Origin of the sequence: Phaeobacter italicus (genome assembly GCF_019801785.1) — a bacterium.
Classification (GTDB): Bacteria; Pseudomonadota; Alphaproteobacteria; order Rhodobacterales; family Rhodobacteraceae; genus Phaeobacter; species Phaeobacter italicus.
Genome location: NZ_JAHVIJ010000001.1, coordinates 678,695 through 734,191 on the forward strand (window position 1 = coordinate 678,695; position 55,497 = coordinate 734,191).

55 protein-coding genes and 1 tRNA gene (2 of these 56 only partly in view) are annotated in these 55,497 nt (G+C 58.4%); 27 read left to right on the top strand and 29 right to left on the bottom strand.

Translation table 11 applies throughout. The features are described 5' to 3' along the window. On the bottom strand, positions 1–205 hold the beginning of the coding sequence (locus KUV39_RS03170; RefSeq protein ID WP_008562428.1) for a histidine phosphotransferase family protein. 392 nt of this gene lie to the left of the window's left edge; 205 of the gene's 597 nt are visible here — the first part of the coding sequence; its start codon is at positions 203–205; the stop codon falls past the left edge of the window. Between the two features lie 28 nt (positions 206–233). On the opposite strand from KUV39_RS03170, the gene KUV39_RS03175 reads away from it, so the two are divergent. From KUV39_RS03175 to tsf, 5 genes are all read left to right on the top strand, one after another. Beyond that, complete coding sequence (locus KUV39_RS03175; protein WP_222458902.1) at positions 234–419, top strand: DUF3553 domain-containing protein; 186 nt, start codon at positions 234–236, stop codon at positions 417–419. A 105-nt stretch (positions 420–524) separates the two neighbouring features. Next, positions 525–1,286 (top strand): L-ornithine N(alpha)-acyltransferase, encoded by a 762-nt coding sequence (olsB, locus tag KUV39_RS03180; RefSeq protein WP_222458903.1) that lies wholly within the window; start codon positions 525–527, stop codon positions 1,284–1,286. After that, a complete protein-coding gene (gene olsA / locus KUV39_RS03185) occupies positions 1,283–2,119 on the top strand; it encodes a lyso-ornithine lipid O-acyltransferase (protein ID WP_050673476.1) in 837 nt (278 codons plus the stop codon). The genes olsB and olsA overlap by 4 nt, the downstream gene beginning before the upstream one ends. Before the next feature lie 198 nt (positions 2,120–2,317). Beyond that, positions 2,318–3,085, top strand: a complete 768-nt coding sequence (gene rpsB / locus KUV39_RS03190; RefSeq protein WP_037302377.1) for a 30S ribosomal protein S2 — start codon at positions 2,318–2,320, stop codon at positions 3,083–3,085. Between the two features lie 76 nt (positions 3,086–3,161). Beyond that, the gene (tsf, locus tag KUV39_RS03195; protein WP_008561467.1) at positions 3,162–4,037 is read left to right on the top strand and encodes a translation elongation factor Ts; all 876 of its coding nucleotides are present in this window, start codon (positions 3,162–3,164) and stop codon (positions 4,035–4,037) included. A 401-nt stretch (positions 4,038–4,438) separates the two neighbouring features. Here the strand turns inward: tsf and KUV39_RS03200 are convergent, their stop codons facing one another. From KUV39_RS03200 to KUV39_RS03210, 3 genes are all read right to left on the bottom strand, one after another. Continuing rightward, positions 4,439–5,197: a LuxR family transcriptional regulator gene (locus KUV39_RS03200; RefSeq protein ID WP_222458904.1), complete on the bottom strand. Its 759-nt coding sequence runs from the start codon at positions 5,195–5,197 to the stop codon at positions 4,439–4,441. Then, on the bottom strand, positions 5,194–5,643 hold the full coding sequence (aroQ, locus tag KUV39_RS03205) for a type II 3-dehydroquinate dehydratase (RefSeq protein ID WP_222458905.1): 450 nt from the start codon (positions 5,641–5,643) through the stop codon (positions 5,194–5,196). Before aroQ ends, KUV39_RS03200 begins: the two co-directional genes overlap by 4 nt. A 203-nt stretch (positions 5,644–5,846) precedes the next feature. After that, entirely contained in the window at positions 5,847–6,845 is a 999-nt protein-coding gene (locus KUV39_RS03210; RefSeq protein WP_222458906.1) for an NADPH:quinone oxidoreductase family protein, read from the bottom strand. 162 nt (positions 6,846–7,007) lie between these two features. Between KUV39_RS03210 and KUV39_RS03215 the strand changes: the two genes are divergently transcribed. The 6 genes from KUV39_RS03215 (at position 7,008) to KUV39_RS03240 (ending at position 12,968) form a co-directional block, all read left to right on the top strand. Further along, positions 7,008–8,033, top strand: coding sequence for an NAD(P)H-dependent flavin oxidoreductase (locus tag KUV39_RS03215; RefSeq protein WP_244998200.1), 1,026 nt, complete (start codon positions 7,008–7,010; stop codon positions 8,031–8,033). Continuing rightward, on the top strand, positions 8,030–9,058 hold the full coding sequence (locus KUV39_RS03220) for a phosphotransferase family protein (protein WP_222458907.1): 1,029 nt from the start codon (positions 8,030–8,032) through the stop codon (positions 9,056–9,058). Before KUV39_RS03215 ends, KUV39_RS03220 begins: the two co-directional genes overlap by 4 nt. Positions 9,059–9,109: 51 nt before the next feature. Beyond that, complete coding sequence (locus KUV39_RS03225) at positions 9,110–9,901, top strand: IclR family transcriptional regulator (RefSeq protein ID WP_008559201.1); 792 nt, start codon at positions 9,110–9,112, stop codon at positions 9,899–9,901. Positions 9,902–10,030: 129 nt separating this feature from the next. Continuing rightward, complete coding sequence (locus tag KUV39_RS03230; protein WP_037302374.1) at positions 10,031–10,789, top strand: enoyl-CoA hydratase/isomerase family protein; 759 nt, start codon at positions 10,031–10,033, stop codon at positions 10,787–10,789. A gap of 24 nt (positions 10,790–10,813) precedes the next feature. Then, the gene (locus KUV39_RS03235) at positions 10,814–12,025 is read left to right on the top strand and encodes a serine hydrolase domain-containing protein (RefSeq protein ID WP_222458908.1); all 1,212 of its coding nucleotides are present in this window, start codon (positions 10,814–10,816) and stop codon (positions 12,023–12,025) included. A gap of 76 nt (positions 12,026–12,101) precedes the next feature. Further along, on the top strand, positions 12,102–12,968 hold the full coding sequence (locus KUV39_RS03240; RefSeq protein WP_222458909.1) for an acyl-CoA thioesterase: 867 nt from the start codon (positions 12,102–12,104) through the stop codon (positions 12,966–12,968). Positions 12,969–13,789: 821 nt separating this feature from the next. Here the strand turns inward: KUV39_RS03240 and KUV39_RS03245 are convergent. Then, a complete protein-coding gene (locus tag KUV39_RS03245; RefSeq protein ID WP_008563184.1) occupies positions 13,790–15,010 on the bottom strand; it encodes an acyl-CoA dehydrogenase in 1,221 nt (406 codons plus the stop codon). A gap of 116 nt (positions 15,011–15,126) precedes the next feature. On the opposite strand from KUV39_RS03245, the gene KUV39_RS03250 reads away from it, so the two are divergent. Next, positions 15,127–16,038 carry a LysR family transcriptional regulator gene (locus KUV39_RS03250; RefSeq protein ID WP_222458910.1) on the top strand — a complete coding sequence of 304 codons (912 nt, stop codon included), beginning with the start codon at positions 15,127–15,129 and terminating at the stop codon, positions 16,036–16,038. A 60-nt stretch (positions 16,039–16,098) separates the two neighbouring features. On the opposite strand, the gene phoB is transcribed toward KUV39_RS03250, so the two are convergent. From phoB to KUV39_RS03305, 11 genes are all read right to left on the bottom strand, one after another. Further along, complete coding sequence (phoB, locus tag KUV39_RS03255) at positions 16,099–16,788, bottom strand: phosphate regulon transcriptional regulator PhoB (protein WP_222458911.1); 690 nt, start codon at positions 16,786–16,788, stop codon at positions 16,099–16,101. Positions 16,789–16,791: 3 nt separating this feature from the next. Beyond that, on the bottom strand, positions 16,792–17,505 hold the full coding sequence (gene phoU / locus KUV39_RS03260; RefSeq protein WP_008561430.1) for a phosphate signaling complex protein PhoU: 714 nt from the start codon (positions 17,503–17,505) through the stop codon (positions 16,792–16,794). A 14-nt stretch (positions 17,506–17,519) separates the two neighbouring features. Further along, a complete protein-coding gene (pstB, locus tag KUV39_RS03265; RefSeq protein WP_008561093.1) occupies positions 17,520–18,317 on the bottom strand; it encodes a phosphate ABC transporter ATP-binding protein PstB in 798 nt (265 codons plus the stop codon). 12 nt (positions 18,318–18,329) lie between these two features. After that, positions 18,330–19,676: a phosphate ABC transporter permease PstA gene (pstA, locus tag KUV39_RS03270; RefSeq protein WP_222458912.1), complete on the bottom strand. Its 1,347-nt coding sequence runs from the start codon at positions 19,674–19,676 to the stop codon at positions 18,330–18,332. After that, positions 19,676–21,154, bottom strand: coding sequence for a phosphate ABC transporter permease subunit PstC (gene pstC / locus KUV39_RS03275; RefSeq protein WP_222458913.1), 1,479 nt, complete (start codon positions 21,152–21,154; stop codon positions 19,676–19,678). The genes pstA and pstC overlap by 1 nt, the downstream gene beginning before the upstream one ends. A gap of 133 nt (positions 21,155–21,287) precedes the next feature. After that, positions 21,288–22,343 carry a substrate-binding domain-containing protein gene (locus tag KUV39_RS03280; RefSeq protein ID WP_008560323.1) on the bottom strand — a complete coding sequence of 352 codons (1,056 nt, stop codon included), beginning with the start codon at positions 22,341–22,343 and terminating at the stop codon, positions 21,288–21,290. 341 nt (positions 22,344–22,684) lie between these two features. Continuing rightward, a complete protein-coding gene (locus tag KUV39_RS03285) occupies positions 22,685–23,725 on the bottom strand; it encodes an ATP-binding protein (RefSeq protein WP_046210275.1) in 1,041 nt (346 codons plus the stop codon). Between the two features lie 49 nt (positions 23,726–23,774). Next, positions 23,775–24,932: a trans-sulfuration enzyme family protein gene (locus KUV39_RS03290; RefSeq protein ID WP_222458914.1), complete on the bottom strand. Its 1,158-nt coding sequence runs from the start codon at positions 24,930–24,932 to the stop codon at positions 23,775–23,777. Between the two features lie 27 nt (positions 24,933–24,959). After that, the gene (locus tag KUV39_RS03295) at positions 24,960–25,481 is read right to left on the bottom strand and encodes a gamma carbonic anhydrase family protein (protein WP_222458915.1); all 522 of its coding nucleotides are present in this window, start codon (positions 25,479–25,481) and stop codon (positions 24,960–24,962) included. After that, positions 25,478–26,119 (bottom strand): guanylate kinase, encoded by a 642-nt coding sequence (gmk, locus tag KUV39_RS03300; protein ID WP_008559769.1) that lies wholly within the window; start codon positions 26,117–26,119, stop codon positions 25,478–25,480. The genes KUV39_RS03295 and gmk overlap by 4 nt, the downstream gene beginning before the upstream one ends. Positions 26,120–26,166: 47 nt before the next feature. Beyond that, positions 26,167–27,063 carry a YicC/YloC family endoribonuclease gene (locus tag KUV39_RS03305; protein ID WP_222458916.1) on the bottom strand — a complete coding sequence of 299 codons (897 nt, stop codon included), beginning with the start codon at positions 27,061–27,063 and terminating at the stop codon, positions 26,167–26,169. Positions 27,064–27,305: 242 nt separating this feature from the next. On the opposite strand from KUV39_RS03305, the gene KUV39_RS03310 reads away from it, so the two are divergent. Continuing rightward, positions 27,306–28,118 carry a PAS domain-containing protein gene (locus KUV39_RS03310; RefSeq protein WP_050672617.1) on the top strand — a complete coding sequence of 271 codons (813 nt, stop codon included), beginning with the start codon at positions 27,306–27,308 and terminating at the stop codon, positions 28,116–28,118. Between the two features lie 209 nt (positions 28,119–28,327). On the opposite strand, the gene KUV39_RS03315 is transcribed toward KUV39_RS03310, so the two are convergent. Next, the gene (locus KUV39_RS03315; protein WP_008561851.1) at positions 28,328–29,698 is read right to left on the bottom strand and encodes a class II 3-deoxy-7-phosphoheptulonate synthase; all 1,371 of its coding nucleotides are present in this window, start codon (positions 29,696–29,698) and stop codon (positions 28,328–28,330) included. Between the two features lie 178 nt (positions 29,699–29,876). On the opposite strand from KUV39_RS03315, the gene KUV39_RS03320 reads away from it, so the two are divergent. Further along, positions 29,877–30,875, top strand: a complete 999-nt coding sequence (locus KUV39_RS03320) for a GlxA family transcriptional regulator (RefSeq protein WP_046210278.1) — start codon at positions 29,877–29,879, stop codon at positions 30,873–30,875. A gap of 64 nt (positions 30,876–30,939) precedes the next feature. On the opposite strand, the gene KUV39_RS03325 is transcribed toward KUV39_RS03320, so the two are convergent. Beyond that, positions 30,940–32,073, bottom strand: coding sequence for a PQQ-dependent sugar dehydrogenase (locus tag KUV39_RS03325; RefSeq protein ID WP_222458917.1), 1,134 nt, complete (start codon positions 32,071–32,073; stop codon positions 30,940–30,942). A 376-nt stretch (positions 32,074–32,449) separates the two neighbouring features. On the opposite strand from KUV39_RS03325, the gene KUV39_RS03330 reads away from it, so the two are divergent. The 5 genes from KUV39_RS03330 (at position 32,450) to KUV39_RS03350 (ending at position 37,574) form a co-directional block, all read left to right on the top strand. Further along, on the top strand, positions 32,450–33,643 hold the full coding sequence (locus KUV39_RS03330; protein WP_037302369.1) for an ABC transporter substrate-binding protein: 1,194 nt from the start codon (positions 32,450–32,452) through the stop codon (positions 33,641–33,643). 99 nt (positions 33,644–33,742) lie between these two features. After that, positions 33,743–34,528 (top strand): ABC transporter ATP-binding protein, encoded by a 786-nt coding sequence (locus tag KUV39_RS03335; RefSeq protein WP_008560112.1) that lies wholly within the window; start codon positions 33,743–33,745, stop codon positions 34,526–34,528. Next, on the top strand, positions 34,528–35,241 hold the full coding sequence (locus KUV39_RS03340; RefSeq protein ID WP_008559445.1) for an ABC transporter ATP-binding protein: 714 nt from the start codon (positions 34,528–34,530) through the stop codon (positions 35,239–35,241). The genes KUV39_RS03335 and KUV39_RS03340 overlap by 1 nt, the downstream gene beginning before the upstream one ends. A gap of 3 nt (positions 35,242–35,244) precedes the next feature. Next, on the top strand, positions 35,245–36,255 hold the full coding sequence (locus KUV39_RS03345; protein WP_008559545.1) for a branched-chain amino acid ABC transporter permease: 1,011 nt from the start codon (positions 35,245–35,247) through the stop codon (positions 36,253–36,255). Then, complete coding sequence (locus KUV39_RS03350; RefSeq protein WP_050672587.1) at positions 36,252–37,574, top strand: branched-chain amino acid ABC transporter permease; 1,323 nt, start codon at positions 36,252–36,254, stop codon at positions 37,572–37,574. The genes KUV39_RS03345 and KUV39_RS03350 overlap by 4 nt, the downstream gene beginning before the upstream one ends. 75 nt (positions 37,575–37,649) lie before the next feature. Here the strand turns inward: KUV39_RS03350 and KUV39_RS03355 are convergent, their stop codons facing one another. Beyond that, positions 37,650–39,194, bottom strand: a complete 1,545-nt coding sequence (locus KUV39_RS03355; protein WP_222458918.1) for a helicase HerA-like domain-containing protein — start codon at positions 39,192–39,194, stop codon at positions 37,650–37,652. A 628-nt stretch (positions 39,195–39,822) separates the two neighbouring features. On the opposite strand from KUV39_RS03355, the gene KUV39_RS03360 reads away from it, so the two are divergent. Next, positions 39,823–40,461 carry an invasion associated locus B family protein gene (locus KUV39_RS03360; protein WP_222458919.1) on the top strand — a complete coding sequence of 213 codons (639 nt, stop codon included), beginning with the start codon at positions 39,823–39,825 and terminating at the stop codon, positions 40,459–40,461. Positions 40,462–40,542: 81 nt separating this feature from the next. Here KUV39_RS03360 and KUV39_RS03365 read toward each other — a convergent pair whose 3' ends face one another. From KUV39_RS03365 to KUV39_RS03380, 4 genes are read right to left on the bottom strand one after another with little or no spacing between them, the layout of a single operon-like run. After that, a complete protein-coding gene (locus tag KUV39_RS03365; RefSeq protein WP_222458920.1) occupies positions 40,543–41,751 on the bottom strand; it encodes a beta-ketoacyl-[acyl-carrier-protein] synthase family protein in 1,209 nt (402 codons plus the stop codon). Positions 41,752–41,779: 28 nt separating this feature from the next. After that, positions 41,780–42,034, bottom strand: a complete 255-nt coding sequence (locus KUV39_RS03370; protein ID WP_209033070.1) for an acyl carrier protein — start codon at positions 42,032–42,034, stop codon at positions 41,780–41,782. 46 nt (positions 42,035–42,080) lie between these two features. Next, complete coding sequence (gene lpxD / locus KUV39_RS03375; RefSeq protein ID WP_222458921.1) at positions 42,081–43,163, bottom strand: UDP-3-O-(3-hydroxymyristoyl)glucosamine N-acyltransferase; 1,083 nt, start codon at positions 43,161–43,163, stop codon at positions 42,081–42,083. Between the two features lie 38 nt (positions 43,164–43,201). Continuing rightward, positions 43,202–44,821, bottom strand: a complete 1,620-nt coding sequence (locus tag KUV39_RS03380) for a L,D-transpeptidase family protein (RefSeq protein WP_222458922.1) — start codon at positions 44,819–44,821, stop codon at positions 43,202–43,204. A gap of 314 nt (positions 44,822–45,135) precedes the next feature. On the opposite strand from KUV39_RS03380, the gene mepK reads away from it, so the two are divergent. Both mepK and KUV39_RS03390 read left to right on the top strand, forming a co-directional pair. Beyond that, positions 45,136–45,768 carry a peptidoglycan L,D-endopeptidase MepK gene (gene mepK / locus KUV39_RS03385; RefSeq protein WP_008562079.1) on the top strand — a complete coding sequence of 211 codons (633 nt, stop codon included), beginning with the start codon at positions 45,136–45,138 and terminating at the stop codon, positions 45,766–45,768. Between the two features lie 212 nt (positions 45,769–45,980). Continuing rightward, positions 45,981–46,057 (top strand) — tRNA-Arg (locus KUV39_RS03390). Positions 46,058–46,064: 7 nt separating this feature from the next. Here the strand turns inward: KUV39_RS03390 and KUV39_RS03395 are convergent. Beyond that, positions 46,065–47,045, bottom strand: coding sequence for a LysR family transcriptional regulator (locus KUV39_RS03395; protein ID WP_222458923.1), 981 nt, complete (start codon positions 47,043–47,045; stop codon positions 46,065–46,067). A 112-nt stretch (positions 47,046–47,157) separates the two neighbouring features. Here KUV39_RS03395 and KUV39_RS03400 point away from each other — a divergent pair, with 112 nt between their 5' ends. Then, the gene (locus KUV39_RS03400) at positions 47,158–47,883 is read left to right on the top strand and encodes an SDR family oxidoreductase (RefSeq protein WP_222458924.1); all 726 of its coding nucleotides are present in this window, start codon (positions 47,158–47,160) and stop codon (positions 47,881–47,883) included. A gap of 68 nt (positions 47,884–47,951) precedes the next feature. Here the strand turns inward: KUV39_RS03400 and KUV39_RS03405 are convergent, their stop codons facing one another. From KUV39_RS03405 to KUV39_RS03415, 3 genes are read right to left on the bottom strand one after another with little or no spacing between them, the layout of a single operon-like run. After that, positions 47,952–49,031, bottom strand: coding sequence for a methyltetrahydrofolate cobalamin methyltransferase (locus KUV39_RS03405; RefSeq protein WP_046210285.1), 1,080 nt, complete (start codon positions 49,029–49,031; stop codon positions 47,952–47,954). Positions 49,032–49,040: 9 nt separating this feature from the next. Next, positions 49,041–49,967, bottom strand: coding sequence for a methylenetetrahydrofolate reductase (locus tag KUV39_RS03410; RefSeq protein ID WP_222459055.1), 927 nt, complete (start codon positions 49,965–49,967; stop codon positions 49,041–49,043). A 26-nt stretch (positions 49,968–49,993) separates the two neighbouring features. Further along, on the bottom strand, positions 49,994–50,290 hold the full coding sequence (locus KUV39_RS03415) for a virulence factor (RefSeq protein WP_008561827.1): 297 nt from the start codon (positions 50,288–50,290) through the stop codon (positions 49,994–49,996). Positions 50,291–50,593: 303 nt separating this feature from the next. On the opposite strand from KUV39_RS03415, the gene KUV39_RS03420 reads away from it, so the two are divergent. Next, positions 50,594–51,706 (top strand): Ppx/GppA phosphatase family protein, encoded by a 1,113-nt coding sequence (locus KUV39_RS03420; protein ID WP_008559189.1) that lies wholly within the window; start codon positions 50,594–50,596, stop codon positions 51,704–51,706. Positions 51,707–51,790: 84 nt separating this feature from the next. Next, positions 51,791–52,564, top strand: a complete 774-nt coding sequence (locus KUV39_RS03425) for an RlmE family RNA methyltransferase (RefSeq protein ID WP_222458925.1) — start codon at positions 51,791–51,793, stop codon at positions 52,562–52,564. 135 nt (positions 52,565–52,699) lie between these two features. On the opposite strand, the gene KUV39_RS03430 is transcribed toward KUV39_RS03425, so the two are convergent. Continuing rightward, positions 52,700–52,900: a hypothetical protein gene (locus tag KUV39_RS03430; RefSeq protein WP_222458926.1), complete on the bottom strand. Its 201-nt coding sequence runs from the start codon at positions 52,898–52,900 to the stop codon at positions 52,700–52,702. 237 nt (positions 52,901–53,137) lie between these two features. Between KUV39_RS03430 and cls the strand changes: the two genes are divergently transcribed. Beyond that, positions 53,138–54,556 carry a cardiolipin synthase gene (gene cls / locus KUV39_RS03435; protein WP_222458927.1) on the top strand — a complete coding sequence of 473 codons (1,419 nt, stop codon included), beginning with the start codon at positions 53,138–53,140 and terminating at the stop codon, positions 54,554–54,556. Between the two features lie 60 nt (positions 54,557–54,616). Here the strand turns inward: cls and KUV39_RS03440 are convergent, their stop codons facing one another. Next, a complete protein-coding gene (locus tag KUV39_RS03440; RefSeq protein WP_008559612.1) occupies positions 54,617–55,057 on the bottom strand; it encodes a potassium channel family protein in 441 nt (146 codons plus the stop codon). Positions 55,058–55,284: 227 nt separating this feature from the next. Between KUV39_RS03440 and KUV39_RS03445 the strand changes: the two genes are divergently transcribed. Next, on the top strand, positions 55,285–55,497 hold the beginning of the coding sequence (locus tag KUV39_RS03445; protein WP_222458928.1) for an ABC transporter ATP-binding protein. 453 nt of this gene lie beyond the right edge of the window; only the first 213 of its 666 coding nucleotides appear in the window; the start codon lies at positions 55,285–55,287; its stop codon lies beyond the right edge, outside the window.

The window sequence follows — 55,497 nt, forward strand, 5'->3', positions numbered from 1 at the left end:
CCGCGCCAAAGGCGATGCGGAAAAACCGGATCCTTGCGTTTGCATTTGCCACGCTGTCAGAGATCAGTTCCAGCTCGGGACCGGACATGTCGCCGGACATTCCAAGCAGCTCCAATCCGTTGTTGATCGCGCCGATCGGGCTGATCAGGTCGTGGCAGATGCGCGACCCTACCAAAGCCGCGAGATTAGCGTTATCTACAGACATATCTTTCCTCCGAATTGGGCCTTCACGCATGAACGACCTCAACGCCATACTTGCCCCTGGAATGCTCGTGACCCATCCAGACCACCCCGAATGGGGCACGGGACAGGTGCAAGCGAACGCAGGCGGCAGGATCACCGTCAATTTCCCCGATCAGGGAAAAGTGGTGTTCAACAGCGCCCAGGTGGCCCTTATTCCAGTCTTTGATCCGTCATAAGCATTTATGAACGGTTAACAAGCTATCGAAAATTTGAACCAAACTTGCACATGGCCTGCCTTATCGGCTAGCTGCGCGCAAGGCAAATCAGCTTTGGGCGGTTTCATGTCAACGCAATCCCCTCAATTTCAGGTCACCTTGGCCAGAACTGACGACGACCTGCGCGCAGCTCAGGCGTTGCGCTACGCAGTTTTTGTGCGCGAGCTGGGTGGCAGCGGAGAGATGGTTGACCATCAGGCCGGGCTAGAGCGGGATCGGTTCGATCCCTACTGTGACCATCTCTTGCTGCAGGATTTGAAACGCGCAGAGGTCGTGGGGGTTTACCGGGTTCTGCGATCGGATCAGGCCGCGCAGGCGGGGCAGTTCTACTCAGCCGATGAGTATGATCTGTCGGCCCTTGTTCAGTCCGGTCGCAAGCTGCTGGAACTGGGGCGATCTTGCCTTCACCCCGAATATCGCGGCGGCATGGCGATGTTCCACCTTTGGTCGGCTCTTGCGGAATATGTCGCAGCTCATGACATCGAAGTCCTGTTTGGCGTTGCCAGTTTTCACGGCACAGACGTGGGGCCGCTCTCTGATGCGCTGTCGATGCTGCATCACAACCACCTGGCCCCGGAAGAGCTGCGTCCGGTCGCAAAAACATACCAAGCAATGGATCTGATGCCCAAGGAGGCCGTTGATCGGCGCAAGGCGATGCTGGACACGCCTGCCCTGATAAAGGCGTATCTGCGTCTTGGTGGGGTTGTGGGGGATGGCGCCTATGTCGACCACGCCTTTAACACCACGGATGTCTGTCTGGTTCTTGATACCGCCAAGATGAACGAGCGCCAGCGTCGGATTTATGAGGGTGGGCGAAACTCCGCATGAGCACCTGGAACGACGAACAAACCCCCGACGCGCCGCGGATAACGGCCTTGGGGTGGGTCCTGGTGGGGGTGCGCGGGCTGGCCCTGGGACTGTTGGTGTTTGGCGGCCTTTTGGTTCTGCTGCTGATACGTCTGGCAGAGCGGCCGGTTTTCGGGCTGCACAGGCCAGTGACGCCCTTCATCACACAGTTTGTCTGTCGCAATGCGTTCCGCATTCTGGGAATGGGTTTTGAGACAAGGGGCAAGCTGATGGCAGAGCGGGGCGCAGTGGTCGCGAACCATACGTCCTGGCTTGATATCTTTGCCCTGAACGCGCGCAAACGGATCTATTTCGTTTCAAAGGCAGAGGTGGCCAATTGGCCCGGCATCGGATGGCTTGCACGAGCGACGGGGACCGTTTTCATCAAACGTGACGCCCGCGAGGCCCGCAACCAGACCGTGCTGTTTCAGCAGCGCCTGATGGCTGGCCACAAGTTGCTGTTTTTCCCGGAAGGGACCTCGACCGACGGGCTGCGGGTGCTGCCATTCAAGACCACTTTGTTTGCGGCGTTCTTTCATCCCACCCTGCGGGATGAGATTTCGGTCCAGCCAGTATCGGTGGTGTTCCTGCCGCCCAAGGGTGGCGATCGGAATTTCTATGGCTGGTGGGGAGACATGGATTTTGCCAGCCATTTGCTGCAGACCTTGGCGTCGCCGCGGCAAGGCCGGGTGGTTCTGACCTATCACCCTGCTTTGAAGGTTGCTGATTTTGCAGACCGCAAGGCACTGGCGGCGGCCTGTGAGGGGGCGGTCCGCCAAGGACATGAGGCGATTTGGGCCGAACGTCAGCCCTGATTTCCCACCAAATGGTGGGTCTGGGTCAGCTTGGTCCTTTTAGGTCTTGCGCATCTCTCCCAGCTGACTTATACGCGCGCCATTCAATCCGCAGGTGGGGATTGGCCTGTCCGGGGGAGACATCCCCGGTAGACCGCCGGTTGGAGCATCCGCTCTGAGACCCCCGCCAAGGCACGAAACCGGAAAAGGAAAAGATACATGGCTCTTCCCGAGTTCACCATGCGTCAGCTGCTTGAAGCAGGCGTACACTTTGGTCACCAAACCCAGCGCTGGAACCCGCGCATGGCACCTTTCATTTACGGTGCGCGCAACGGCATCCACATCATGGACCTGACCCAAACCGTTCCTATGCTGGACCAGGCTCTGACCGCTGTCCGCGACACCGTTGCAAAAGGCGGCCGCGTTCTGTTCGTTGGCACCAAGCGCCAGGCAGCTGCACCGATCGCAGAAGCCGCTGAGAAATCCGCTCAGTACTTCATGAACCACCGCTGGCTGGGCGGCACGCTGACCAACTGGAAAACCGTTTCCCAGTCGATCCAGCGTCTGAAAGACATCGACGAGCGCATGGCATCCGGCGCCGAAGGCCTGACCAAGAAAGAGCGTCTGGGCATGGAGCGTGACCAGGAGAAGCTGCAAGCGTCTCTGGGTGGTATCAGCGAAATGGGCGGTGTTCCGGATCTGCTGTTCGTCATCGACGTGAAAAAAGAAGCGCTGGCCATCGCAGAAGCCAACAAACTGGGTATCCCGGTTGTGGCTGTTGTTGACACCAACTGCTCCCCCGAGGGCGTTGACTACATCATCCCCGGCAACGACGACGCGGCACGCGCAATCGCGCTGTACTGTGATCTGGTCGCTCGCGCCGCTCTGGACGGCATGACCGCCCAGCTGGGTGCTGCAGGCGTTGACCTGGGTGCTCTGGAAGAAGCGCCGGAAGAAGAGGCTGTTGCGGCTGAAGCCGACGCCTGATCTTCGTGTCATCGATTTGACATGTGGGGCAGGGTAGACCTGCCCCAAACCGTATTTGACTTGAGGAGAGCCTAAGATGGCAATCACTGCAGCAATGGTGAAAGAACTGCGCGAATCCACCGGCGCAGGCATGATGGACGCGAAAAAAGCACTGGTCGAAAACGACGGCAACATGGAAGCCGCTGTTGACTGGCTGCGCACCAAGGGTCTCGCAAAAGCAGCCAAGAAATCCGGCCGTACCGCGGCTGAAGGTCTGGTCGCAGTTGTCGTCGAAGGCGGCAAAGGTGTTGCTGTTGAAGTGAACTCCGAAACCGACTTCGTTGCGAAAAACGCGGACTTCCAGGAAATGGTGTCCAGCATTGCAAAAGCAGCTCTGTCTGTTGACGACGTTGACGCGCTGAAAGCGGCTGACCTGGGCGGCAAGACTGTCGAAGCAACCATCACCGACAAAATCGCCACCATCGGCGAAAACATGTCCGTCCGTCGCATGGCGTCGATCGAAGGCACCAACGTCGTGTCCTACGTCCACAATGCTGCAACCGCAGGCATGGGCAAAATCGGTGTTCTTGTTGCAATGGAAGGTGGCGACGAAGCCATCGGCAAGCAGATCGCGATGCACATCGCAGCTGTGAACCCTGCCGCTCTGTCCGAAGCTGATCTGGACGCATCTGTCGTCGAGAAAGAAAAGCAGGTTCAGATGGACATCGCGCGCGAGTCCGGCAAGCCGGAGCAGGTCATCGAAAAGATGATCGTTGGCCGCATGAAGAAGTTCGTTGCTGAATCCACCCTGCTGAACCAGCAGTTCGTTGTGAACCCGGACCTGACTGTTGAAGCGGCTGCAAAAGAAGCAGGCGCAACCATCACCGGTTTCGTGCGTCTGGAAGTCGGCGAAGGCATCGAAGTCGAAAAAGAAGACTTCGCTGCTGAAGTGGCAAAAGCTGCTCAGGGCTAAGTCTTTCGACTTATGTTTTGATGGGGCCGGTGATCCGCGGGATCACCGGCCTTTTTCATGTCTGGTATACGGCTGAGAGATCCGGCCGTGAGACACGAAGGTGGATACTAAGACGGTGGATACGAAAAAGGGCCCTCATCCAAACGGAAAAGAGCCCCAAAATCATGCCGGCACTTGCGTCGAAGAATAGACGTAGCCACCGGACAGGTCTGAGCGCCTTGCAATTCCAAGGATCATACCCTGCAGTCCCAGGCCAAAGCCCCACTCACGGAACATGTTAAGTATGCCTATAAATTGAGCGGGATGGAAGTCATGAATTCCATACCAATTCAAATTTTCGCAAACGAATTGGTGGGGGAAACTATTGATAATTGTGCCGGTATTGGACGCCTAAAGAAAACTCACTCGTTTTCCATAGTGTACATCTGGTTGTGCAGCGCGGCCTTGAGAACCGCGTGGGCGGTGGTCTCCACCGACAGGGCCTCACGTGCGAGGCGGAGGTGCTTTTCGACCGTTGCTGTGGTCAGCCCCATCAAAACGGCAATGTCCTGGGTCGTCTTGCCATCCCCAACCCATTGCAACGCCTCGCGCTGACGGCGGGTCAGGCTGCGATTGGGGGGCTGATAGGGCAGGGTCAGGATCTTGAGATGGGCCATGTTGTTCATCAAGGTGATGTCGCGGCCGTGTTCGCGCCAGATGTCCTCGACATCATCCTGGTTGAGCCCATCGCGGGCAGCGAGCGAAATCGCCCCCTTGAAGCGGTCGGAGGAGGAGTTGAAGCTCACCGTGTAGCCTGCGGTGACACCATGTTTCGCATTGAATTCCAGAACCTTCTGCGCACTCTCTGAGAGCCCGCCATTGCTGATTTGGTCCTGTACGAGGGTCCAGCTGCCGGGGCCGTCGTTTTCCAGCGCCCAATGCAGCATGGGGGCGTCGAAATAAAGCCCGGAATTCACGAACCCTTCGACGTATTCGCTGCAATGGTTGGACAGGATGACGAAATCCTCAGGATCCCCCAGAGAGGTCTTGGTCTTTTGGCGGGTATAGCCGTAAAGAAGCTTGTCGAATTTATAGTCGCCCATTTGGCGCACGTGTTCGAGCCAAAGCTCCTCAAGGGTTTTGGCCGCACAGATAAAATCGAGGTAGGCGCGCAGTTTCATCCGTGTGTCGCGGGATTGAGATGCGCCCTGAGCGCATCCAGCGCCATCAGATAGCCCTGCGAGCCAAAGCCGCAGATCTGCCCCAACGCCGCTTTTGAAATATAGGACGTATGGCGAAAGGTCTCACGCGCGTGGATGTTGGAGAGATGGACTTCGACCACGGGCAGCTCGACGGAGTAGATCGCATCCATCAGGGCGATCGACGTATGGGTGTAGGCACCGGCGTTAAGGATCGCCGCGTCATAGACGCCTTTCGCCGCGTGAATGGCATCAAGGAGCACACCTTCGTGGTTGGACTGCATGCAGGTGACCTCCATGCCGACCTGCTTGCCGTAGGCAACGCAGCGCTCTTCGACCATCGTGAGGGTCTCGCTGCCGTAGACCTCTGGCTGGCGCGTGCCAAGAAGGTTCAGGTTCGGACCATTCATGACGAGGATCTTATGCATTTTGTGGTCCTGCTCTGGTGACATTGCCTGTGACCGGATCAGGAGCGCTGTCTTTGGTCGCGGCGGTTGGTTTTATGATGAGTTGACGGTGAAGCCGATGACGGCTCCCTTCGCTTTCTCACGTAATACCCTCATATTGATAAGTATTTCTACTATCTTTGCAAGCGCGCAGTGCGCAATCCGACCATAATGAAGGGGGGATCTTACTGATCGTTTACCATGACCACCTTGCCCATGACCTGCCTGTTTTGCATCTCTTCCAACGCTTTGGCTGCGTCTTTCATAGGGTAGATCGCGTGGATCAGGGGCTTGACCTGCCCACTTGCGTATAGATCGAACAGCGCCTGCATGTTGGCCTGATGGCCCTTTGGATCACGCTCCACGGCGGCGCCCCAGAACACACCGGCAATCTGGCACCCCTTCAAAAGTGGCAGATTGAGCGGGATCTTGGGAATCCCGGCCGGAAAGCCGACTACCAGATATCGACCCTGCCAGGCGATGGCGCGCAGCGCGGGTTCAGCATAAGAGCCCCCCACCGCGTCATAGATGACATCGACGCCAGCTTTCCCGGCCAGGGCCTTGATATTGCGCGAGAAAGAGATCTGCTCTTCCTTGTCTGGGTTGCGTCCGTAGATCACCGTATCGTCGGCGCCAAGGGCCTTGCAAACCTCTGCCTTGCCCGCATCCGAGACCGCCGCGATCACACGGGCGCCGGCCGCTTTGGCGATTTGGATGGCCGCCGTGCCAACCCCACCAGCGGCTCCAAGGATCAGAACGGTTTCGCCAGAACGCAACATCCCGCGTTCCATCAACGCGTGGTAGGAGGTGCCATAGGTGAAAACGAACGCCGCGGCATCAGTGTCAGGCATCGCATCCGGGATACGCAGCGCATCTGCGGCGTCGATACAGATATGCGTGGCAAATCCACCATGGCCGCTCAGCGCCATGACGCGATCGCCAACGGCAAAATCGGTGACCGCTGTGCCGGTGCTGACCACCACACCCGCGATTTCCCCGCCAGGGGCAAACGGGCGCGGTGGTTTGAACTGGTAGAGGTCACGGATCATCAGTGTGTCAGGGTAATTCACACCTGCGGCGCGGATCGCGACCAGTATCTGCGAGGGGCCGGGTTCGGGCGTTGGCGTCTCCGCCCACTCCAGTGTTTCTGGGCCTCCGGGCGTGATCGAGAGCATGGCGTGCATTGGCATTTCCCTGTGCAAACACCCGTCGCGCGGGCCATATGACGTGAAGTCTTCTGCGCAGATGCCCCGTTGTCAACGAAATTGCGAAATGTAATTCTGCTATGCAAAAGAGCTGTGCGCCAAGCGGCGCATTTGTCAGAAGTGCAGGGTAAGGTGTTGATTATGAGGGCTTTGGAATACACGCAGGCTGGTCAGGCGATGCCAGACGCCCTGCAAAAACTGCGGCTACCTTTGATCGGTGCGCCGCTTTTCATCATTTCAAACCCTGATCTGGTGATCGCCCAGTGCAAGGCTGGGATCGTGGGATCCTTCCCCGCGCTCAATGCGCGCGAGCAGGAGGGAGAGCCTCCGTTGCTGGAGAGTTGGCTGGAACGGATCACGGAAGAGCTCGACCGATACAACCAGGCCAACCCCGACACCCCGGCGGCGCCATTCGCCGTGAACCAGATCGTGCATCGTTCTAATGCCAGACTAGAGCGTGACCTGGAAATCTGTCATCGCTGGAAAGTGCCGATCTGGATCACATCCCTTGGCGCGCGGCCCGAAGTGAATGACGCCGCGCATGATTGCGGCGGCGTTGTTCTGCACGATGTGATCAACGATAGATTTGCGCGCAAGGCCATCGAAAAGGGCGCGGATGGGTTGATCGCTGTTGCGGCTGGTGCTGGCGGGCACGCAGGTGTTTTGTCACCTTTCGCGCTCATTTCGGAAATACGGACGTGGTTTGAGGGGCCATTGGCCCTTTCCGGCGCGATTGCAAATGGCCGCTCGCTTTTGGCGGCGCGGGCGTTGGGGGCTGATTTCGGCTATGCGGGTTCCCCCTTTATCGCCACAAAGGAGGCCAACGCCGAAACGGCATATAAGCAGATGATTGTCGACAGCACCGCTGAAGATATTGTTTATTCCTCATTGTTTACAGGGGTTTCAGGGAATTACCTCAAGCCATCAATCAAGGCTGCGGGCTTGGATCCGGATGATCTGCCCTCGGCGGATGCGAGCAAGATGAATTTTTCTGGCGGCTCCTCAAAGCCCAAAGCCTGGAAAGAAATCTGGGGGTCCGGTCAGGGGATTGGTGCCGTTACGGCCGTGAAGCCCGCCGCTGAATTGATTTCCGAAATCGATCAGGGCTACCGCGCGGCGTGCCGGTCCCTTGCTGCAGAGTTCGCAAACAACGAGGCGAACAGATGAGCAGCGCGCAAGGCATCGATTTGGACGCTGTTCAGCGGTATATGGCCGGCCGGCTGCCGGGTTTTGACAGCACCATCACAGCCGAGAAATTCCAGACCGGACAATCAAACCCGACGTTTCTGATCACCACAAGTGCTGGAAACTATGTCTTGCGCCGGAAACCGGCGGGGGCGCTACTGAAATCTGCACATGCGGTGGACCGGGAATTTCGTGTGCAATCCGCACTGGCCGACAGTGATGTTCCGGTCGCGAAAGTCTATCACCTCTGCCAGGATCCAGAGGTGATAGGATCTGATTTTTATGTTATGGAACATGTCGTTGGCCGGAACTTCTCAGACCCTGTGATGGGCGATATTTCCCCTGCGGAGCGAGGCGCCGTGATAGAGGAAATGAGCCGCGTTCTGGCTGCGCTCCACGATGTGAAGATCGGCGAGGTCGGCCTGGAGGACTATGGCCCGCAAGGCAACTATTTCGCGCGCCAGCTTGGCCGTTGGAGCAAACAATACCGCGCAAGCGAGGTTGAGCCCATCGAGGACATGGATGCTCTTATCGCGGCGCTTGATGCTGATTTGCCAGAGGATGACGGGCAAAGCGGACTGGTGCATGGGGATTATCGGATCGACAACATGATCTTTGCGCCTGATGGTGCGGCTTGTCGCGCGGTCCTGGACTGGGAACTGTCCACACTTGGCCACCCTTATGCAGATTTGGCCGGGGTCATCATGCAGTGGCAAATGCCACCAGGCCACGAGGGGCGGGGCCTTGCGGGAGTGGACCGCGCTGCTTTGGGACTGCCGAGTGATGCAGAGTTCATCGATCGCTACTGCGCCCGCCGCGGTCTCGCAGGGATCGACAGGTTTGGCTATTATCTTGCCTTCAGCTTTTTCCGGATGGCTGCCATTTTGCAAGGTGTCCGCAAAAGAGGGCTGGACGGCAACGCATCAAACCCAGAACATGCCGCAAGATTAGGGGCTTATGTGCCGGAGTTCGCGCGGGCGGGCCTGGGGGCACTGGCCAGGGCCTGAAGATAAAGGCAAAACATTCGCCGAGGGCACGTTGCGCAAGGACAGGCAGAAATGAGCGAAACCGAAGCAGATGCAGGCGGTGAAAAAGACCGGAATTTCGTCACCGCGCTGGCGCGTGGCCTGGATGTTTTGCGGGCTTTTCGCCGCAATGAGTTGGAGCTGACGAATACCGATCTTGCAGAGCGGACGAACTTGCCCAAACCCACGGTATCGCGGCTGACCTATACGCTGTGTCAGCTGGGCTATCTGGTGCAGGATGAACGATCCGGCAGCTATCGGCTGGGGGCAGGGGTGCTGCGTCTGGGCTATGGCGTTCTGGCGGGCATGGACATATCGGAACGTGCGTCCCAAATACTGCGCGATCTGCGCAATGGGGAAAATTCCTATATTACCAGCGCGTTGGGAGAAGCACATCATGCGGATGTGATCTATATCGCGGTGCATCGCTCTCGCGAGGATGTCTCGCTTGCGGCCCATGTCGGGATGCGCTTGCCGTTGTTTTTCTCTGCCATTGGCCGCGCGGTTCTTGCGGGCATGTCCGCAGATCAGCAGGCAGAGGCGCTGGCCGTGGCAGACCGGCTTGACCCAACCAGCAGGCAGGCCCGTCAGGACAGCCTGGGACGGGCGCAGGAAGAATACACCTCGCGGGGGTTTTGCACCGGCTATGGTGACTGGCGCGAGGATGTGAATGGTATCGCCGTGCCCGTTGTTTCATTGAATGGAATGCGGGTGTACGGACTGAATGTTGGCGGGCCGTCCTTTCATGTCAGCCGTCAAACCCTTGAAAACACGTATGCAGATCAACTGATATCGGCTGCTGAAACGCTCAGCATGAGGCCCTGATCTGCGCCTGGCAGCCTAGGCTCCGTAGTAATACGGAGGCAAAAACGCTCGACCCGACTGCGTGGCAGGCGCATGATGAATTGACTGCTCCGCCTTCAGAACCGGAGCCAATTGGAGACCAAGAATATTATGTCCGACAGTGAATGGATCACCCGCAAAGACCACGGCGGCGGTGTCTTTGAAATTCGGCTTGGCCGAGGCCCGGTCAACGCTTTGACGCCAGAATTCCTCAATCAAATCAAGGTAGAGTTTGACGCGATTGCGGTTGACCCGGACATTCGTGCCGTCATCCTGACAAGCCCGTTCAAGGTGTTTTCCGCCGGGATGGATTTGAAAGCCGCACGTGAATTTGACATTCCACGTCAGCAGGCTGTGGTGCGCGGACTGAACGAGGCGTTTCTTGCGATCTATGCCTGTCCCAAACCTGTAGTCGCTGCCATCAATGGCGCTGCGATTGCGGGCGGGATGTTCTTTGTCCTTTGCAGTGATGTCAGGGTGGCCATGGCCAAGACCAAGTTCGGCCTTGCAGAAGTGCAGGTCGGTGTCGATTTCCCGGTCGGTCCGCTCGAAATTGCCCGTGCGACGCTGGATGGGAATATCGCGCGTCGTCTGATGTTGACAGGACAGACCATTGGTCCGATTGCGGCGCGCAATTTCAATCTGGTCGATATCATCGCAGACGACGCCGAGGATCTGATGGGATATGCCCTGAAAGAGGCCCGCACATTGGCCGAGCTGCCAGCGGGCGCCTTTGCCTCGATCAAGCGCCAGCTGCGCGGTGACACGATCACCAAGATTGAAACCGCGATGGCCGCAGGCGCAAATGAACCCGCAAATGGTTGGTTTACCGAAGAAACCGTCCCGGCCATGACCAAGGTGATCGGCTGATCACCCGCAACAGGAGCACCGCCCATGACCGTTAACAGGTTAAACCGGATCAGGGATTGGCAACACCGCTACGTCGATCAAAAGAAATACGCCGGCAGCGCCGTTTTGATCAACCGGCATGGTGCGGAGCTCTATTATAGTGAGGTTGGCGCGCGCAACATCGAGGAGGATCTTGCATGGACCCGGGATACCGTCGCCCGGATCTATTCGATGACCAAACCCATCACATCTGTTGCTCTGATGATGCTGGTCGAGCGCGGGCTGATGCATCTGGATGCACCCGTCAGCGATTTCATACCTGAATTCAAAGAGATGCGGGCCCTTGTTGCGGGCGCGGAACATATCTGCCAAACCGAGGAAAGCCGCGCGCCGACCTTGCGTGAACTGCTGACGCACACCAGCGGGCTGAGCTATCCGTTCAATCCCGGTATCCTGGCGGAAGCAATGGCTGAGGCTGATCTGATGTTCAAACCGGGGCTGGGTGCGCTTGCCCCTCAAGTCAGAGAGCTGGCGCAGCTGCCTCTGGCATTCCAGCCCGGCACCCGGTGGGAGTATTCCGTCAGTATCGACGTCCTTGGCCGCGTGATCGAAGTGGTAAGTGGGCGGACATTGGAAGATTTCTTCCAACGCGAGATCTTTGATCCCTTGGATATGGCCATGACAGGGTTTCAGACCCCGGAAGGCATCGGCGACAAATTTGCCTCTCTTTATTCACCCTTGGCGGGCGACGCGATGGCCCTGAACGAGGCGCAGCGCGGAGGCAATCCACTTCGCCTGACGGATGATTATCACACCAGCCCATTTCACAGGACACAGATGCATTCCGGTGGCGGTGGCTTGGTCGGCACCATCGACGACTACATGCGATTTGCCGAGATGATCCGCCGAAAAGGCCACGCCGATGACGGCTTTATCATTTCCCCGCAAACAGTTGATTTCATGGTGCGAAATCATCTTTCAGGTGACATCGCATCGATGGGTCCGCAAAGTTTCGCTGAACAGCCAATGGAAGGAATGGGGTTTGGCCTCGGGGGCGCGGTTGTCCTTGATCCTGCACGCGCGCGCTGTCCGGGTTCGCCCGGCGACTTCAGCTGGGGTGGAATGGCGTCCACGTTTTTCTGGGTTGATCCTGTTCTGGATCTCAGCGTGGTTTTCTTTACCCAACTCGCGCCCTCAAGCTCATATCCGTCGCGGGCGGAGCTGAAAGCGCTGGTTCACGGCGCGCTTACGGATTAACGAAACAGGAGAGCGCAAGGCGCCGCGATTTGCGCGTGGCCGTTGCACCAATATCCAGATGAAAGTCGCCACGTAAATGCCTGAAGCTGCTGATGTTCTTCTCAATCTTCTGAACCTCGAGGAACTGGATCGCAATCTGTTTCGCGGGGTCGGCTCTGGCGGTGAAACGCCAACGCGTATTTACGGCGGTCAGGTCATCGCTCAGGCGTTGATGGCGGCGTATCTGACCGTGCCGGACCGGCTGTGTCACTCGCTTCATGCCTATTTTATCCGTCCCGGTGATCCATCCAAGCCGGTGATCTATGTGGTCGATCCTGCACGAGATGGCGGCAGCTTCACGACGCGGCGCGTAACCGCGATGCAGAACGGCAAGCAGATCCTGAACCTTGCTGCATCTTTTCACATCAACGAACCCGGCTGGGAACATCAGCACGACATTCCCGAGGTTCCAGGCCCTGAACAGTTGGTCTCGCGCGAGGATCTCCACAAGAAATTTGCCAGCGAAGTAAGCGAGAAGATCCGCGTTGAATTCACCCGTGAACGGCCTTTCGAAATCAGAGACATCGAGCCGCGCCATCCTGTCGACCCTGGAAAAGCCAGCGACATCAATCATATGTGGGTTCGGATGAAAGCGGCAAAGAACGCCAGTCCGCAGCTGCAACATGTGTTGATGGCCTATGTGTCGGACTACGGCTTGCTTGGATCTGCGCTACGGCCGCATGGGCTCAGCTTTCTCAACGGCGAAGCCATGACAGCGAGCCTTGATCACGCGATGTGGTTTCATGCGCCGGTGCAGTTTGACGCCTGGCATCTCTACACGATGGATTCTCCCTTTGCTGGCGGTGGTCGAGGGTTCAACCGAGGCTCCATTTTCACAGAAGATGGCCGATTGGTCGCCAGCGTCGCTCAGGAAGGGCTGATGCGCCCAATTTCCAGAACCTAAGCCAGGTCAACGGGTTCCAGGGTTCTGCATAGCATATATAATTACCATAATACAGATTATAAAACACACGGAAACGAGCAATTCGCTTCGGTCTCTCTGTTCTGCAGTCTTCCTTCTGTCATGTTTTTCAACCGGCAATCGCCCCGCGTGGAAGCAGCGTTTGTGGGCCAACATCCCTGATCAATCACCTGCGCCGGTGTGAAAAAAAAACCGGGATTTCCTTAAGATTTTCGATTCATCTTTTTTCAACACAGGTTGAGACGTCGGTCCCTGGCGTGCTACAAAATGGTACGCATTCATGGAGAGTTTTGTGATAACTCCGGTGCGACCGCCTGCTCAGCGTTGTTATGGCTGTGTGGGCGCAAATCTGTTTACCTGCATTTCTGCAAAGCCTGCCGATTACCTCGCTTTGGCTTTGCGAAAACTCCTGTTTGTTCGGAAAATTTCTCGCGCTGAACGGGGTCTGCAAAAATGCGGGCTGCTCTGGCGGTCTCTGGCCTCGCTTGGCGCGGTTTCGGGAGCACGTTAACCCCTGCCTGGCGCGATTGTTAGTTATTGCAGGTATTTGCGCAGGCCGGGCGTTAACCGTTTCGGCCAGACTTAGCCTCAGTCAGCACTGCAATTTGCAGCACAGATCTTTGCGCGAATTGCAGAGCGTTCGGGGTTTGCGAATTTGCCCAGCACCCTTGCATGAATTCAAAGGGTCCGCCAACGGTAAACATCTGAATCCATTAACAATATTGCAAGGATCTTAACAAAAAACCGCGCCTTTGGCATCCCAAAAGCGCGGTTTGTTTAATTTTTTCCGTCAGACGCGGAGTTTAGAAAAACGCCTGCAGGCCCGTTTGTGCGCGACCAAGGATCAGGGCGTGAACGTCGTGGGTGCCCTCATAGGTGTTGACTGTCTCCAGGTTCACCATGTGACGGATGACGCCGAATTCCAGGCTGATCCCATTGCCGCCGTGCATGTCACGTGCATTGCGAGCAATCTCCAGCGCCTTGCCGCAGTTGTTGCGCTTGACGATCGAAATCATCTCGGGCGCCGCGTTTGCCGCATCCATCAGACGACCGACCTGAAGAGAGGCCTGCAGGCCGAGGGTGATTTCGGTCTGCATGTTGGCAAGTTTCAACTGAAACAGCTGGGTATTTGCAAGCGGGCGGCCAAACTGTTTGCGGTCGAGCCCATATTGACGGGCGGCATGCCAGCAGAATTCTGCAGCCCCCATCGCGCCCCAGCTGATGCCGTAACGCGCCCGGTTCAAACAGCCAAACGGACCTTTCAGGCCTTCGACATGGGGCAGCAGCGCGTCTTCGCCGACTTCGACGCCGTCCATTACGATTTCACCGGTGATCGACGCGCGCAGCGATGCCTTGTTGCCGATCTTGGGAGCCGACAGCCCCTTCATGCCTTTTTCCAGCACAAAACCACGGATCTTTCCGCCGTGTGCTTCGGATTTGGCCCAGACAACAAAGACATCGGCGATGGGCGCGTTGGAGATCCACATTTTGGACCCGGTCAGACGGTAACCGCCATCAGTCTTTTCAGCGCGGGTTTTCATGCCTGCGGGGTCAGATCCGGCGTCCGGCTCGGTCAGACCAAAGCAGCCAATCCATTCACCGGAGGAAAGCTTTGGCAGGTATTTCTGGCGCTGTTCTTCGCTGCCATATGCGTAAATGGGATACATCACGAGCGAGCTTTGCACCGACATCATGGAGCGATAGCCGCTGTCGACGCGTTCGACCTCGCGCGCGACTAGACCATAAGAGACATAGCCCGCGCCAAGCCCGCCGTATTCTTCGGGGATGGTGGTGCCAAGAAGGCCCATCTCGCCCATCTCGCGGAAGATTTCAGGATCAGTTTCCTCGTTTTCATAAGCACTTAGAATGCGAGGTTGAAGTTTTTCCTGAGCATAAGAGCGTGCAGATGCCGCGATCATGCGTTCGTCTTCGGTCAATTGTTCGTCAAGACGCAGGGGGTCTTCCCAATTGAACTTGCCCAGATCGGGGGCGTCTTTGGCGCGCAGGGTCGGTTTGTCGGTCATTGGTCCACCTTTTGATCCTTGTGTCTGGGCCAGAGTTTAACCTTGCGGTAAGGTGAAAAACAGCGATAGAACCACAAGAAAACATGACAAAAGCTCATACATTGATGTGGTTCTGAATGGCGACACCTAGGCGATTTCTTCCATCAATTGCTGCGCTGCGCGCGCTTGAGGCACTCGACCGGCTTGGCAGCGCCTCGGCCGCGGCGGATGAGCTGTCGTTGACACAGGGCGCCGTCAGCAGGCAGCTGCAGGCGCTGGAACGGCAATTGGGCGTTGATTTGGTGCGGCGCGATCAGAAACGTCTCAGCCTCTCCGCAGAGGCGCAAACCTATGCATCAGAGGTGCGGCAGGCGCTCAATCAGATTGCGCAATCAACCCTGCGGGTGCAGGCAGCTCCGCTTGCGGGTACGCTGAACCTGGCCATTCTACCTGCCTTTGGAATGCGTTGGCTGATGCCCCGACTGCCAGAATTTGCCCGTCTCCATCCGGATGTGACAATCAACATGTCTACCCGGCTGGAACCCTTCAACTTTGTCGGTGAAGGCTTTGATGCTGCGATACATTTCGGATCTGCGGATTGGCCGGGAACCGAGGCGCTGTTGCTGAAACACGAGCAGATGCTGCCGGTTTGCGCACCTGATCTGCTCAATGGGCGCGATATCCCGGATCCGGCGGCTATTCTGTCCCTGCCCCTTTTGCACATTCAGACCCGTCCCAAGGCCTGGGCCCAGTGGTTTGAAAGCCACGGGGTTCCCGCATCCACGGGTTTGTCCGGCACAATGTATGACCAATTCTCAACCATCACCCAGGCGGCTTTGCATGGCCTGGGTGTGGCCTTGATGCCGGATTATCTGGTTGAACAAGACATTGCGACAGGCAGGCTTGTGGCGCTGCACCCTTCTCCGACAGAGAGTCGCGGCGCCTATTACCTAGTTTGGCCTGCAACCCGGTCCAAGGATCCGGCGCTTGTCAAATTTCGCGATTGGCTGGCAGGTCAGGCCCAGCCAGAGGATCCGCTGCCACGCTGAGCCCACAAAAACACCCCCTGGATCGCCAGGGGGTGCCAGATGCCATAGCGAAAGCACATTCTATCCCAGAGCGTAACCTGCCCCGCGCACAGTGCGCACCGGGTCAGTGCCGCCGTGCTGTGTCAGCGCCTTGCGCAGCCGACCGATGTGGACATCGACAGTGCGGGTGTCGACATAGATGTCCCTGCCCCAGACCCGATCCAAAAGCTGTTCACGGCTCCAGACGCGGCCGGGTTTTTCCATGAAAGTGGACAGAAGACGAAACTCTGTCGGGCCAAGCTTCAATTGCGTATCGGCACGGCTGACCTTGTGGGTTTCAGCGTCCAGAACGATATCGTCAAACTCCAGCCGAACACCAACCGTTGACGGACGGACCCGGCGCAACTGGGTCCGGACGCGGGCCATCAGTTCCACGACAGAGTACGGCTTGACGACATAGTCATCCGCGCCGGTTTCCAGACCACGCACCTTGTCGACCTCTTCCGACCGGGCGGATAGCATGATGATCGGGATATTGCGGGTTTCTGTGCGCGACTTCAGCCGACGACAGACCTCGATCCCGCTGAGGTTCGGCATCATCCAATCCAGAACGATGATGTCAGGCGTGTCCTCTTCCACGATCAAAAGCGCCTCTTCGCCGTTTTCGGCGCGCAGCACGCGAAATCCGTCGGCTTCCAGATTGTAGGCCAGCACCTCTCGCTGGGCCAGCTCATCCTCGACAACCAGTACCGTTGGTTGGTCCGCAGACATGGATCACACTCCCTGCTGCGGAATGGAAGAGGTGGTATCGGCCTTCTGGCGGTCATCCTCTGGCTTGTCGCCGGTCACGAGATAGACAACCTGCTCTGCAATCGAGGTGACATGATCGCCCATCCGTTCGACGTTTTTCGCGATGAAGTGCAGATGCATGCAGGGGGTGATGTTGCGCGGGTCTTCCATCATGAAGGTCAGAAACTCGCGGAACAGGGCATTGTACATCTGATCGACGTCCTTGTCGCGAGCGATGACATCATGGGCCAGTTCCACATCGCGCTGGATGTAGGAATCCAGCGCATCTTTCAGCATCAGCTCTACCTCGCGGGCCATCCGGCGCATGGCAGCGGCACTCTCAGACACATTTGGCCCCTGCGCGAGAACAGCCGTCCGCTTGGCGATGTTCTTGGCGTAGTCGCCGATCCGCTCCAGGTTGCCAGAAATCTTCATGACCGACAGAACCAGACGCAGGTCAACGGCTGCGGGGGCACGGATCGCGATGACGCGGGCGGCCTCTTCGTTGATCAACTCTTCCAGACCATCAATTGCCTTGTCGCCCTGGCGCACCTGCTGGGCCAGCTCTTCGTCGCGGGTTTCCAATGCGCGAGCGGCATCCATGATGGCTGCTTCGACCAAACCACCCATTTTCATGATCTGGGCCTGGATCGCTTCGAGGTCGCGGTCAAACGCGGATGCAATATGTTGTTCTACCATAATCTTGTCCTCGATCAGCCGATGCGGCCTGTGATGTAGCTTTCGGTGCGCGGATCTTCGGGGTTGGTAAAGATCTGGCCGGTTGCGCCAAATTCCACCAGATTGCCAAGGTGGAAGAAGGCGGTTTTCTGGCTGACGCGGGCGGCCTGCTGCATGGAGTGGGTCACGATCACAACCGAATAGCTGTCGCGTAGCTCGTCGATCAGCTCTTCGATCTGGGCCGTCGCAATGGGGTCCAGCGCCGAACATGGCTCGTCCATCAGCAGGACTTCGGGCTCTGTCGCAACTGCGCGTGCAATGCACAGGCGCTGCTGCTGGCCACCCGACAGACCAGTGCCCGGTGCATCAAGACGGTCTTTCACCTCGTCCCAGATGGCGCCACGGCGCAGGGATTTTTCAACGATCTCGTCCAGCTCCGCCTTGTTGGCGGCCAGGCCATGAATTCGCGGGCCATAGGCCACATTGTCATAAATCGACTTGGGGAACGGGTTTGGTTTCTGAAACACCATTCCAACCTTCGCGCGCAGCTGCACAGGGTCCACGCGGCTGTCATAGATGTCTTCGCCGTCGATTTCGATATCACCGGTCACACGGCAGATGTCGATGGTGTCGTTCATCCGGTTGAGGCAACGCAGGAACGTCGACTTGCCGCAGCCTGACGGGCCGATGAAAGCGGTGACCGTGTTGTCTTCGATCTCGACGTTCACGTCCTTGATCGCGTGAGACTCGCCGTAATAGACATTCACGTTCTTGGCGGCGATCTTGGTTTTTTGTGTTTCCACGTCTTTTTCCAATGCAGTCATCTGGTTCATTTCAGCCCCCACTTACCAGCGGCGTTCAAAGCGGCGGCGCAGGATCACAGCCACTGTGTTCATGGTTACGAGGAAGATCAACAGAATGATGATCCCACCCCAAGCGCGTTCGTAAAAGGCCGGATCGGCACGTTTGGCCCATTCATAGATCTGGGCAGGCATGGCCGAGTTCGGCGACAGCAAGCCATCGGCAATGGTTTCCGGTGCGTTGGATGCGATGAACCCAACCATACCAATCAACAAGAGCGGTGCGGTTTCGCCAAGGGCCTGCGCCAGACCAATGATGGTCCCCGTCAGGATACCGGGTGCTGCGAGCGGCAGCACATGGTGAAACACAGCCTGCATCCGCGAGGCCCCTACCCCAAGAGCCGCATCACGGATCGAGGGCGGCACGGCCTTGAGCGCGGCGCGGGTCGAAATGATGACAGTTGGCAGGGTCATCAGCGTCAGGACCAGACCGCCCACCAAAGGCGCGGACATCGGCAGGTGCATGTAGTTGATGAATACCGCAAGGCCGAGAATACCAAACACGATCGACGGAACCGCGGCGAGGTTGGAAATGTTCACCTCAATGATATCGGTCAACCAGTTTTTGGGCGCGAACTCTTCCAGATAGATGGACGCGGCGACGCCGATGGGCAGCGCCAGTGCAAGGACCACCAACATCATGAACAGCGACCCAAGCATGGAGACCCCCATGCCTGCGGCTTCGGGGCGCGCGTCAGAGGCATCTGCGCCGGTGATGAAGGCAAGGTTGAATGTCTTTTCAACCACGCCCGCGCTCACCAGTCCATCGACCAGATCCAGTTGTTCCGGCGAAATGCTTTTGTCATTGGTGATGCTGTCTCGGCTTACGCGGCCCTTCATGTAGCCGTCAACGCGGCTGGAGGCCAGAAAACGGAATTCTACGGTTTCGCCAATCTGATCCGGGTTTGCGATGACAAATTCGCGTAGTGTCGCGGCAGCGTTCTTTGACAGGATCCCGGCCATTTCCTTGGCTTTCAGCGGGCTGTCGATGCCGAGTTCGGCCACTTTGGCCTCTACCGCGGCCCGGATGATCGGCGCGTAGCCAAAGGTCGTGACCTTCTTGATCGCATCGATGTCGCGGGTGCCGGATTTGTCCAGCTTGCTCTCCAGCAGCTCAACCTCGAGCGTCACAAAGGTCTGCTGGAACGCACCGGTGCCACGCCCCACGATGGTTGTCACCAGGACACAGAGCATCAAGAGGCCGACCGAGATCGCAGCGATACCATAGGCGCGGAACCGGCGCTCTGCGGCATTGCGTTTGCGTGTGCGGGCGCTGTGCTGCAGCAGTGAGCAGCCCTTATGGTTTGCGGGATTTTGACGGGTGTCGGTCATTAGTCATACTGCTCCCGGTATTTGCGCACGATGTACAGCGCCAGGACATTGAGCCCGAGGGTCAGAACGAACAGCGTCAGACCAAGGGCAAAGGCAACAAGGGTTTCGGGGCTGGCAAAATCGGTATCGCCGGTCAGCTGGCTGACGATCCGGGTGGTGATCGTCGTCATGGATTCCAGCGGGTTGAGCGAGAATTTGGCAATCGCGCCAGCGCCCATCACCACGATCATGGTTTCCCCGATCGCGCGGGACGCGGCCAGCAGGATGGCGCCAACAATCCCGGGAAGCGCGGCCGGCAGAACCACCTGGCGGATGGTTTCAGACTTGGTCGCACCCAGCCCGAGAGAGCCATCACGCATCGACTGCGGCACCGCATTGATGATGTCATCGGACAGCGAGGACACGAAAGGGATCAGCATGATGCCCATGACCAGACCCGCTGTCAGAACAGAGGTTGCACCGCTCATCCATTCGACGCCCAGCAGACCGTCTTCGCCCTGCCCGAAGATCCGCACCAACATCGGCCCCACCGTCAACAGTGCAAAAAGGCCATAAACGATGGTCGGGATGCCTGCGAGGATTTCAAGCAGCGGCTTGGCAAAGGAGCGCACGGTGCCGCTGGCGTATTCGGACAGGTAGATGGCAGCAAACAAACCAACCGGCACAGCAACAAGCAACGCAATCAACGAGATGTAGAGCGTGCCCCACAGCAGCGGCAGGATTGACAGTTCACTGTCCCCGCGAAAGTTCGGAGCCCATGTCGAGCCAAAGAAGAAGTCGCTCCAGCTGTGCAGACCAAAGAAGTTCAGGCTCTCAAACAGCATGGAGAACACGATACCAACAGTGGTCAGGATAGCGAGGCTCGCGGCCAGGATCAGCAGCGCCATGATGCCCTGCTCGACCACGTTGCGGGCCCGAAAATCCTTGTGGGTGCGCCCGTAGGCCCAGGCAAATCCGCCCAGGGACAGCAAAAGAACCACAATGGTTTTCAACATGCTGCCCGTTGCTGTCAGGCTCCGATAGCGTTGGGCTGCAGCCAGCACCTCCGGGCTTACTTCGGAGCCAAGCGCGACACCAACCTGACCAAGCAGCGCCCGCACGTCGATGGTCTGTGCCTCAAGCGCATTGGCGCCCGCGGCATCCAGAACCCCTGCTTCCACTGCCTGATCCAGACCTTCGGCAAGGCGGCGCACATCGCTCATCACCAGCGAGACGGTGGTGTTTTCTGCAATGCTCTCGGCTGGGATCATCGCAGCGACGCGGCTTTCGATCATCATTGGCTGGGCCAAGGACCAAATCGCCAGCACAGCAAGGGCCGGGACAATCGCGCTGAGCGCGACATTGTGGCCGTAGTAGGCCGGCAGGGAATGCAGAAGCTTCACATCGCCTCCGGCTGAGGCAAGCGCGCGTTGGCGCCCCAGCACAAAACCCAGAGCCGCGAGGGCAATCAGGGTAAATACGAGCCATAGTGTCGGCATCAAAGTCTCCGTTTCGGTGGGACGGATAGGTCAGAAAAACTGCGACGCGGGATCCGGCGCATGGCCAGAGGGGTAACAACAAGAGCCGGGGCAACACTCTGCCCCGGCCCGATTTTCATTCTTGCCAGAGCGCTTAGGAATTGCCGCCCATCACGGCTTCCTCTGCAACGGCAGCCTGGGTCTTGCTGAGTTCCGGATCGGATACCAGACCGTATTCTGCCAGCGGGCCATCGGGGCCTGCCACTTCGTCCGCGACGAAGAATTCAGCATATTCTTTCAGGCCGGGAATGACGCCGATGTGGGCTTTTTTCACGTAGAAGAACAACGGGCGGGATACGGGGTATTCGCCGGTTGCGATGCTCTCGGTGGAGGGCACGACGCCAGACATGGTCGCGACCTGCAGCTTGTCGGTGTTGTTCTCATAAAACGCCAGGCCAAAGACGCCGATGCCGTCCTTGTTGCTTTCGATGCGCGCCAGGGTTTCGGTGTAGTCACCGTCGATGTCCACGGACACACCATCGGTGCGCAGAGAGATACAGGCCTTTTCAGCCGCCTTGTGCTTGGCCTTGTCGCTGTCGCCTTCAGCAGCCGCCAGCAGGACGTCGAATGCGCCGGTGGCTTCGCAACCCGCCAGGATAACCTTGTCTTCGAACACTTCACGGGTGCCGTGCTTGGTGCCGGGGATAAAGGCCTGGATGTCCTGTGCCGGGAACGCGGTGTTCACGTCAGCCCAGGTCTTGTTCGGGTTGGCAACCATCTTGCCGTCAACGAGGATCTCGTCGGACAGGGCCAGGAACCAATCGCTCGGGGTGTATTCGAAACCGTTGCCGTTGATGTCCGATGCAAAGACGATGCCGTCATAGCCGATCTGGACTTCGATGATATCGGTCACGCCGTTTTCGGCGCAGGCTTTGATTTCTTTGTCCTTGATGCGGCGCGATGCGTTTGCGACGTCGATGGTGTTTTCACCCACACCTTCGCAGAACCGCTTCAGACCAGCCGAGGACCCGCCGGATTCAACAACAGGTGTCGGGAAGTCAAAGTTCTCGCCAAAAGCTTCGGCCACGATCGAAGCGTAGGGCAGAACGGTCGAAGAACCGGCAACCTGCACCTGATCGCGCGCAGCAGCGGCGGTTGCAGAAACGGCCGAAATAGCCAGGGCGGAAGCGGTAAATTTCACAAAGGACATCTGTTGTCTCCTTGGGTGTCAATTTTCAGGACCATCCCCTGATGATCTTGCGCCCTGACCTAAGGGCCGCGCATGTGCCTTTTGTGACAGGTATGTAACAGCTGTATGACAATCCCCGCGAGGAGGCAGTTTTCATGACAAAAAACGCCGATATTCAGATGCAGCGTTAACTATTTTCGGCTTGGGAGAAGGGGGAAACCCCTGCCCGCCGTTTGCGGGTTTTCAGATATTATATAGCGATGTCAGTTGCTTGGCGCGCGCGATCCAGGGCGGCCGCCCCGTCTCGACCGGAAACGGCCTTTGTGACACGTCTTGTCGTTGGTAAGGCAGCGCCGGAAAAATCAGCGGGGCAATATGACAGTGAAGGTTGTGCCCTTGCCGGCGCTGCTTTCGACTCGCATCCGGCCGCGATGGCGATTGACGATGTGCTTTACAATCGCAAGCCCGAGCCCGGTGCCCCCCTGTTCGCGAGAGCGATGGGTGTCGACGCGGTAAAACCGTTCAGTCAATCGGGGCAGATGGATAGGGTCAATGCCCGCCCCATTGTCGATGACCTGAACCCGCACGGCAGCTGCGCGCACAGCGGGGTCGCGGTCTGACAGGGACAGACGGACCAGCACCTGATTGCCCCCGTATTTGATCGCGTTTTCCACCAGATTGGTGAAAACCTGCTGCAGCTGATCCGGGTCGCCGGTCACCAAGGTGGGCGTCTGCGGAACCTCGAGCGCCAGGGACACCTCTTTGGCCTGGGCCACGGGTTCGAGCGATTTCAGTGTTGAGGCAAGATGTGCGCCCAGATCCAGCTGCTCGCGCGGGCGCACGCGCTCTTCGCTTTCTACACGGTTCAACGACAACAGGTCACCAACCAAGCGGTTCATGCGGTTGGCTTCCCCCTGCATGATCTCAAGGAACCGTTCGCGTGCGGTGGCATCATCGCGGGCCGGCCCACGCAGGGTTTCGATAAACCCCATCAGCGCCGTCAACGGTGTGCGCAGCTCGTGGCTGACGTTTGCGACGAAATCCCGCCGCATCTGGCTGGCCTGCTCACGTTCTGTGATATCGGTGAGACTGACGAGGGCCGCGCCCCCGTTGACTGCCCCAATTCCCGGAATATAGCGCAGGCAAACCTCAAACGTGGTGTCTTGCGCACCGTCATTGGACAGATGGCGCGCCGATCTTGGCTGCCGGTCGTGAAGACAGCCCTCAATCGCAGCCGCAACACTGGGTTGGCGCAGGATGGTGGCGAAATGGCGCCCGACAAGATGTGCGCCCAAAAGGGTCTTCGCCGCCGCATTTGCAGCGATGAAGCGTTCACTTTGATCCACCAGCACGGCAGGCAGAGGCATGGCTTCCATGAAGCCATCAATCAGATCCTGTGCCATCCGTCGCCTCCGTAGCTGCCCTGCTGGTGGGTTTAGCGGTCAATTGTAACTACGACGTGGCAGCTGCAACTGCGTCCGTAAAGACTGCGCAAAGCTCCTTGGGATCTTCGAGACCCACAGAGACCCGGAAGAACCCTTCATGAAGGCCCAGCTCTGCCCGGCGCTCTGCGCTCAGTGCGCGGTGAGACGACGACGCAGGATGCGACAGCGTGGTGGCCACATCGCCCAGGGTCGGGGCAAAGCTCAGCCCGTCCGCTGCACGGGTAAAGGCATTGGCAGCCTCACGGCCGCCATCCAGTTCAAAGCTCACCATATTGCAGCCCTGCCCGTCCAGCAGCGCCATCGCGCGGTCGTGATCGGGATGATCGGTGCGGGTGGGGTAATTCACCCGCTTGACGCCGGGCAGCGCGGACAGGTGATCGGCCAATGTGACAGCAGTGGATTGCGCGCGATCAAACCGCAGTTCAAATGACAGCATCCCACGCTCTGCCAGCCAGCAATCAAACGGGCTTGGCGTCAGGCCGGTGGTGACGGCAAAGACACGCAACCGATCATTCAGCGCCTGATCTTTGGCAACGACATAGCCCAGCATCACGTCGGAGTGACCCGCCAGCAGCTTCGTGATCGAGTGGATCACGATATCAGCGCCACGTTCGAACGGACGGAACCCCCGCGGAGTGGTAAAGGTGTTGTCGACCACAAGCAGGATGTCGCGGTCCTTGCACAGCTTTGCCAGCCCATCGATGTCGGCAATCGCGAGTGTCGGGTTGGAAACGGCCTCTACCAGGATCATCTTGGTTTCCGGACGCAGCGCGGCCTCGACAGCGGCAATATCGCCGGGATCAGCCAGAGAGGTTTCAATTCCCAGACGCGGCAGATCCTCAGCCATCAGGCGCAGCGAGCGACCATAAAGCTGATTGCCCCCAACAACGTGATCGCCGGATTTCAAAAGGCCCATGACGACGGCGGTAACGGCGGCCATGCCGGAACCGGTCACAACACCGCCTGTGGCCCCTTCCATCGCGTCCAGCCGCTTGGCCACGACATCTGCGTTCGGATGCCCCTCGCGCGAATAGGTATAGCCATGGACGCGGCCCTCGTACTGATCGTCCAGCGCGTCGGGGGTTTCGCTTGCGTATACCACCGACGGGCTCAGCGGGGTGACAACCGGGTGGCTTGCACTGGACGGCAGCGGATCTGGCCGCATCAGCGACCCTTTGGAATTTCTCACGTGTTAGACCTCTGTTAAGTCATCGCGGAAGCGACGCATATTTTTTTGGTAATGGACCGCACTTTGACGAAGCGAGGCGACAAGAGCCTCATCCACGTCCCGCACGATTTTGCCCGGCGCCCCCATAACGAGAGAGTTGTCGGGAATTTCCTTGTTCTCGGTGATCAGGGCACCTGCCCCGATCAGGCAGTTCTTGCCAATTTTCGCGCCATTCAGAACGGTCGCGCCCATCCCGATCAAGGTGTTTTCGCCAATGGTGCACCCATGCAGCATGGCCTTGTGGCCAATGGTGCAGTTTTCACCAATGGTGAGCGGATAGCCGGGGTCGATGTGCAGGACGCATTGTTCCTGTACGTTGGAGCCCCGCCCGATCCGGATCTCTTCGTGTTCTGCACGAATGGTGGTGCCAAACCAGATTGACGCGCCCTCCTCCAGGACGACCTTGCCGATCAGGTTCGCGTCAGGCGCGACCCAGGTGTCTTCGTGGATCTGCGGTTTGGAGGTTCCGAGCGCGTAAATGGTCATGACAGGTCTTCAAACTCCGTTTGCAGGGCGCGCACGTGATCCATCAGGTGGGGCTGTTGGATGCGACGCAGGCGCGTGGCGGTGATGATGGTTTTCAGCTGCTCTTCAGTGGCATCGAGATCGTCGTTGATCAGCACATGGTCATAGCTGCCCCAGTGGCTGATTTCGTCCCAGCTTTTTTGCATTCGGCGGCTGATGGTCTCTGCGTCATCCTGTGCGCGGCTTTCCAGACGGCGACGCAACTCGTGGATCGAGGGCGGCAACAGGAAGATCGACAACGTGTGCTGGCCGAGATCCGAGTTACGGATCTGCTGGGCGCCCTGCCAGTCGATATCAAACAGAACATCCTGCCCCGCATCGATCGCGCCCTGCACCGGCCCCTTGGGAGAGCCGTAGAAGTTCCCAAAGACATGGGCGTGTTCCAGCATGTCGCCGTTTGTAACGTCTGTCTTGAACTGGTCTGTCGAAATAAAGTGGTAGTCCTGTCCGTTCACTTCGCCCGGCCGCGGATCGCGCGTGGTGGCTGAAACCGAGAACTGAATGCTCGGGTCCCAGGCCCGCAGGCGTTTTGCCAGTGTGGATTTCCCCGCACCCGATGGCGAAGACAGGATGATCAAAAGGCCGCGCCGGTCTGCCATGGCGTGCTCTCCTATATATTATGTGTGCGCCACATCGCGTGTGACGGTTATTCGATGTTCTGGACCTGCTCGCGCATCTGATCAATGACCGATTTAAGATCGAGACCGATTGCCGTGAGGTCGCTGTTTTGCGCCTTGGAGCACAAGGTGTTGGCCTCGCGGTTGAATTCCTGCATCAGGAAATCCAACTTGCGGCCAACTGCCCCGCCCTTGGCGAGCAAGTCGCGGGCTGCCGAAACATGGGCCTTGAGGCGGTCAATTTCTTCGGTGACATCCGCCTTCACCGCCAGAAGCGCAAGTTCCTGGGCGACACGGGCTTCGTCTACTTTGTCTGCGTTGTCCAGAACCCGTGCCAGATTGGTGCGCAGGGTTTCGGCCATTTGCGGTTTGCGGGCCTCTGCGAGGTCTGCTGCGCGGCTTTGCAGGGTGTCAATCTCGTCCAGCTGATCAAGGAGCACGGCCTTTAGTGTCGCCCCTTCTGATGCGCGCATGTTAACAAAGTCGGACAGAATTGCGGCAAAGGCGCCTTTCAGAGCTGCCACAATTGGTGCCGGGTCATCCGCGGTGTTGCCCTGTTCCAAGACCCCCCTCTGCGAGAGGATCTCTGCGCTGGTACTGGGGGCAAGATCAACGCCCGCCACTTTGGCGGCCGCTTCGATCTTTGCCATTGATGACAGGACAGTGGCCAGCATCGCCTCGTTTATGGTCAGGTCTGCGCCTGCGTCCTCGTTGCGGTTTATGCGCAGGGTCATCGACACATTCCCACGCGCCAACGCCTTGCCCAATTTACCACGCACAAAGGGTTCAAACCCTTCCAGCCACTCGGGAATACGCAACCGCAGGTCCAAGCCCTTGGCATTCACCGATCGCAGCTCACAGGACCAGCTGTGGGCGCCCGTCGTCCCCTGTGCAGCGGCAAATCCGGTCATCGAATGGATGGTCATCTGTTGTGCTCTCCCCCGATTGTGGCGCACAGCTGTGCGAGCCTTCCCGGATTACAAGGACTTGCAGGCCAAGTCCACCTGCGCGACGTGTCAAGTGGATGTGTTAACCATTCGTTAAAGAAGTAGTCCAAAATTGAATTAGATTGTGTCATGTTAACTTCAGGATAACCAATCCGGCATTAAGAGTTGACTAACCAAGATCACTTGGACCTCACCAGCCGGATCCAACAAGGATGACACCGATGTTTTTTGGCGGCCGCAAAGACAACAACAGCACTGGTCAGCAGAAAGTCGTGAAGATGGACCGTTTCCGCTCCTCCGGCTCTCTCTCGCCGATGCGGCAGGCTGAATCCTACTGGACCGCACTGCGTCGGGGCGATGACATCCCCAGCCGGTCCCAGATCGACCCACGCGGCCTGGAAAACATTCTGCCCCAAACCTTTATCCTTGAACGTATTGCGCCTGGCATCGCCCGCTTCCGTCTTGCGGGGCAGAAGGTCAACGAAATGGCCGGCATGGAAGTGCGCGGCATGCCGATCACGGCGTTTTTCACACCGCAGGCCCGCAAACAGGTCAGCAGCGCGCTGGAAAACATGTTCGACACGCCCGCAATCATTGAACTGACGCTGAAGACGGAAAACAACCGCCTGCGCGGATCGCGTGAAGCACGGATGCTTCTGCTGCCTTTGCGCAGCGATCTGGGGGATGTGAGCCGTGCGCTTGGCGTGTTCATCTCCGAAGGCAACCCAACTGGTGTTTCCCAGCGGTTCTCTGTCACAGAAACCCAGATCCGCCCGGTTGCCGAACATGGTGCAGACCCCGCCTTCAAGGCCAAACCGCGTGGCGAGGATGCAAAACCTGCTGCGGATGTGAACACACCCAATCCCGGTTTTGCAGAAACCCAGGCGCGTTTCAAAGACGAACCATCCATCATGAGCGAAGCGCGCGCATTGATCGAAAACCGTGGCATCGCTGCGGACAAGGATGAGCGCGGTGAGAAAAAAGAACGCCCCGCGCGTGGAAGCCATCTGCGACTGGTGGTCAGCCGCGACTGAATCGGTTAAGAACTTCCTAACAGTTTATTTTGCGCTACTGGACATAGCCCAAAATTCCGCGCCCCGTGACAGAACGTCCGGGGCGTTTCCCTTTTCGGACCATTCCCAGCCCGGCCCTTGCTGTCAGAACTGAGCGCAGAAAAAAGCCCCCACGCCATCGGCGCAGGGGCTATTCATGTTTCGGGGTCAGCCCTGCAAGGGCTGGCCGATCAGCCTGCCGCGCGAGCCGTTGTGCGGGCGCGCAGTTGAGACACCTCTTCAGCGACCAGGAACGCGAGTTCGAGCGACTGGCTTGCGTTCAGGCGCGGGTCACAGGCGGTGTGGTAACGATCGCTCAGATCTTCGTCCGTGACTGCGCGGACACCACCGGTGCACTCGGTCACGTCCTGACCGGTCATTTCAAAGTGAACGCCACCCGGAATGGTGCCTTCTGCTTCGTGAACGCCAAAGAAGTCGCGCACTTCGCGCAGAACGCTTTCAAACGGACGGGTCTTATAGCCAGTCGCGGATTTGATGGTGTTGCCGTGCATCGGGTCACAGACCCATGTCACGTTGGCACCCTCTTCCTTGACGGCCTTGACCAGGCGCGGCAGGTGCTCACCTGCTTTCCCTGCACCGAAACGGGCGATCAGGGTCAGTTTGCCTTCTTCGTTTTCCGGGTTCAGCTTGGACATCAGAACCTTCAGATCATCGGCAGTGGTGGTTGGGCCACATTTCAGACCGATGGGGTTTTGCACACCGCTGCAGAACTCGACATGCGCACCATCAGGCTGACGGGTGCGATCGCCGATCCACAGCATGTGGCCCGATCCTGCCAGCCATTTGCCGGAGGTCGAATCCAGACGTGTCAATGCCTCTTCATATTCCAGCAACAGCCCTTCGTGGCTGGTGTAGAATTCGACGCTTTGCAGCGTGTGGGCGGTGTCGTTGTTCACACCGGCCGCTTTCATGAAATCGAGTGTATCGGTGATGCGGTTTGCCAGTTCGCGGTAGCGTTCGGCCTTTTCCCCTTCGGTAAAGCCGAGGGTCCAGGCGTGCACCTGGTTCACATCCGCATAACCGCCGGTCGAGAATGCGCGCAACAGGTTCAGGGTTGCAGCGGCCTGGGTGTAGGCCTGCAGCATCCGCTTTGGGTCGGGGATACGCGCGGCTTCGGTAAAGGCGAGATCATTGATGATGTCACCACGGTAGCTCGGCAGCTCGACACCATTCACGGTTTCGGTGGGCGCGCTGCGCGGTTTGGCAAACTGGCCGGCCATGCGGCCCACCTTGATGACCGGAACCTTGGCGCCATAGGTCAGCACCATCGCCATTTGCAGCATCACCTTAAAGGTGTCGCGGATTGCGTCGGCACTAAACTGATCAAAGCTTTCGGCGCAGTCGCCGCCCTGAAGCAGAAACGCCTCGCCACGACCGGCCGCACCAAGGTGCTGTTTGAGACGACGTGCTTCACCGGCAAAGACCAACGGCGGATACTTGGACAGCTGAGCCTCAACAGCCGACAGGGCGTCGGCGTCGGTATAGTCTGGCATCTGTACCCGCGGTTTCTGGCGCCAGGTCGATTTTTGCCACTCACTCATAGCTGTTTCTCCGATAGAGTCTTGTAATGTGAGCGGTACCTATACGAAATCGCACCGCTTCTGACCAGTTTAGATTTGCAAAGTCTTGACGACACCGCGAAGCTATGAAAACGGGCGATAAATTTCGTGGCTGAAAAAGTCACCAACAGAAGTAAATACGACAACAAGGACTCTGGCCATGCGACAGCCAAGCACGCCAAGACATTCCCCGGCTTCTGAGCCCCAGCTGAAACGCTTTGCGTTTGTGCTTTTGGACAGTTTTTCGATGCTGTCTTTCGCCTCTGCCGTGGAATGTCTGCGCATTGCCAACCGGATGGTCGGACGTGAGGTCTATAAATGGACATTGCTGAGTGAGGGCGGCGGGACTGTTTCCTGTTCGGCCGGCACCTCCTTTCAGGTGGATGAAGACCTGATCGAACTGCAGCGCGATGATACGATCCTGGTGTGCGCCGGTATTGCCGTTCAGGATGCCACCACCAAACGCCTGCTGTCCTGGCTGCGCCGTGAAGCGCGTAAGGGGTTGGTTGTTGGCGGGCTCTGCACGGCGTCCTATGCCTTGGCGCGCGCGGGTCTTCTGGATGGAAAGCGCGCGACGATTCACTGGGAAAACTCCGACAGTTTCAGTGAAGAGTTCGATGAAGTCGACCTGACCAAATCCGTCTTTGTGATCGACGGAAACCGCCTGTCCACCGCCGGCGGGACATCCTCTATCGATCTGATGCTGAAACTGATTGCCAATGATCACGGCGAAGACCTGGCCAATGCGGTTGCGGATCAGCTGATCTATTCCTCCATCCGAACGGATCAGGACACCCAGCGCCTGTCCATCCCGACCCGCATCGGGGTGCGCCATCCGAAACTGTCGATGGTCATCCAGATGATGGAAGCCAATATCGAAGAGCCGATCAGCCCGTCAATTCTTGCGCAGAATGTGGGCATGTCGACGCGCCAGCTGGAGCGGCTGTTCCGGCGGTATCTCAATCGCTCGCCCAAGCGCTATTACATGGAACTGCGGCTTCAAAAAGCGCGCAACCTGTTGATGCAGACAGACATGAGCGTGATCAACGTGGCGCTTGCCTGTGGCTTTGCCTCGCCGTCGCATTTCTCCAAATGCTACCGGGCACATTACAACACCACCCCCTACCGTGAGCGCGGCACCAAAGGGGCCAGCGAATAGCGCCTGAGGCAAGAGTTTTGCAATGAACAGGTCGGGCCGACGTGCCCGGCCTTTTTTGTCAAAATCACCTGGAGAGGCGGTATAGCGTGCCCTCGGTTTCCGAGAGGAACCAGATGCTGCCATCTGCGGCCTCTTCTATATCCCGGACCCGGCCGGTCTCATCGCTTTTGATCTGTTCCACCTCTGTCAGTGGCGTACCGGAGAGGCGGGCGATATAGTCAAACTTCAACGACCCGACAAGGATATCCCCACGCCAGTCGGGCAACATTTTTCCGGAATAAATCAGAAGGTTGGAAGGCGCGATTGACGGGTCCCAGTAGTGGATTGGCTGCTCCATTCCCGCACGGCTGGTGCCTTCCCCGATCTTGAGCCCCGAATAATGACGCCCATAAGCGATGACAGGCCAGCCATAGTTCAGCCCCCTGCCGATCAGGTTGATCTCATCGCCACCGCGCGCGCCATGTTCGGCGGACCACAGCCGCCCTTGCGTATCAAAGGCGAGCCCCTGGGGATTGCGATGGCCGTAGCTCCAGATCTCGGGCTGCGCCCCAGTGCGCCCCACCAGGGGATTGTCGCGCGGCACAGAGCCATCGGGGTTGATCCGCACCACAGAGCCATTGTGGGAGCCGACCTCCTGCGCGGACGGGCGATCCCCCCTGTCACCAATTGTGACGTAGATGGCCCCATCAGGCCCTTCTGCCAGCCGAGAGCCAAAATGCCGCCCGGTGGTGGAAGCGGGGCTTGCCACAAAGATGTCGCGCACATCAGTCAGCGCAGTGTTGCGACGGCTGAGTTTGCCGCGCGCAACCGCTGTGGTGGCCCCGTGGCCCACTCGTTTCGAATAGCTCCAGAAAATCACCCGGTGCGAGGAAAAATCATGGGGAACAAGCACATCGAGAAGACCACCCTGTCCTTGCGCGGCAACCCGTGGGACGCCCTTGACCTCTGTCACGGTGCCGTTTTCGACGAATAGAAGCCTGCCGTCACGTTCGGTGACCAGACTGCCCCCGCCCGGCAACAGACCCAGACCCCAGGGAACATCAAACCCCTGCGCGACCTGCGTGAGCTTAAGCGGCCCCTCGCTTGTTTGGATGTCCTCTGCTTGCGCTGACGCCGCAAAACCCAGGGTGACGCAAACAGCCATGCCGCGACATAAACTGACAGTGCGCAGCATCCGGACCAATGGAGCAAAGAGCATAATATCGATACTTCTCTCAGAACGGCTTCAGGGACAGTTATGATAAGTCTACATATTTCTCCGCATGACAATCTGCGGCCTTGCATATTCTCAACTAGTGCACCCACCACATAGATCCACCCCTGCGCCCACTGAACCTGTGGGGAACCTGTTGCGACGCTGAAATGGGGGAAACCGGCAGTCCTGAACATGTGTAGGGTAGAGGTTTCCGACAGTTTGCGCGCCCGATCCGTCCCACGGGATTGATGAGCCGAAAAAACGCCACGAAACGCCAAAAAACCTGCCTCGGTTTTGTGCAGAAGCCCTTCCCTTTCCATTCCTGCTTGCCTAGGGTCCGATCTGAACATTTTGTTCCAACATTGGGAGTTCAAAAAAAATGAAAAAACTCATGATGGCGACCGCCGCCGCTGCCCTGACTGCGGGCACCGCGTTTGCAGGCGGTCATGCAAAAGAAGTGAAGCTGGGCATTCTGCTGGGGTTCACCGGTCCGATTGAATCGCTGACACCGCATATGGCTGGCGCTGCTGAAATGGCCGCCGCTGAGGTCAGCGCATCTGGCAAGCTGCTGGACGGCGCAAAAGTGACCACCATGCGTGGTGACTCTGCCTGTATCGACAACGGCATCGCCACCGCAAGCGCGGAAAAACTGCTCTCCGATGGTGTCAACGGCATCATGGGCTCTGACTGTTCCGGCGTGACCGGCGCAGTTCTGCAGAACGTTGCTGTGCCAAACGGCATGGTCATGGTGTCGCCGTCGGCGTCTTCGCCGGGTCTGTCGACCATGGAAGACAACGGCCTGTTCTTCCGCACCACGCCGTCTGACGCCCGTCAGGGTCAGATCATGGCCGAAGTACTGAAGGATCGCGGCGTGAACTCCATCGCGCTGACCTACACCAACAACGACTATGGCAAAGGCCTGTCCGACGCGATCAAAACCTCTTTTGAGGCAGCGGGCGGCGAAGTGACCATCGTTGCGGCACATGAAGACGGCAAAGGTGACTACTCTGCTGAAGTTGGCGCACTGGCCTCTGCCGGCGGCGACGTTCTGGTTGTTGCGGGCTACCTCGACCAAGGTGGTCTGGGCATCATCCAGGGTGCACTTGACACCGGTGCATTCGACACCTTTGGCCTGCCCGACGGCATGGTTGGTGACTCCCTGCCGCAGAACGTTGGTCCGGATCTCGACGGCTCCTTCGGCCAGTTCCCCGGCTCCCAGAGTCAAGGTGCTGATATCTTTGCCGAAATGACCAAAGACGCTGACTTTGACGGCTCTTCCGCATACGTGGGTGAATCCTACGACGCAGCAGCACTGATCCTGCTGGCGATGCAGGCTGCGGGCTCCATGAACCCGGCCGATTACGCGGGCAAGATCCTCGACGTTGCTAACGCACCGGGCGAGCCGATCAATCCGGGTGAGCTGGGCAAGGCGCTTGAGATCCTCGCTGCAGGTGGTCAGATCGACTATCAGGGCGCAACTGGCGTTGAGCTGATTGGCCCGGGTGAAAGCGCAGGCTCTTACCGTGAAATCGAAATCAAGGACGGTGCTGTAACCACGGTTAAGTACCGCTAACTCTGATTTCTTTCAGATGTTAACCTATGATCAGCCCGGGTTCTGCCCGGGCTGTTCCAAATTCAAAAGCCGTGAAACTGCGGCAGGGGATGAAATGACATGATCGTCGTCGAGGACTTGCACAAGCACTTCGGCGGGTTCCACGCGGTAGATGGCGCGTCGCTGGAAATCGCAAAGGGCTCCATAACCGGTTTGATCGGGCCAAACGGTGCCGGAAAAACCACTCTTTTCAACGTCATCGCTGGCGTGCTTCAACCGACCTCCGGCCGGGTGACCATGGATGGCGAGGATATCACCGGATTGCCCCCGCACGAGCTGTTCCACAAGGGGCTCTTGCGCACCTTCCAGATCGCGCATGAGTTTTCGACCATGACGTGCCGGGAAAACCTGATGATGGTGCCGGCCAACCAGTCTGGCGAAAGCCTCTGGAACACGTGGTTTGGCCGCAAGCGGATCGCTGATGAGGAACGCGCCCTGCGCGCCAAGGCGGATGAGGTTCTGGAGTTTCTCACCATCAGCCATATCGCGGACCTGAAGGCCGGCGAAATCTCCGGTGGCCAGAAAAAGCTCCTGGAGCTTGGTCGCACGATGATGGTGGATGCCAAGATCGTCTTTCTCGACGAGGTGGGCGCCGGGGTGAACCGCACCCTGCTCTACACCATTGCCGACGCCATCAAGCGCCTCAATGAGGAACGCGGATATACCTTTGTCGTCATCGAACACGACATGGAATTCATCGGCCGCCTTTGTGATCCGGTCATCTGCATGGCCGAGGGCAAGAAACTTGCCGAAGGCACGCTGGACGAGATCAAGGCAAATGAGCAGGTGATCGAGGCCTACCTCGGCACTGGTCTGAAAAACAAAGATAAACTGGAGCAGGCATAATGTCTGAACCCTTTCTGATTGGCGATGCCATGACAGGCGGTTACGGCAAGGGGCCGGACATCCTGCATGAATGCACGATCGCCGTGAACCCCGGCGAAATCGCCGTTATCGTCGGCCCGAATGGCGCTGGCAAATCCACCGCGATGAAAGCCGTCTTCGGCCTTCTCAACGTCCGCTCGGGCGCGGTCCGCCTGGATGGCGAGGACATCACGTCCCTGTCTCCGCAGGATCGCGTCGTAAAGGGCATGGGCTTTGTTCCGCAGACCCAGAACATCTTCACCTCCATGACGGTTGAGGAAAACCTGGAAATGGGGGGCTTCATCCGGACCGATGATATTCGCGACACGATGGAGCAGGTCTATGATCTGTTCCCGATCCTGCGCGACAAACGCAATCAGCCGGCGGGTGAATTGTCAGGCGGTCAACGTCAGCAGGTGGCCGTGGGCCGCGCACTGATGACCAAGCCCAAGGTCCTGATGCTGGATGAACCGACCGCTGGTGTGTCCCCCATCGTGATGGACGAGCTGTTTGATCGGATCATCGAGGTATCGCGCACAGGTCTGCCGATCCTGATGGTGGAACAGAACGCCAAGCAAGCGCTTGAGATCGCAGACAAAGGCTATGTTCTGGTACAGGGGCGCAATGCCTATACCGGCACCGGCCAAGAGCTGCTGGCCGATCCCGAAGTGCGCAAATCTTTCCTGGGGGGCTAAGAGATGGATTTCCTCAACGCCCTAGTGGCATTTGTCAATTTCGTTGGCGTGCCCGCCATTGCCTACGGCAGCCAACTCGCGATCGGCGCGCTTGGTGTGACGCTGGTCTACTCTGTCCTGCGGTTTTCGAACTTTGCCCATGGTGACACCATGGCGTTTGGTACGATGATCACCATCCTTGTCACCTGGTGGCTTCAGTCCCTCGGCGTGAGCTTCGGCCCGCTGCCGACCGCGCTGCTTGCGCTCCCTGCAGGGATCGCAGCGACCATGGCGCTGATGCTGTTTACCGACCGCACCGTCTACAAATTCTACCGCGCACAAAAAGCCAAGCCGGTGGTTTTTGTAATGGTTTCGCTTGGTGTGATGTTCATGATGAACGGGCTTGTCCGTTTTGTCATCGGCCCGGGTGACCAGCGCTTTGCGGATGGCGAACGGTTCCTGATTTCTGCGCGCGATTTCAAGGCCATGACCGGCCTGCGTGAAGGTCTTGCCATCAAAACCACCCAAGGTATCACCGTTATCACTGCGGTGATCGTGGTGGCCCTGCTGTTCTGGTTCCTGAACAAGACCCGCACCGGGAAATCCATGCGTGCCTATTCCGACAACGAAGATCTGGCGCTGCTCTCCGGGATCAACCCGGAGCGGGTGGTGATGTACACATGGCTGATCGTCGCCAGCCTCGCGACCATTGCAGGCGTGCTGTATGGTCTGGACAAGTCTTTCAAACCTTTCACCTATTTCCAGCTGCTGCTGCCGATCTTTGCGGCAGCGATCGTTGGCGGTCTGGGGAGCCCGATTGGCGCGATTGCCGGCGGCTTCATCATCGCCTTCTCCGAGGTGACAATCACCTATGCGTGGAAAAAGGTGCTCACCTATGTCCTGCCTGAAAGCCTGAAACCTGATGGTCTCGTCCAGCTGCTGAGCACGGACTACAAATTTGCCGTCTCGTTCACCATCCTGGTGATTGTGCTTCTGTTCAAGCCCACGGGCCTATTCAAAGGAAAAGCGGTATGAGCGATACAGTAAAAACCTCGCTTCTCTTCCTCTTTGTTGGTGTTCTGATCCTGCTTGAGGGCTCCACCAATGCGTTGTTCTTCTCCGGGTCGTGGAACTCGGCCCTGTTGATCCTGAACATGGGGCTGGTGTCGGCCATCATGGCGCTTGGGGTCAATCTGCAGTGGGGCTTTGCCGGTCTGTTCAATGTCGGCATCATGGGCTTTGTCGCTCTTGGTGGTCTGGCTGTTGTGCTTGTCTCCAGTGCCCCGACCCCCGGCGCATGGAGCCAGGGCGGTGTTGGCATCATCATGGCCCTTGTGATGGGCGCGATGACGCTGGTTGCCGCGATTGCCGTGTTCCGCATGATGGAGCCGGGCAAGCTGCGCAGCGTCGTGATGATTGCGGTGCTTGCCGTTGGCTTTGTGGTTTACCGCGCGATCTTTGACCCGTCGGTTGCCGGTGTCGAGGCCATTGACCCTGCCCTTGCAGGCCACCTTGGTGGTCTGGGTCTGCCGGTTCTTCTGGCATGGCCAGCCGGCGGTCTGCTGGCGGCGGGCGCTGCCTGGTTGATCGGCAAGACGGCGCTTGGGCTGCGGTCTGATTACCTGGCGATTGCCACCCTTGGCATTGCCGAGATCATCATTGCCGTGATGAAAAACGAGGACTGGCTGTCGCGTGGCGTCAAGAACGTCATCGGCCTGCCCCGCCCCATGCCCTATGAAGTGGACCTGCAAAACGATGCAGAGTTCGTGGCAAAGGCGGCAGACTATGGTCTGGATCCGGTTCTGGCATCCACGCTTTATGTCAAATTGGGCTACTCGCTCATGTTCACTGTTGTGCTGTTGGTGCTGTTGTGGATGGCGCAGATGGCGCTCAAGAGCCCGTGGGGCCGGATGATGCGTGCGATCCGCGACAATGAGGTCGCCGCAGAAGCAATGGGTAAGAACGTCACCCGTCGCCATCTGCAGATCTTTGTTCTGGGCTCCGCGATCTGCGGCATCGCCGGTGCAATGATGACAACGCTGGACAGCCAGTTGACACCCGGCACCTACAACCCGCTGCGCTTTACCTTCCTTATCTGGGTGATGGTGATCGTCGGCGGGTCGGGCAACAACTTTGGCTCGGTTCTTGGCGGGCTGCTGATCTGGTTCCTGTGGATCAAGGTAGAGCCTATGGGTCTCCTCCTGATCGAAACCATCACTGCGGGGCTCTCCGACGGTAGCGCGGTAAAGGCACATCTTCTGGACAGCGCCGCGCATATGCGTCTGCTGACGATGGGTTTGATCCTGTTGCTTGTCCTGCGGTTCAGCCCACGGGGCCTGTTGCCGGAACGCTAAGGCCAATCGCCACGAACAACAAAAAACGCCGCCAGAGAGATCTGGCGGCGTTTTCCATTCCGGGCTTTGCTGGGCTCAGCGCCCTTTGAACAAACTGCCCAGGATCCCGCGCACGATCCGGCGACCGGTTGTGCCCTTCAGTTCTTTGATGACCGCCTCGCCAATTGCCGATCCAAAGCTGTCGCGCGGCTTGACACGACGCGCGCTAGAGCGGCTGACCCGCGTACCGCTATAGCGGCGGGCGGCGTTGTATTCCCGTGCCATGGGCTCTGGTGCGGTCTCGGCCGCGTCTTCAGCGGCTTCGGCCTCGGCTGCGGCCTTGGCAGCGCGCTCCGCCAGAATTTCATAGGCTGACCGTCGGTCCGCAGGCTGGTCATATTTTCCGGCCATATCGGATTGGCGCAGAAACTCCGCGCGCTCGGATGCGGAAATCGGGCCAAGCTGGGAGCTGGGCGGCCGGATCAATGTCCGCTCGACTATGCCAGGCACACCTTTCTTTTGCAGCATCGAGGTCACCGCCTCACCGACACCGACCTCGCGAATGGCGTCCTCGGTCGAGAACCGCGGATTTTCGCGGTAGGTCTCGGCAGCCAGGCGCAGGTTCTTGCGATCACGGGCGGTAAAGGCCCGCAAGGCGTGCTGGATCCGGTTGCCAAGCTGGCCAAGGATGTCCTCTGGCACGTCGGCAGGTGACTGCGTGATGAAACAGACGCCAACACCCTTGGAGCGGATCAGGCGGGCGACCTGCTCGACCTTATCAATGAGGGCCTTTGGCGCGTCGTCAAACAACAGGTGGGCCTCGTCGAAGAAGAACACCAGCTTGGGTTTGTCCGGATCACCAACCTCTGGCAATTCCTCAAACAGTTCGGACAACAGCCATAGAAGGAAAGTCGCATAAAGGCCCGGCGCAGCCATCAACTTGTCAGCCGCCAGAATGTTCACCATTCCCCGCCCGTCCGCGTCACAGCGCATCAGGTCCGACAGCTCCAGCGCAGGTTCGCCAAACAGCTGCGCACCGCCCTGATTTTCCAGCACCAGCAGTCCCCGCTGGATCGCGCCAATGGAGGCGGTAGAGACATTGCCGTAGCGCAACGACAATTCGGCACGGTTTTCACCAACCCAGACCAGCAATGCCTGAAGATCCTTCAGATCAAGCAGCGCCAGACCTTCTTCATCGGCCAGTCGAAAGGCGATGTTCAGGATACCCTCCTGCGCCTCGCTCAGCTCCAGCAGCCGAGCAAGCAGCAACGGCCCCATTTCTGCAACGGTGGTCCGTACGGGATGGCCTTGCTCTCCGTAGAGATCCCAGAATGTCACTGGCGTTGCGTGATAGCTGTAATCTGCAAACCCGATCTTGGCCGCGCGTTCCATAAAGGGACCATGCAGTTTATGCGTCGCGCTCCCCGATTTGGCGAGGCCGGACAGATCCCCCTTAACGTCAGACAGGATCACCGGGACGCCCGCGTTCGAGAAGCTTTCCGCCAGGATCTGCAAGGTGACTGTTTTGCCGGTGCCCGTTGCGCCGGCGATCAGGCCGTGGCGGTTGGCGTATTTCAGGGTCATCTCCTGCGGTTCAGCATAAGACTCGCCGCCGCCTCCGATGAAAATGGTCTCTGTCATGGCTGCCTGTGTTCCTTTGAATTTGGTCTGTCGACCTTGTGCTGTCACCAATCCTGCGCAGAGGCGGCGATCGTTTCAATGAAAATACAAAATTAACCTTTTCATGCGACTGTCATACTTGCCCACCGACCATCATGCGGTTGTGTTGGTGGACATTTCCTCCCTGTCAGACTGGCCGTGCCCTTGGCACGGCCTTTTTTCGTGACTATCTGATACATGTAAGTGATTGGCTGGCGTGGAAATTCTGCCGCGTTTCTGCCCTGAATGCCTATCATTTAGGCATATCACCTTCCGCAGCGGCAACCAGAGCGGGAAACCTGCGCGGAATGCGCGCGCGAGTCGATAAAATTTGCGCTAACCACATTTTTTTCTCATTGCATGTTGACCGATGGCCGACCCTTTCGTAACGTCCTACCCAATAACTAAGTCGGCCAGTCCGACGGGGAGAGACAATACGAAAAAGGGGGCGCTCTGCTCCCTTTTTTGTTTTTTGAACAATCCCTTGCGCCAGTGAGAAACTTCCCGCTCAATTCCCCGCCATCGATGCCGGTTCTGGTGGTTATTCCCCTGACAGCCCAATCTTGGCGTGCTACATCAATTTCACCAAGCAAGGATATATGAGGCAATCATGATGAAGTCCCTGACCCCGATGACCCTGGCAGCGCTGATGGCTCTGCCCCTGCCCCTGATGGCGCAGGATAGCTCTGGGGCGGTTGCGACCGAAGAGAGCCAGCCCGCAGCAGAAAACGCCGAAGCCCCGACGGCTGACGACGTTCTGGATCTGGGCCAGCCTGTGCAAGAAGGCCCGCGTCTGGGTCAGCGGTATTCCAAGGAAACACATGGCGATTGGGATCTGGCCTGCGTGAAAACAGAACAGGAGCAGGATCCCTGCTCGTTGCTGCAGATCATGACCGACGAAAACGGCAGCCCGATGGCGGAATTTTCGATGTTCCGGATCGATCAGGAGGGCAGCCAGGCCGTGGCCGGCGCGACTGTGATCGTTCCTTTGGAAACGCTCCTGCCTGCGGCCCTGACCATTTCCGTCGATGGCGGTCCTGCCAAGCGTTACAATTACTCGTTCTGCAACCCGACCGGCTGCGTTGCGCAGATTGGTCTGACGCAGGGTGACATCAACGCCATGAAAAAGGGCAAGGTTGCCACGCTGAGCCTGCGTCCGGCACCGGCGCCGGATCAGGTGATCAACATGGAAATGTCGCTGAGCGGCTTCACCGCCGGCTACAACGTCGTGGATGTGGTAAAGCAGTAACCGCAGGCTTTTGCCAAAAACAGGAAACCGCCGCCCCCGGATCTCGGAGGCGGCGGTTTTCTTTTGTCCGGTGCAATCGGTTCAGACCTTGCGCAATGCCAGAACCGCGTTCAGCCCGCCAAAGGCAAACGCATTGCTGAGTGCGACATCGACCTTTGCTTCGCGGGCGGTGTTCGGCACCACATCAAGCGCACATTCGGGGTCTGGTTCCTCATAGCCGATGGTGGGCGCAACGATCCCGTCGCGCAATGCCATGATGCAGGCCAACAGTTCCACGGCCCCAGTTCCACCAATCAGGTGCCCATGCATCGATTTTGTCGAGGACATCATCAGATTGTCGGCATGTGGGCCGAACACATCTGCAACGGCTGCGCATTCGGTTTTGTCATTGGCCGCTGTCCCGGTGCCGTGGGCATTGATGTAGGCCACGTCTTCGGGATTGAGGCGGGCGTCCTGCAAGGCACCCGCGATTGCACGGGCAGCGCCTTGCTTGCTGGGCATCACGATGTCAGCCGCATCCGAGGACATGGCAAAGCCGATGACTTCGCAGATGATATCCGCACCACGGGCACGCGCGTGTTCATATTCCTCAAACACGAAAATCCCTGCGCCCTCGCCCTGGACCATGCCATTGCGGTTGGCGCTAAAGGGCCGGCAGGCATCCCGTGACATGACGCGCAAACCTTCCCACGCCTTGACACCACCGAAGCACAGCATGGATTCCGATCCGCCGGTGACCATAACCGGGCTCATCCCGCTCCGCACCATCTGAAACGCCTGTGCCATCGCATGATTGGAGGACGCACAAGCCGTCGAAACGGTAAAGCTGGGCCCCTTTAGGTTATGCTCCATCGAGACGTGGCTTGCGGCCGCGTTGTTCATGAGCTTTGGCACAACAAAAGGATGGACTCGATTTTTGCCCGCCTCATAAACAGAGCGATAGTTGTCATCCCAGGTCGAGACGCCACCGCCCGCAGTCCCAAGCACAACGCCCGATTTCTGAGAGAGCTCTCCATGGAACTCCAGCCCGGATTGCTGGATCGCCTCCTTGGCCGCTGTCAGCGTGAACTGGGTGAAGCGATCATAGAGACTCATCTGCTGGCGGTTGAACCTGCCTTCCGCTTCAAACCCGTGCACCTGCCCACCGATCCGGATCGACAGGCGGTCAACGTCCTGAAAATCCAGTTCGCCAATCCCGCAACGCCCCTCAGCAAGAGAGGTCATCGTCTCGGTAACGGTGTGGCCTAGGGCATTGATCGTCCCCATGCCGGTAATCACAACCCGTTTCATGCTGAGCCCTCGCCGAACCGAGCCGCGATCATTTCTCTGCTATCAGCTTTTCAATGCCGACGATGATCGCGGCAACGTTGGAGATGTCGAACTCGCTTTTTTCCGGTTCATTTGCGTTGAACGGGATGGTGATGTCGAACTCTTCCTCAATGGCAAAGATGCTCTCTACCAGGCCGAGGCTGTCAATCCCCAGATCTTCGAGAGTGCTGTCCAGCGCGACATCCGACGGTTCCAGCACGGCCTGTTCGGCAATAATGGCGATGACCTTGTCCTGTGTGCTCATAACGGTCCCCAGTTGTGGTTCAGTTGCTCATGTAGTGACAGCGCCGTTATTTGAAAACTGCCTTCTTCAGCGCATCAATGTCGCGCATCAGTCGGCCAAGACGCCTCTGCGCCTTATACATTTCGGTATGTGTCTCCATTTTGACAGCCGGATAGCCCATGACCACGCGGCCCGCGGGAACATTCGACAGGATCTTGGTCCCGCCGCCTGCAATCACGCCGTCGCCGATGAACAGATTGTCTGCAACACCGGTCTGCCCGCCAAGGACGACATTGTTGCCGATCTCGACCGAGCCGGAAATTCCGGTCTGCCCACACAGCAGACAGTCCCGACCAACACGGGTGTTGTGGCCCACGTGAACAAGGTTGTCGAGCTTGCTGCCATCACCGATCACGGTGTTGCGGATGGTGCCATTATCGACGGTGGAGTTCATGCCCAGTTCAACGTCGTCCCCGATCTCGACCGCGCCGAGCGAGTGGATCCGCAGCCAGCTCTGCGCTTTGCTGTCGCCCTGATCCCCCATGGTCTTGCGGGCGGTCTCGACACCGGACACCTCGGGCGTGACATAGGAGAAACCGTCCCCGCCAACACGCGCGCCCGGTTGGGCGCGAAATCGTGAGCCAATGGTGGCACGGGCGCCGATCGTGACGCCTTCGCGCAGCTGGGCCCCTTCGCCGATCATCACATCAGCACCGATATAGCACTGCGGCCCGATCACCGATCCGCTGGCGATCTTTGCCCCACGCGCAACAACGCTCATGGGGCCAACGATTACATCCGCTGCCAGCTCGGCCTCTGGGTGGACGACTGCACTGGGATGGACCCCAATGCCGAAATCATCAAACCCCTGGCCCGGATCCAGAAGCCGGGTCACCCCGCCCATAGCCAGACGCGGACGGGGTGCAAAAATGGCGGCCTTCAGCCCCATTGATTGCCAGTCTGCCCCCTCCCACACAAGCGCAACACGCGCAGAGCCATCAGAGAGGTTTTCGGCATATTTCGGGGCCATCGCCATGGCGAGATCATCTGGCCCGGCGTCCTGCGGCTCTGCCGCCCGCGAAATGGTGAGATCCAGATCCCCTTCAGCCTCTGCTCCAAGAGAGGCGGCAATCTCGCGCACTGTAAACATGTCGGGCCCTTCCGGTTAACTGCCTTTGGGCCCGAGGATTACCCTTGTACGCCCGGCAACACCACCCCTGCCCGTTCAAGCGCGGCCCATACCTTTGCGTCACGACCATAGACGTCGCGGCGATACTCTGCCCGACCCTCAGGCGTGACAAAGGCGGTGCGATAGATCAGATGCACGGGCACCTGCTGTTCCAGATCCACCTTGGTTTCCTTGCCACTGCTCAGGATACGGTCAAAGAACTGCTTGGGGTTCTCTGTCTGTTTGGCGAGCAAAGCATACGCAAATTCAAAGGGTTGCGCCAAGCGGATGCAGCCGTGCGAGAACGCCCGGACCTCACGCTGAAACAGGCTCTTTTGCGGGGTGTCATGCAGGTAGATGTTATATTTGTTCGGGAACATGAACTTCACCAGCCCAAGCGCGTTTTTGCGGCTGGGGGGTTGGCGCATCGCATAGGGGAAATTCCGAGCGGTATACTGCGAAAAATCTGCTGTGCTGCGGTTCACCTTGCGGCCACGGCTGTCGGTGATCTCGATGTGGCCAACCGCATTGGGGTTTGCCTTCAGCTTGGGCAGATATTCCTTGGTGATGATCGAGCGCGGGACATACCAGCTTGGGTTGATGACCATATGCTCCATGACGTCCGAGAATTCAGGCGAGCGGCGATCTGAATGGTCCTTGCCGATCACAGAGCGGGTCTGAAAGGTGACCTCGCCATTGTCAATGATCTTGGCGGTAAAGTCGGTCTGGTTCACCAGGATATGGCGCTCACCCCGATCGGGCGTCAGCCAGCGTTCCCGCTCCATCGCGACGAGAACCGATTTGAGCCGCGCAGACACCGGTTTGTTGATTTCCGCAATGGTGCCTGCACCGGCAACGCCGTCCGCCTCAAGTCCGTGGGCCGCCTGAAATTTCTGCACCGCCCCTTCAAGCGCAGTGTCATAACGAAGAGAAGCGCTGCGCTCCAGGTAGCCCATTTCGATCAGCCGGTTGCGCAAGGCAATCACCGCGCCCCCCTGATCGCCCCGCTCCAGTTTCTTGGCCGAAACGGTGGGCCCCCAGCCGCCTGCCGCCTGCAGGGCCTCCAGCCGCATCTTTTCGCGCAGCAAGGCCTGGTATTGCGGGTTCTGGGGCGCAAGACTCCGCAGGAATGCCACCGGCGCCTGGTCGCGAATGCCGGTCAGGTAAGAGGCGAAATCGGGCTGATGTTTCTTGCGGACGATGCCCTCGTCAATCCGGCGCGGCTCCAAGAGGCCCGTCTGCAGATCAGCCGCATAGTTAACAAGAGCGCGGCTCATGGCGACTTCGGCGCGACCCAGGTCACGGGTTGTCTGCACATTGCGCAGGATATTCATCAGGTCGGCAATTTCGGCCGAACGATCGGGCAAGCCATGTGTGCCTGCCTCTTCCAACGCACGAAACAGCGCCGCACGGCGCAGCCGCGAGGATTCGTCACTGCCCGTCCAGATGGGTTCGAATTTCGTATCACGGTAGAACTGCGCCACAGGCTCGCTTGCAGAGGCAGCCTCCGCCACCGCCTGTTTGAACGCACCGACCTGCGCCTGCGCTGGTGCAGCCAGTCCTATCATGCCCCCAAGGGCCAAGGCGAAAACGCCTGCTTTCAGCGCTGGAATGGCTCGGGTCATCATCACGGGCGACATCAGTCTCGGTCCTCAAATCGTATTTGGATTATAACAGGTTGCGCCTGCCTATATGAAATCCTGGTAAACGCTAGCCCCGGTTGTCCACTCACTTTTCAATCAGCGCATAAAGGCAACAGAGCCCTGCGACATATGGGTCGCAGCCGCACCTCTCTGGCCTTGGAAAACTGGTTAAGGAACGGGGAAATTAACGCTTTATTTCCCTTTTCAGCAAAAAATTGCCTAAATTCACGGTTCATGTCGCACTGCAACATTCAAAACTTGGCTCACGATTCTGTATGTGCCATACATTCGTTGCGTGAACAGAGGATCACATGAAAGTCCGTAACATCGGACAACAGGCAGAGACTTCAGGCGTACGGGACAGCGCAGTGACACTAGCAAAGACGGACAAATCGGGACTTTCCCGTCGGGCCCTTTTGGGTGCGTTCGCGGCGACCACTTTGACGGCGGCCCCCACCTTTTCCAATGCAGCAGGCTTCTTGCGGGGCGCAGGCGATATCCGCCGCATCCGCATGTTCTCCGGTCGCACCGGCGAGCGGATCGATATGGTCTACTGGATTGATGGCAAATACATCAAAGACGCCGTGAAGGAGATCAACTACTTCATGCGTGACTGGCGCAGCGACGACGTTAAGGAAATCGACCTGCGCACCATCGATATCATGGCCGCTTCGCATAACCTGCTGGATGTGAACGAGCCCTACATGATGCTGTCGGGCTATCGCAGCCCGAAAACCAACGCGATGCTGCGCAGCCGCTCGCGCGGAGTTGCAAAGAACTCCCTGCACATGCGCGGTCAGGCGGCTGATCTGCGGCTCTCTTCTCGCTCTGTCACCCAGATGGCGAACGCTGCAATCGCGTGCCGCGCTGGGGGTGTCGGCAAATACCGCCGGTCCAATTTCGTCCACATGGACTGTGGCGTGGTCCGCAGCTGGAACGGCTGAAACACCGCCGATTTCCCCATCCACGAAGAACCCGCATGCATCGCCGCTGCGGGTTTTTTCTTGTGCGTTGAAGGCCTCTTGCAGCATTCCCAGTTCCGTTTGCAGTGCATTCACGATTTGTCACTCGCAGGACAAACGCCTGAAATGAATTATGGTTCCGGTGTTTTTTGTGATTGCAGTGATCGGCAGGCATGGCTATACGACCGGCATAGGCACCTGTAGCTCAGCTGGATAGAGCGCTGCCCTCCGAAGGCAGAGGCCAGAGGTTCGAATCCTCTCAGGTGCGCCACTTTTCATCACAGCGTTCCGCCACCTGCCTCACCCCTGTGAGAGCCTGCGTGCGGGTATGCCTGTGCTTCTCTCCACTCAGGTAGCTCGCCATTCAGGGCGGCGCGGTAATGGGCTGGAAAGTGGCTGCAGAGCCAATCCATCAGCGCCCTGACACGGGCCAGTTGGTGGCGCATCGGTGGGCAGACAAGGGACAGTGGCGTTTCCTCTGCCCAATCTGGCAGGACCTCTACCAATCGGCCGGCCTTGATATCCGCATCACAGTAGACATCCCCGATCCTGGCGACGCCGTGGCCTTCAATGGCGGCGCGACGCATGACCCTGCCGCTTGCAATGCGCAGGCCGCGGCGGGCCTGAATGGTCTGCTCCTCTCCGTTTCGTGACATCTGCCAATGATCGACGCTGCCGTAGATGAGCGGCAGATCGACAAGATCAGAGGGGGTGTTGATGGGCCCGCGGGCGTCGACAAAGCCAGGGCTGGCGACATATCGGGTCCGAATGGTTCGCAGCCCTCGCGCAATGAGCGAGGAATCCGGCAATTCGCCCATCCGCAGGACGATATCATAGGGCCCATCAACCAGATCCACCCGCGCACTGGAAAAATCAAGCCGGACGGTAACATCCGGATGCGCTTGTTGAAACGACATGATCAGCGGCGCTACGAGGTCCTCTCCGATCAGCCCGCCCACAGAGTTCATCCGGATCGCCCCCTTCAATGTGCGGGTGGATTGACTTGCCCAGTCCGCAGCAGCGTCAAGCTGGTTCATCGCTTTGCGACATTGGTCTGCATAGCCTTCCCCCACCTCGGTCAGACGCAAGCTGCGGGTGGTGCGGACCAAAAGCTGCACGCTGAGCGCTTCTTCCAACTCGCTCACCAACTGGCTGATGTTGGCCTTTGACATATTCGAGGCCCGTGCAGCAGCCGTAAAACTGCCATGTTCCGCAACAAGCAGAAAAGCACGGATGCCCCGCCAAGATACATTGTTCATTTTTACCTGACACTGATTTCAGATTAACGGTATCGAACCAGCTAATCGCCAGTCCTATGTCTTGTCCAGACGCAAACAATGGCCCTCGAGGCCCAATCGACAGGAGTTAGACATGACAACCAAACCACTGATCGCAATCACAGGCGCAAGCTCTGGCATCGGGGCCGCGATGGCCAAACGGTTTTCCGACGCCGGCCACCCCTTGCTGCTGCTGGCGCGCCGGGTCGAAAAGCTGGAGGCCCTTGACCTTCCCAATACGCTGTGCCGCGCGGTCGATGTGACCAATCCCGACGCCCTGCAATCCGCCATTCGAGAGGCAGAAGATATCTTTGGCCCCGTCGATCTCATGGTGAACAACGCCGGTGTCATGTTGCTGGGTCAGATCGACACCCAAGATCCGGCAGAATGGAAAAAGATGTTTGATGTCAATGTCATCGGTCTGCTTCATGGGGTGCAGTCGGTGCTGTCAGACATGAAGGCCCGCAAAAGCGGCACCATTCTCAACATCAGTTCCATTGCAGGACGCAAGTCGTTCCCGAACCACGCGGCCTATGTGGGCACGAAATTTGCTGTCTCCGCCATGAGTGAGAACATCCGGGAAGAAGTGGCAGACGACAACGTCCGCGTCATGACGATCTGCCCAGGTGTGGTTGGCACAGAGCTGATCGACCATACAACGGATGAGCAGATCAAATCCAACTACGCGGACTGGCGCGAGAGCATCGGTGGCGCGCTGGAGCCTGACGATATCGCCCGAACCGCAGAGTTCATGTATGGTCAGCCGCAAGGGATGAACATTCGTGAAGTTGTGGTCGGACCGACCCGTCAACCGGCATAAGGCCTTGGTTCAAATGAAAAAAGGCCGGGATCATCCCGGCCTTTTCTTTTGACATATTCCTGAAGGGATCAGGCGCGACGACGGCGTCCGCCACGGCCACCGCGACCACGACCCTCTTCACCGGCTTTTGCTGGGACCTTGTTGAACTTGATCCACTCAGCGCCACCTTCGTCGTTGTTGGTGAGGAAGTTGGCTGCGCGGATCGCCTCCATCTCCTTGCCGGGACGCGGCTTGGTGGAGCCCATGCCGAACAGCTGAACAAAGGTCTCGTCATCCATGCCTTCGGGGATGATGATGCCTGCCGCTTCGACTTCTGCTTTCTTCTCAGCGATCTTCTTCGGACCGATGGGCAGGGCCACCGGGTTCATGATCGCAGAGGTCATGCCGGTCGCCATAGCCATCGGCAGGAAGGCATTGTTGATGCCGTGACGGTTGGGCAGACCGAAAGAGATGTTGGACGCGCCACAGGTGGTGTTCACACCCAGCTCGTTGCGCAGACGACGGTTCAGTTCAAACACCTGCAGACCCGCGGTGCCCATTGCGCCGATCGGCATGACCAGCGGGTCAACGACGATATCATGCGCCGGGATGCCAAAGTCAGCTGCGCGCTCAACAATCTTTTTGGCCACGGCAAAACGGACTTCGGGATCCTCGGAAATGCCGGTGTCGTCGTTGGAAATCGCAACAACCGGGACGTTGTATTTCTTGACCAGCGGCAAAACGATCTCAAGGCGCTCTTCTTCACCGGTAACAGAGTTCAGCAGCGGGCGGCCTTCGGCGGCTTCAAGACCGGCCTCAAGCGCACCGGGAACGGAGCTGTCGATACACAGCGGGCAGTCTGTGACAGCCTGCACGCGCTTGACCAGCTCACGCATCAGGTCCGGTTCAACAAAGTTGTTGTCGGCATAACGCGGGTCTTCGGCCATCTTGTTGGAAAAGACCGCGCCAGAGTTGATGTCGAGAACAGTGGCGCCTGCCGCGACCTGCGCCAGCGCGTCCGCTTCAACGCGAGAGAAATCACCGCGCTCCAGCTCTTCGTTCAGGATTTTACGACCGGTCGGGTTGATGCGCTCGCCGATAACGGTGAACGGCTGATCAAAACCCATGATCGTGGTTTTTGTTTTTGATTCAATGATGGTACGGGTCATAGTTGATCCTTAGGAATTGACCGGCTTGGCTGCGTCGCCGCCGTTGTTGATGGCCCAGTTGGCGTTGGTTTTGATACCACCCAGCGGGAAGAAGTGGACGTTGGTGATGTTGAAGTCCGGGTTCGCGGCTTTGTGCGCGGCCAGCTCTGCAATCACGTCTGTCGGCTCGTACGGCAGCAGCAGTTTGGAGACATCCATCGCGCGTTTCTGCAGCACTTTGAGAGACGGGCCAACACCACAGGCAATCGCGAATTTGATCAGCGTCTGCAGCTTGGCAGGGCCTGCGATACCGATATGGATCGGCAGATCGACGCCAGCGGCTTTCAGACCGTCTGCCCATTCGATGATCGGCTTGGCATCAAAAGCGAACTGAGTTGCCAGCGCCATGCTCGCATCTGTGCGCTCAGAGAATTTCTGTTTCCACTGAAGTGCTTCGTCGACGTTCTTGGAGCTGCCGTCGGGGTCGATGTCCTTGTTGCCTTCCGGGTGGCCCGCCACGTGCAGGTTGGTAAACCCTGCCTTGTCGAACAGACCGGTTTCCAAGAGCTGCATGGAACTGTCGAAGGCGCCATGAGGTTTGGCAACGCCACCCGCCAGCATCAGCGCCTGCTTGACGTCGGCCTCGCCCTGGTAACGTGCGATCCAATCCGCGAGCGTTGCCTCATCCTTGATGATCCGCGCAGGGAAATGCGGCATCACAGGAAAGCCCTCGTCGTTCAGACGTTTGGCTGTCGCGACCATCTCTTCAATCGGAGTGCCTTCGATGTGGGCGATGTAGACGCGGGTGCCCGCTGGCAGCAGATCACGGAAATCGTCGACCTTGGCCGCCGTGCGCGGCATCACCTCGATCGAGTAGTTTTGCAGAAAGGCCTCGCCCTCGGGGGAAGATGTCTGTGCCGCCCCGGCGTCGCGTTTTTTGAAGTTCAACAAAGCCATCGTGGCCTCCCAAAAAGATGTCAGGCTCATGCCCATCCGTCGTTTGCAATCAGGGCCTTAAGGCGATCCTGATCGTATTCCGCCTCCAGACGCTGGGCTTCTGCCTCGGCGATTTCGGCTGCTTCGCCCTCTACGCTGTAGGGGGCTGCTTTGCGCCATTCCGCGAGATAGGCATCGGCATCCTTTGCGTTCACCTTCATGGCGGCACGGTCGATTGCTTGCTCAAACCGTTCTTCCAATTGGCGTTTTGCCCCGCGACGGCCTTTGCCGACGATGACTTGTGCGGGGATGTCGCGCCAGTAAACGAGTGTGACGTCGGGCATTGCCTTGGCCTTCCTTTGCGTCTGGGTATCTGTGGTTCTAGAGCGCCGCCGACAACGATGTTCGCCGGATTTCGACCTCACAATGATGTTGAGCGACCTTTTCGGGTCGCTCTTGGATACATTCGCATGCACTGTGTGACCACAGCTGCCAGCCGTCATAATTTTCAACAGCTTTATGAATTCCATTGTTCGCATCGCTGAAATGGGTCGCCGCAAATCGTCTGTCCGGTGTTCAGCCCATCTTGCGCGTATGGCGCCGCGACCATATGCTTGGGGTAACACGATAATCGGAGGGCGTGAGTCATGGCGCCCAGGCGTTCAAAAGGTGCTGGCGCGTTTCCCCGCGCGGTCGAGAGCCCGGCACCTGCCCGACCGGATCCTGATGCGCTTTATGCGGCGCTGGATCTGGGTACAAATAGCTGCAGGATGCTGATTGCCCAGCCAAAGGGCAGCGGCTTTCATGTGGTGGACAGCTTCTCAAAGTCGGTGCAACTGGGCGCCGGGCTGGAGCGTACCGGGCGTTTGTCGCGCGCATCGATGACGCGCACGATACAGGCGCTCAGAATTTGTCAGCAGAAACTGAAACGAAATCGCGTCAAACGGATGCGGCTGGTCGCAACAGAAGCCTGCCGCCGTGCCAAGAATGCGCGCGATTTCATCCGTCAGGTGCGCCGCGAAACCGGGCTGACGCTTGAAATCATCCAGCCCGAGGAAGAAGCCCGCCTGGCCGTGATTTCCTGCGCGCCGCTTGTGTCGACCAAAACCGACCAGCTGCTCGTGGTGGATATCGGGGGCGGCTCAACCGAACTGGTCTGGATTGACATTTCTTCGGTGCCACGCCGGGATCGGCCCTCGGCCATCATGCGGCTGCATGCCGGGTTTCACACCGCAGACAGCCCGTTTCCCGCGGCAAAGGTCGTTGACTGGATCTCGGTTCCGCTTGGTGTTGCGACGCTGCGGGATCAGTTCCACGATGTCGAAGATGATGCCGCGCGTTTTGCTCTGATGAGCTGGTTTTTCGAGGAAAACCTCGCGGATTTCGCCCCTTATAAGGACGAACAGACCCGCGAAGGATTTCAGATTGTTGGCACCTCCGGAACGGTCACGACGGTTGCCGCCTCGCATCTTGGCCTGAAGCGCTATGATCGCACGAAAGTGGATGGGTTGCGGATGACCAGCGATCAGATTGACAAGGTGATCCGCTCTTATCTAGAACTCGGCCCTCAGGGACGACGCAGCGACCCGCGCATCGGCGAAGACCGCCAGGCGCTGATCATGTCAGGCGCGGCCATCCTGCAGGCATTGTTGCGATGCTGGCCGACAGATCGGTTGTCGGTTGCGGATCGCGGCCTGCGTGAAGGGCTGCTTTATGCACAAATGAGCGCCGACGGCGTTTTGGAAGACGGACCGTTTTAAAGAACGGCATAGATTTGGATATGAGCGTCCGCGCCGCCTGCCCATCCGGGGCAAGGTCTCGTGCGACGGCAAGGAACGACGGATATGGCAAAGTCACCCACCGGAAAGACACCGACCGGCAAGAATACCTCCGGTCGCGGCCAGCGCGAGCTGAAGGTCAAGGTAAAATCGGCCCGCGGGCGCAAGCTCAGCTCTACCCGCTGGCTTCAGCGACAGCTGAATGACCCCTATGTCAAGCGCGCCCAAGCAGAAGGCTATCGTGGGCGTGCGGCCTACAAGATCATGGAAGTCGACGACAAGTTCCGCTTCCTCGTCAATGGCGCGCGGGTTGTCGACTTGGGGTGTGCACCCGGTGGCTGGGCGCAGGTTGCTGTCAAGCGGATCAACGCCCTTGGCGAGAAGCCAGGCAAATCTGTCGGCCGTATCATCGGCGTTGACCTGCAAGAGGTCGAACCGCTTGCAGGGGCCGAGTTCCACCAGCTCGACTTCATGAGCGACGGCGCAGACGACAAGGTCAAGGAATGGCTGGGTGGCAAGGCAGATGTCGTGATGTCGGATATGGCGGCGGCCAGTTCCGGCCACAAGCAGACCGATCACCTGCGGATCATCTCGCTCTGTGAAACCGCAGCATATTTCGCCTTTGACGTTCTTGAAGAAGGCGGCACCTTTGTCGCCAAGGTTCTGGCCGGCGGCGCAGAGGGTGAACTGCAAAAGCTGCTGAAGCAGAAGTTCACCAAGGTCTACCACGTCAAACCGCCCTCCTCCCGCTCAGACAGTTCGGAGAAATTTGTGGTGGCGACTGGTTTCCGCGGCAACGCCCAGCTTGAGGACGAGCACGAAGACGACGACACCCTCTGAACCGAGGCAAAACCGAACAAAAAAAGAGCCGGACCAAGACGGGCGCCCAGCCCAGCCTTGATCCGGCTTTTTAGTGCGAGGTGGGTATTGAAACGAGTTTGGGAGGAACTTGGGAGGTTTAACTATTTCAAAAACTTAGCCGAGACGCGGCTGAGTTGGAGTGATCGAGCGGATCGCCATCGCCTGTAGCGCAATTGTTTCATGGGCCGCACCATCGGCGCGCAGGCTGACGCGCAGGTCGGCACTATCACCGCCCACCACCCCTTTGGAGCTGAGGCGTTTGACGAGCTTGTTCAAAAGCTCAGGCTTGCGGAATTTCGATTGCAACACGCGCATCTGACCCTCATAAATTTCTTGCCGGACCATCCCGGTTAACCATGGTCTAGCGGTTCAGTGGGTCCGCATATGGGCGCAATTGTGGCAAAGCTGCCTTATTGTTCCATTTTTCGAAACAATATGCCTGCCTATTGCGTTTTCACCCGAACGGCCTGTTCTTGGAAAGCGGCCTGCATCGGACTAAGCTCTGGGCTGCGCTGCAAGGCAGTTCAGCATTGATTGGGGATCCGGGAACATATGGTTTGGCTCATCCTTAGCACCGCTGCTGTGATCTCGATGTGGGTTTTGGCTGGGCTTGCCTCGCTGCAGGCAGCCAGAACCGCCCGTACCCCACAGGGTGCGATCGGCTGGGTTGTCTTTCTCTTGTCGGCGCCGCTCCTTGCCCTGCCCCTTTATCTCATTTTCGGGCATCGCAAGTTTTCGCGCTATCGCGACACCCGGCAAAAGGCCGACAAGATCCTCAACGCGCTGCGGGTCTATTCAGACAGCCACACCCAGGACCGCGATGCATTGCCCCTGAACGAGGCCCCGTTTGAACGTCTGGCGGGCTATCCCATCTGCAACGGCAATCGATTTGATCTGTTGGTGGATGGGCCCGCAATCACCGAGGCCATGCTCGCCGCTATCCGCGAAGCGAGCGATTATGTCTTGGTGCAATTCTATATCGTTCGCGATGACAACCATGGCCGACAGCTGAAAGACGCCTTGATCGATGCCCGAAACCGCGGCGTTGCCGTCTGGTTCATGACGGATGCGGTCGGCAGTCACGGCCTGTCGACCACATTTCGCCGGGATCTGGAGAAAGCCGGCGTCAATCTGGTCGATCCAGACACACGGCCCGGCCCAAAGCACCGCTTTCATCTGAATTTCCGCAACCACAGAAAAACCGTGATTGTCGACGGGCAGATTGGTTTTACCGGTGGCATGAACATCGGTGATGAATACATGGGCCGCGATCCGCACTATGGCCGCTGGCGGGACACGCAGGTCCGGCTGGAGGGGCCCGTGGTGCAGCAGCTGCAGCTTGGGTATTGCGAAGACTGGTTCTGGCTGACCGAGGATCCGATCCTTGACCTGCTAAGTTGGGAGTGTCCCAAAGTTTCCTCGCCGGGCAAGCCCGCACTGGTCATCGGCACCGGGCCAGGAGATCCGAACCAGAACGGGTCCATGATGTATTTTTCTGCCATCTCGGCAGCCCGGACACGTATCTGGATCGCCTCACCCTATTTTGTGCCCGATCAGGACGTGGTCGCCGCGCTCAAGAATGCGGCCATGCGGGGTGTTGAGGTGCGCATCCTCCTCCCCGGCATCATTGACCATTACGCCCCTTGGCTGGCGGCGTTTTCCTACTTTGACGACTTGCGCGCAGCTGGCGTGCAGATCTTCAGATACACTGGTGGCTTTCTTCATCAGAAGGTGTTTGTCGTCGATGACTGTATCGCCGCAGTGGGCACGATGAACCTCGACAACCGCTCTTTCCGGCTGAATTTCGAAACCATGGCGCTGTGCTTTGATGGCGAAACCTGCGACGCCGTCGCGGCCATGCTGGATACGGATTTTGCAGAGGCCGCGCTGATCAAGGAGACGCTGGATGAACAGACCTGGCAGATCAGGTTTGGCGCACCGGTTGCCCGGCTTCTGGCGCCTGTCCTCTAGGGTCAGGAACAAGATCAGGAAACCAGTGATGCCAAATCAATGCATCCTGACCCTGGCCGCTCAGCGCCCGTTCTCGCGATCCAATGCGAAGACCTCGCGTAGTGCGGCAACCAGAAACGCGGTGCTGATCCCAAAGGCAAACAAGCCCGTCACCGCACCGAAAGCGGCAAAGATGCGCATCCCTTCCCCCAGAACCACATCGCCGTAGCCCAAGGTCGTATAGGTCGCGAGGGAGAAGTAGACTGCCGTGTTCCAATCCCCGATCGCGCCCGCCATGATCACGGCAGAGGCCCAGATCCAGACCTGCACGGTATGGGCAAACACGATCAGACCGATCGCAACCGCCAGCACAGCCGCCATCCGCCAGAACCGCCAAATCCGCTTGAGCGCATCCAGCCGGTGGCGCAGGATATGAACGCAGAACACCAGCAGACCTGCCTCAACCGCCAGACAGATGCCAAGGTACAGGCTGCCCAACAGCAGTTGCTGAAATAGCGTCATTGTGCGGCCCCCGTTGTCTTGCTCTCGAAATACCGGTCTGCCCGCATCGTCGTGCGCGCTGCTCCTTGCTAACCTGTCATGTCACATTGGCAATTGGGATCAAAGGGCTACATTGGCGGAGTGGCGGTTGCGCAACTGTCCTGCCATCAGGCATCGCGCTGGATCCGCTGCTGCAAATGCCAGGTGGTTCGAAAGAAAAACAAAACGAGGCAAAGGGTTATGGCGAAATGCTAAAAATGGCCAAGGTCACGAAATCCTACCATTCCCCAAGCGGCCCCGTGCAAGTCCTGGATCAGGTGTCGCTCCACCTTCGTTCGGGGCAAAGCCTCGCCCTCACCGGTGAAAGCGGATCAGGAAAGAGCACATTGCTACATCTCGCCGGCGCGTTGGACGAAGCCGACAGCGGAGAGATTTCAGTCGATGGCATCGCGCTTCAGCAC

What these genes read in the sequence shown, in the direction of transcription:
- KUV39_RS03175 (WP_222458902.1), top strand. Translation starts at nt 234, where the DNA reads ATGAACGACCTCAACGCCATACTTGCCCCTGGAATGCTCGTGACCCAT.
- olsB (WP_222458903.1), top strand. Translation starts at nt 525, where the DNA reads ATGTCAACGCAATCCCCTCAATTTCAGGTCACCTTGGCCAGAACTGAC.
- olsA (WP_050673476.1), top strand. Translation starts at nt 1,283, where the DNA reads ATGAGCACCTGGAACGACGAACAAACCCCCGACGCGCCGCGGATAACG.
- rpsB (WP_037302377.1), top strand. Translation starts at nt 2,318, where the DNA reads ATGGCTCTTCCCGAGTTCACCATGCGTCAGCTGCTTGAAGCAGGCGTA.
- tsf (WP_008561467.1), top strand. Translation starts at nt 3,162, where the DNA reads ATGGCAATCACTGCAGCAATGGTGAAAGAACTGCGCGAATCCACCGGC.
- KUV39_RS03200 (WP_222458904.1), bottom strand. Translation starts at nt 5,197, where the DNA reads ATGAAACTGCGCGCCTACCTCGATTTTATCTGTGCGGCCAAAACCCTT.
- aroQ (WP_222458905.1), bottom strand. Translation starts at nt 5,643, where the DNA reads ATGCATAAGATCCTCGTCATGAATGGTCCGAACCTGAACCTTCTTGGC.
- KUV39_RS03210 (WP_222458906.1), bottom strand. Translation starts at nt 6,845, where the DNA reads ATGCACGCCATGCTCTCGATCACGCCCGGAGGCCCAGAAACACTGGAG.
- KUV39_RS03215 (WP_244998200.1), top strand. Translation starts at nt 7,008, where the DNA reads ATGAGGGCTTTGGAATACACGCAGGCTGGTCAGGCGATGCCAGACGCC.
- KUV39_RS03220 (WP_222458907.1), top strand. Translation starts at nt 8,030, where the DNA reads ATGAGCAGCGCGCAAGGCATCGATTTGGACGCTGTTCAGCGGTATATG.
- KUV39_RS03225 (WP_008559201.1), top strand. Translation starts at nt 9,110, where the DNA reads ATGAGCGAAACCGAAGCAGATGCAGGCGGTGAAAAAGACCGGAATTTC.
- KUV39_RS03230 (WP_037302374.1), top strand. Translation starts at nt 10,031, where the DNA reads ATGTCCGACAGTGAATGGATCACCCGCAAAGACCACGGCGGCGGTGTC.
- KUV39_RS03235 (WP_222458908.1), top strand. Translation starts at nt 10,814, where the DNA reads ATGACCGTTAACAGGTTAAACCGGATCAGGGATTGGCAACACCGCTAC.
- KUV39_RS03240 (WP_222458909.1), top strand. Translation starts at nt 12,102, where the DNA reads ATGCCTGAAGCTGCTGATGTTCTTCTCAATCTTCTGAACCTCGAGGAA.
- KUV39_RS03245 (WP_008563184.1), bottom strand. Translation starts at nt 15,010, where the DNA reads ATGACCGACAAACCGACCCTGCGCGCCAAAGACGCCCCCGATCTGGGC.
- KUV39_RS03250 (WP_222458910.1), top strand. Translation starts at nt 15,127, where the DNA reads ATGGCGACACCTAGGCGATTTCTTCCATCAATTGCTGCGCTGCGCGCG.
- phoB (WP_222458911.1), bottom strand. Translation starts at nt 16,788, where the DNA reads ATGTCTGCGGACCAACCAACGGTACTGGTTGTCGAGGATGAGCTGGCC.
- phoU (WP_008561430.1), bottom strand. Translation starts at nt 17,505, where the DNA reads ATGGTAGAACAACATATTGCATCCGCGTTTGACCGCGACCTCGAAGCG.
- pstB (WP_008561093.1), bottom strand. Translation starts at nt 18,317, where the DNA reads ATGAACCAGATGACTGCATTGGAAAAAGACGTGGAAACACAAAAAACC.
- pstA (WP_222458912.1), bottom strand. Translation starts at nt 19,676, where the DNA reads ATGACCGACACCCGTCAAAATCCCGCAAACCATAAGGGCTGCTCACTG.
- pstC (WP_222458913.1), bottom strand. Translation starts at nt 21,154, where the DNA reads ATGCCGACACTATGGCTCGTATTTACCCTGATTGCCCTCGCGGCTCTG.
- KUV39_RS03280 (WP_008560323.1), bottom strand. Translation starts at nt 22,343, where the DNA reads ATGTCCTTTGTGAAATTTACCGCTTCCGCCCTGGCTATTTCGGCCGTT.
- KUV39_RS03285 (WP_046210275.1), bottom strand. Translation starts at nt 23,725, where the DNA reads ATGGCACAGGATCTGATTGATGGCTTCATGGAAGCCATGCCTCTGCCT.
- KUV39_RS03290 (WP_222458914.1), bottom strand. Translation starts at nt 24,932, where the DNA reads ATGCGGCCAGATCCGCTGCCGTCCAGTGCAAGCCACCCGGTTGTCACC.
- KUV39_RS03295 (WP_222458915.1), bottom strand. Translation starts at nt 25,481, where the DNA reads ATGACCATTTACGCGCTCGGAACCTCCAAACCGCAGATCCACGAAGAC.
- gmk (WP_008559769.1), bottom strand. Translation starts at nt 26,119, where the DNA reads ATGGCAGACCGGCGCGGCCTTTTGATCATCCTGTCTTCGCCATCGGGT.
- KUV39_RS03305 (WP_222458916.1), bottom strand. Translation starts at nt 27,063, where the DNA reads ATGACCATCCATTCGATGACCGGATTTGCCGCTGCACAGGGGACGACG.
- KUV39_RS03310 (WP_050672617.1), top strand. Translation starts at nt 27,306, where the DNA reads ATGTTTTTTGGCGGCCGCAAAGACAACAACAGCACTGGTCAGCAGAAA.
- KUV39_RS03315 (WP_008561851.1), bottom strand. Translation starts at nt 29,698, where the DNA reads ATGAGTGAGTGGCAAAAATCGACCTGGCGCCAGAAACCGCGGGTACAG.
- KUV39_RS03320 (WP_046210278.1), top strand. Translation starts at nt 29,877, where the DNA reads ATGCGACAGCCAAGCACGCCAAGACATTCCCCGGCTTCTGAGCCCCAG.
- KUV39_RS03325 (WP_222458917.1), bottom strand. Translation starts at nt 32,073, where the DNA reads ATGCTCTTTGCTCCATTGGTCCGGATGCTGCGCACTGTCAGTTTATGT.
- KUV39_RS03330 (WP_037302369.1), top strand. Translation starts at nt 32,450, where the DNA reads ATGAAAAAACTCATGATGGCGACCGCCGCCGCTGCCCTGACTGCGGGC.
- KUV39_RS03335 (WP_008560112.1), top strand. Translation starts at nt 33,743, where the DNA reads ATGATCGTCGTCGAGGACTTGCACAAGCACTTCGGCGGGTTCCACGCG.
- KUV39_RS03340 (WP_008559445.1), top strand. Translation starts at nt 34,528, where the DNA reads ATGTCTGAACCCTTTCTGATTGGCGATGCCATGACAGGCGGTTACGGC.
- KUV39_RS03345 (WP_008559545.1), top strand. Translation starts at nt 35,245, where the DNA reads ATGGATTTCCTCAACGCCCTAGTGGCATTTGTCAATTTCGTTGGCGTG.
- KUV39_RS03350 (WP_050672587.1), top strand. Translation starts at nt 36,252, where the DNA reads ATGAGCGATACAGTAAAAACCTCGCTTCTCTTCCTCTTTGTTGGTGTT.
- KUV39_RS03355 (WP_222458918.1), bottom strand. Translation starts at nt 39,194, where the DNA reads ATGACAGAGACCATTTTCATCGGAGGCGGCGGCGAGTCTTATGCTGAA.
- KUV39_RS03360 (WP_222458919.1), top strand. Translation starts at nt 39,823, where the DNA reads ATGATGAAGTCCCTGACCCCGATGACCCTGGCAGCGCTGATGGCTCTG.
- KUV39_RS03365 (WP_222458920.1), bottom strand. Translation starts at nt 41,751, where the DNA reads ATGAAACGGGTTGTGATTACCGGCATGGGGACGATCAATGCCCTAGGC.
- KUV39_RS03370 (WP_209033070.1), bottom strand. Translation starts at nt 42,034, where the DNA reads ATGAGCACACAGGACAAGGTCATCGCCATTATTGCCGAACAGGCCGTG.
- lpxD (WP_222458921.1), bottom strand. Translation starts at nt 43,163, where the DNA reads ATGTTTACAGTGCGCGAGATTGCCGCCTCTCTTGGAGCAGAGGCTGAA.
- KUV39_RS03380 (WP_222458922.1), bottom strand. Translation starts at nt 44,821, where the DNA reads ATGTCGCCCGTGATGATGACCCGAGCCATTCCAGCGCTGAAAGCAGGC.
- mepK (WP_008562079.1), top strand. Translation starts at nt 45,136, where the DNA reads ATGAAAGTCCGTAACATCGGACAACAGGCAGAGACTTCAGGCGTACGG.
- KUV39_RS03395 (WP_222458923.1), bottom strand. Translation starts at nt 47,045, where the DNA reads ATGAACAATGTATCTTGGCGGGGCATCCGTGCTTTTCTGCTTGTTGCG.
- KUV39_RS03400 (WP_222458924.1), top strand. Translation starts at nt 47,158, where the DNA reads ATGACAACCAAACCACTGATCGCAATCACAGGCGCAAGCTCTGGCATC.
- KUV39_RS03405 (WP_046210285.1), bottom strand. Translation starts at nt 49,031, where the DNA reads ATGACCCGTACCATCATTGAATCAAAAACAAAAACCACGATCATGGGT.
- KUV39_RS03410 (WP_222459055.1), bottom strand. Translation starts at nt 49,967, where the DNA reads ATGGCTTTGTTGAACTTCAAAAAACGCGACGCCGGGGCGGCACAGACA.
- KUV39_RS03415 (WP_008561827.1), bottom strand. Translation starts at nt 50,290, where the DNA reads ATGCCCGACGTCACACTCGTTTACTGGCGCGACATCCCCGCACAAGTC.
- KUV39_RS03420 (WP_008559189.1), top strand. Translation starts at nt 50,594, where the DNA reads ATGGCGCCCAGGCGTTCAAAAGGTGCTGGCGCGTTTCCCCGCGCGGTC.
- KUV39_RS03425 (WP_222458925.1), top strand. Translation starts at nt 51,791, where the DNA reads ATGGCAAAGTCACCCACCGGAAAGACACCGACCGGCAAGAATACCTCC.
- KUV39_RS03430 (WP_222458926.1), bottom strand. Translation starts at nt 52,900, where the DNA reads ATGCGCGTGTTGCAATCGAAATTCCGCAAGCCTGAGCTTTTGAACAAG.
- cls (WP_222458927.1), top strand. Translation starts at nt 53,138, where the DNA reads ATGGTTTGGCTCATCCTTAGCACCGCTGCTGTGATCTCGATGTGGGTT.
- KUV39_RS03440 (WP_008559612.1), bottom strand. Translation starts at nt 55,057, where the DNA reads ATGACGCTATTTCAGCAACTGCTGTTGGGCAGCCTGTACCTTGGCATC.